Origin of the sequence: Undibacterium hunanense, from assembly GCF_014284335.1 — a bacterium.
Taxonomy (GTDB): domain Bacteria; phylum Pseudomonadota; class Gammaproteobacteria; order Burkholderiales; family Burkholderiaceae_D; genus Undibacterium; species Undibacterium hunanense.
In genome coordinates this window covers 1-57671 of the sequence record NZ_JACOGF010000016.1, presented here as the reverse complement: position 1 = coordinate 57671, position 57671 = coordinate 1, and the positions used below count along the sequence as shown (strand labels likewise).

The following is a 57671-nucleotide window of genomic DNA, read 5'->3' as shown; positions in this document are numbered from 1 at the left end:
GTCGGGCCTGATTTCCGGCTACTACGACAACAAGGCCAGCTATGCGTATATTCCGGATCGCTTGCGGCAACTGCGCTGGCTGAAGGCGATACTGGGTGAAGACAGATTGCTGCGGGTGACGACTTATATCGGCAACAATCTCGGGGCTTTGGCTGGTAATTTTTTCTTTGGTGTCATGCTGGGTACCATAGGCCAGCTCGGCAGTTTCTTTGGCTTGCCGATTGATATCCGCCATATCACCTTTGCCAGCGCCAATTTTGCCTTTGCCCTGGTTGGCCTGGACAACCATATGAGCTGGCAGGTAGCGGCTTATTCGTTGTTTGGCATCATGACAATAGGCATGGTGAACCTGGGTGTCAGCTTCAGTCTGGCGATGCTGGTTGCCTTGCGTTCACGGCGTGTCAGTTTTGGTCAGGGTGGCCTGTTGACTGTCTTGTTGTGGACCCGCTTCTGGCAAGGTCCGCGTGATTTTTTCCTGCCGCCAGCAGCTAGGGAAGAAGCTGCTACTGAACAGGATGATGTCAAGGATGAAGTCAAATAAGTTGAATATGATCACGTAAAAATCGGGTAAAACGGTGGCCAGGTCAACCAAAACTGGCATGGCACCGTTAAGCTTGAGTCATCATCCTGATTGAGAACACTATGAAATTGTTGCAGACCCTGATTGCCGCATCGATCACGTCGCTTGCCATGATGGCGGTACAAACCGCCAGCGCCCATGAATATGAAGCGCTGATGAAAGCCAAAAAATATGCCGAAGCCGATAAAGCTGCCAGCGCAAAATTGTCCAGTGACCCGAACAATGCCGATGCCCTGCTGGCAAAGGCCGACCTGATACTGGCCGAAGGCAAGCTTGATAAACTCGATGATGCTGCAAAGTATGCCGAGCAATGCATCAGCGCTCATCCACAGATGTCCGAATGCCATGAAATGCTGGGCAATGTACTGGGCACCAAAGCCACCTCGGGTAACATGTTTGCCGCCATGTCCTACGCCGGCAAAATCCGCGATGCCTTCATCAAGGCAGTGGAACTGGATCCGAAAAATTTCAACGCCCGTAATTCCCTGTTGCAGTATTACCTGCAAGCGCCAGCCATTGCCGGTGGCGGTAAAAGCAAGGCACAAAACCTGGTGCTGGAAACTGCAAAAGTCAGCACTGCCGCCAGCAATCTGATGCAGGCAACAATAGACCTGTCTGACGAAAAAGCCAGCCGTGCTGAAACCAATGCCCTGTCCGCCATCCCCGGCAATGTCGAATCTCTCGCCAAGTTGCAGCGCAATGTGCTGTTCAGCGTTGGTGCCACCTATGTGCAAGAAAAGAAATATGTGGATGCAGAACGTGTCTTCAGTGAACTGCAACAGCGCTATCCGGACAAATACCAGGGTTCCTATGGCATGGGACGCGCCTTGCAGGAACAGGGCAAACACAAGGATGCCATCAACTGGTTTGAAAAATCCCTGAGCATAGACGTCAATGCTGCCAGCTACTACCGTCTGGGCCAATGCCAGCAGGCCGTCAATGACAAACCCAAAGCCATTTCAAATTTTGAAAAATCCCTGTCTTACAAACCAGCCCTCAGCAAAAAATTGCGTGAAGATGCAGAAACACAGTTGAAGACACTGAAAAGCTGATAGCCAGCAAGCGGGTTTGTTACAAGACTGTATCAAACCCGGCTGCGCTTGCCGGCAAGTTTTGATGCACATCAACGAAGCTGATTATCACCCAACAGACAGGTAGGTAGCAGGGCGGGCAACAAGTACAATCGTACTTTCCCGATCCTGCATTAGTACCTACGTACCTGCCTAACTGCCATCTGTCATGAAGACCGTCAGCAACACCCCGCCCCCATCCCTGGTAGCCCACAGTCTGCTGGAAGATGTGCTGGCCATTATTACCGGCACCGTGCTGGTATCACTGGGCGTGGCCCTGTTTAACCAGGCAGGCTTGCTGACTGGTGGAACAGCCGGACTGGCCTTTCTGCTTCATTACAGCACCGGGCTATCCTTTGGTCTGGTGTTTTTCCTCATCAATCTGCCGTTTTACTGGCTGGCCTGGCGACGCATGGGCTGGCGTTTCACGCTCAAGACATTTTGTGCAGTAGCGCTGGTATCGGTGTTTTCTGGCCTGCATCCCAAACTGGTGCACCTGACCAGCATGACGGCGCTTACACCGTTCTATGTTGCGCTGATCGGCGGCTTGATGATGGGCGTGGGTTTTATTGTGCTGTTCCGCCACCAGGCCAGCCTTGGCGGCATCAATATCCTGGCCCTGTACCTGCAAGAAAAGCGTGGCATACGTGCCGGCAAGCTGCAAATGGCGGTGGATTTTTGTATCGTCATGGCGTCACTGGCAGTAGTGACGCCAATGGCGCTGCTGGCGTCCGTCATTGGTGCCTTTGCCCTGAACCTGGCAATCAGCCTGAATCATCGTCCTGATCGTTATGTAGCGATGTAAAGCTGTCGCGATATTGTGTCGGCGACAGGTGCAGGTGCTTTTGAAAAACCCGGCGCAAATGATCGTCACTGGCGAAACCGCAACGGGCTGCAATGGTCTTGACCGGCATGGCCTGTTCCGACACATCGGCCAACAAGCGTTGAGCAAATTCCAGACGTGCAGTTTCGATAAATTCTGAAGTACTGGAACCCACTTCACGCTGAAACAGTCGGGTGAAATTGCGCAGGCTCATACCGGCCATGTCGGCCAGTTGCGATACCGGCAGGCGCTGATGCAGGTTGGATAATATCCACTGCTGCAATTCGCGGATATTGGTCTGCGCGGTTTTTTGGCTCAGCAAGTGGGTACTGAACTGCGATTGCCCACCGGGACGTTTCAGGTAGACCACCATGTCACTGGCCACTTCCAGCGCCAGTTCATGGCCGCAATCATCTTCGACAAAGGCCAGGGCCAGGTCTATGCCTGCCGTCACACCCGCTGATGTCCACAGGTTGCCACTGCGTATGAAGATGGCGTCAGCATCCACCTGCACTGCCGGGAAATCATCCTGCAACTGGCGCGCCACACTCCAGTGCGTGGTGGCATGCTTGCCGTCCAGCAGCCCTGTCTTCGCCAGGAAAAAAGCGCCAGAACACAAGGCTGCCAGACGCTGGATTTTGGGGGCGACATGTGCCACCCAATCGATGATCGCACCATTTTCTTCCAGCGCATCGCGGATATGGCGCGAGCCGACGATGATCGCGTCATCCGGCAAAGCCAGCGGGTTGATGGCCTTGGTCGCTTCCAGGCACATCAGGGTGTCTGAACGCACCGGCCCGATCTGGGCCGCAGCAATTTTGACATCATAGGCGGCGGGCTTGCCCTGGCGTTGCAAATGGATATTCGCATACTCAAACACCGACATCGGCCCTATCGCTTCCAGCGATTTGAAACCGGGGTACACGATAATATCGAGCCTGCGGGGAAAGCCACGTTTGTCTGCGCGTTTGTCCGTGCGTTTATCTATGGGCTTGTCTACCTGTTTAGCCATTTTCAATGCCTGACCTTGTGCATAAGCAAAAGCAGGATGATAGTCCAGAAGTGGTCGCCCCGTCTTTTTAAGCCATTCTTCATTCAGAATCAGCCATATAGCTAAAAAACACCCGCAATGTATCTGCTTTCTAAGACAATCACCGAACCTTAACATTCCATAAAGGATCAGCATGAAAACCAAAGCCGCCATCGCCTGGAAAGCAGGTGCACCCTTGACGATAGAAGAAGTCGATCTGCAAGGCCCGCAAGCCGGTGAAGTGCTGATCGAGGTCAAGGCCACCGGCATTTGCCATACCGATTATTACACCCTCTCTGGTGCTGACCCGGAAGGTCTGTTCCCTGCCATTCTGGGGCATGAAGGTGCAGGCGTGATTGTAGATACCGGCCCCGGCGTCAGCTTGCGCAAAGGTGACCATGTCATCCCGCTGTACACGCCAGAATGCCGCCAATGCAAGTTCTGCCTGTCACGCAAAACCAATCTGTGCCAGGCCATCCGTTCTACCCAGGGACGCGGGCTGATGCCGGATGCCACATCGCGCTTCTCGCTTGATGGCAAACCGCTGTTCCATTACATGGGTACATCAACCTTCTCCAACTACATCGTGGTGCCGGAAATTGCTGTTGCCAAAGTGCGTGAAGATGCCCCCTTCGACAAGATTTGCTATATCGGTTGCGGCGTGACTACTGGCGTGGGTGCCGTGGTTTTCACCGCCAAGGTGGAAGCTGGCGCGAATGTGGTCGTGTTTGGTCTGGGCGGCATAGGCCTGAACGTGATCCAGGCTGCCAAAATGGTGGGTGCCGACAAAATCATCGGTGTGGACCTGAACCCGGCACGTGAAAGCATGGCGCGCAAATTTGGCATGACCCACTTCATCAATCCGTCGCAGGTAGAAAACGTGGTCGACCACATCATCCAGCTGACAGACGGCGGTGCTGACTATTCATTTGAGTGCATAGGCAATACCAAGGTCATGCGTCAGGCGCTGGAATGCTGCCACAAGGGCTGGGGCAAATCCATCATCATCGGTGTGGCTGAGGCTGGTGCAGAAATCAGTACCCGTCCGTTCCAGCTGGTGACGGGGCGCGAATGGAAAGGTTCTGCCTTTGGTGGTGCCCGTGGCCGTACTGACGTACCAAAAATTGTCGACTGGTACATGGAAGGCAAACTGAATATCGATGACCTGATCACCCACAGACTGCCGCTGGAACGCATCAATGAGGGCTTTGACCTCATGAAAAGCGGCGAATCCATCCGTTCTGTCGTGCTGTATTGATGAAGCCGCTCCTGCCCCTGCCGGATGAGATAACCCTGTTAAGCCAGCATGCCTGCCATGCTGGTGTGCAGCGGTTTTATCAGCATGCATCCAAAGAAATTGGCTTGCCTATGCGGTTTTCTGTCTACCTGCCACCGCAGGCACTGGCAGGCGCGACTTGCCCGGCAGTGTTTTACCTCGCAGGGCTGACCTGCACCGAGGAGACCTTCATGATCAAGGGTGGCGCGCAGGCCGTTGCCGCCCGCGAAGGCATCATCCTCATCACGCCTGACACCAGCCCACGCAACACCAACATCCCCGGCGATAGCGACAGCTGGGATTTTGGTGTCGCCGCCGGTTTTTACCTGGACGCCACCGAAACACCATGGAGCCAGCATTACCGCATGCACAGCTATATCGTGCATGAACTGCGCAACATCCTGCTTGATCACTTGCCCATGGACAGGCAACAGGTAGGCATCATGGGACATTCCATGGGTGGCCATGGTGCGCTCGTGCTGGCCTTGCGTCATCCGGAATATTTTCACAGCGTATCTGCCTTCGCGCCGATTGCTGCCCCCACCCAATGCCCCTGGGGCAACAAGGCTTTCAGCGGATATCTGGGGTCAGATACGACAAGCTGGCGCGCCTACGACGCCACCCAGCTCATGCTGAACCAGCGCCAGGCCCCATTTCCCAAAGGCATCCTGATAGACCAGGGGCTGGACGATAAATTTCTGGCAGAGCAATTACACCCCGACCAGTTCGCCGCTGCCTGCCAGCAAATACAACAGCCGCTGAACCTGCGTTACCACGCTGGCTATGACCATGGCTATTACTTCATCACCAGCTTTATTGAAGAGCATTTGCTGCATCACAAGCAGCAATTGACTGCTTAAAGGCCCAAAAGCGGCCAATGCTGTCATACAGGCTTGTTCCGGTTTTAATAGCACTTACGCAAACCAGCTGCGCTGCTCATCAAACCAACGTAGGTACGATTAGCGCAGCGTAATCGTACGCATGTCCATCACGGCTCGCTTTCTTCAACTGCTGATTTGCTGATAAAAATACAAAACAATGAATTTTCTCTTGTCGGATAGAAGACAAGAAAATGTGAAACGTCTTGGTCATTGCCAGGGACAACATACGTACGATTACGCTGCGCTAATCGTACCTACATTCTTCAAGGTTTGTCATACAGGCTTGTTCCAGTTTTAATATGCACCAAACTGGAACAAGCACTCTATTTCTGTGCGTTTCTCGCTAAGTTGTCATTAATTTTGTGTAAAATCGAGCGACATCGTCGCGCATTTTTTGCGCATCATTCAGAACGACATAACAAGAAAGCAAGAGATGAGTAAAGTAGTCATCAGCGGCACCGGCCTGTATACGCCATCCCAGTCCATTTCCAATGAAGAACTGATTGCCAGCTTCAATGGTTATGTCCAGCAACACAATGCACAAAACGCTGCGGCCATCGCCAGCGGCGACGTGGTGGCACTGGAAGAATCCAGCGTTGCCTTCATAGAAAAAGCATCCGGCATTAAAGCACGTTATGTGATGAATAAAGATGGTGTGCTGGATATCAACCGCATGACCCCACGCATCCCGGAACGTAGCGACGATGAACCATCCGTCATGTGTGAAATGGCCGTGGCAGCAGCCACCCAGGCGCTGGAACGCGCAGGCCGCACCGCCGCAGATATCGACGGTGTCATTTGCGCTGCCAGCAATATGCAGCGTGGCTACCCAGCCATGGCCGTTGAAATCCAGGCAGCGCTGGGCATAGACGGTTATGGTTACGACATCAATGTTGCCTGTTCATCTGCCACGTTTGGCATACAGGCTGCTGTCACAGCGATACAAAGCGGCCAGGCGCGCGCCATCTTGGTGGTTAACCCAGAAATCACCAGCGGCCACCTGAACTGGCGTGACCGCGACAGCCACTTCATTTTTGGTGATGCCTGTACCGCCATCATCATAGAACGCGCTGACCTGGCCACATCGCAACACCAGTTTGAAATTGTCGGCCTGAAACTGAAAACCCAATTCTCGAACAATATCCGCAACAACTTCGGCTTTTTGAATCGCGCCGATGAAAGCGGCATAGGCAAGCCAGACAAACTGTTCCGCCAGCAAGGCCGCAAAGTATTCAAGGATGTCTGCCCCATGGCCGCTTCGGTGATCACCTCAACGGTAGAAGCATCGGGCATCAGCATCCCCGATGTAAAACGCTTTTGGCTGCATCAGGCCAACCTCAACATGAACCTGTTGATTGCCCGCATGATTTTGGGACGTGACGCCACACCCGAAGAATCGCCAACCATACTCGATACCTACGCCAATACGTCGTCAGCGGGTTCCATCATCGCCTTTCACAAATACCAGGAAGACCTGACACCCGGCACCATAGGCGTGATCTGCTCGTTTGGCGCAGGTTATTCCATAGGCTGCGTGGTCGTCAAAAAATTGAACTGAACTGAATTGTCCGCACAAAACAAAAGGCCGCCTAATGAAAATTAAGGCGGCCTTTTGCTTCTCTGCATCTTGGTTATATCTTAGCTGCATCAAGATCTGTCTTGATGCAAGGTATGCAAGTTGACTTACATCCCCAAAGACTTCAACAGTTCAGCATTGTCATCTTCTGATGCAGCAGCCGGTGCTACTGCATCTGTTTTTTGACTGGATTGCTGCATGTCCAGCAAGGCATCCGGATCAGGCACTTCATGTGCATCAAAATCATGCAGCTTGATGAACTCTGTCCTGTCGATGGCCAGTTCCAGGTAAAAGATATTATTCTTTTCAGTGAAGAAGGACACGCGGCGCAGTTCTGGCCTGTCCAGCGGGGTATCCACACTCAGCATGACCTGCTTGGTCAGTACCAGCATCTTGGGCTGGTTCTGGGTGATATTGGTTTGTAGTTCACGACGTATCTTGCCGGTGAAATCACCGACGATCTGATTCATCAGTTCACCCAGAATATTGGCAACTTCATCCGAAGTGAAAGACGTGGCCAGCTCAGACTTGGGCATACCCATGTTGAGCATGTATTTTTCGTAAATCTCAAGCGCGGTATCGCCATCAAAGTTCAATACCACCAACCCTGAAAAACCACCATCAAACAGCACGAAGCAACCGATGTCCGGCTTCAGGCCTATCTTGGTGATGCGCTGCACCATGGCCGAATAATGTACCTTGCTTTGTGTCGCCACGTTCAACACCCGTATGACCGAGTTGCACAAACTGGTCAACAAGTCTTCCGTACCGTACACCACACCAGTTTCTTCCGAGGCCATGGCCAACTCCTAATTTTTTACACAACAATTTCAAAAATCACCTGCGACAAGCCACCAGCCTGTCGCTTCATTCCACTACGCCATCCCCTGTCCGGACAGATGGTGGTGCTGCATGCGCACGCCCGTGTTCATCAGAAACAGCAAGCCTGAACAAGACAACCCGGCTTAGCAGGTGAGCAACTTTATCTTTCCATACCGGGTCTTGCCGGGCATCAGCAGGCATGACGGCAGACACATCCCGCAAGCGCTTCACTTCCGCTTCCAGCGCAAGCACCCGCTGCACAGCGACGAGCGTTGCATCATGAACGGCGTGTTCTGCCTGCAAGCTATCCTCCTGCGCGTCGGTTAGCGATGTCAAATCGGTGATCAGCATGGTTTCATCCTTAGCGTGCCAGATATGCCGGCAAAATGAAACGGCACATCCCCCAGAGGGCAGGCGACGCTGCCCATAGGAATAATGCAAGAATACTGAAGCGTAGGGCCTCCGTCCACTTGTTTCATGCAGTCCGCACGATTTGTTTATTCGCCAGTACAGCAGGGATTATAGTACGTTGCCCCCATGCAACCAAGACAAAAGAGGAAGCATGTGCCCGTTGCAGCCATTGCCGCAACAGCTGATTTTGTTCTTTTAACAGCGGGAAATGACAGGGGCAAGCGAAGTTCCGTCGTACCGGAAACCCATATTTTGATATGGCCCGAAGGTAGCCCCATTGGCAGCCCCATTGGCAGGCATGACACGCAACCTGGCCGAACCGCACCCTTCTGCACGGCTGGCATGCAGCCTCAGCAAGCTTTGTCAGTCTAAGTGATCAAGCAAATTGCTCACACATATATCCAAATCAATACCAACAGCCTGCCCGCATTACTAGAACTCATTTCATAAATAGGAGTGAGTGCGAACAAGACGATTTGGGATGTAGTGCAAGGCGTGACGCGCAGCTAAGGCTGGTGCCTTAGCAAGCGGCACAACGCTGCAATACGCCCAAATCGTCAGTTCCCGAAGGGTTTGCCTCATAACGCGTGCTGGACTGCGTTGGACTCGTTGTCAATAGGCCCATTGCCAGCCCGCGTTATGAGGCAAACGCATCTCGCTCCTATTTATGAAATGAGTTCTAGCTACCTTTGGCGATTGACGGCACCAGAACAGCCGACACCATCTTGTCTTCATGCCTGGGTTGGGGCCACAAACCTGCCGGACGTTTCAGCATGATAGTCACCATGGCCAGACCTATCAGTAGCTGACGCAATATTTCAGGCTCGACCAGCACCTGACCAAACAAATACTGCTGCACCGGCAACACAATATAACGTAAAACCTCTGGCAACACGGCCAGTGTCACAGCGCCCAAAATAACACCGGGGATATGCCCTATGCCGCCAATAATCACCATCGACAATACCGTAATCGACTCATTGAGCGAGAACGATTCTGGCGACACAAAACCCTGGAAAGCCGCAAACATCGCCCCTGCCACACCGCCAAACGACGCCCCCATTGCAAATGCCAGCAGCTTGATATTGCGGGTGTTGATACCCATCGCCTGCGCGGCGGTTTCATCTTCGCGTATCGCCACAAAAGCACGCCCCAGGCGAGAATCATGCAAACGTATCGTGACAAAAATAATTGCCACGCATAATGCCAGAAACAGAAAGTAATACGCATTCACAGAAGGCATGGAAAAACCACCCACCTGCACCGTCGCATGCGATCCCACCTCACCACTGAGTGACACCCCGAACAGACGTACAGGGTCAATCGCAATGATGCCTTTTGGCCCATCGGTAATATTGACCGGGGCATTCAGGTTGATGATAAAGATACGCACAATTTCACCAAACCCCAGCGTCACCACAGCCAGATAATCACCACGCAGTTTTAAAGTAGGAGCACCCAGCAACACCCCCAGTGCGGCGGCCAGTGCAGCCGCCAGCGGGACAATCAGCCACACCGACAAATGTATGCCATGCGCAGCCACATCCGGCCCGCACAACCACAACAAGGCATTACCGACCAACGGGAAAGTGTTGATGAAAGATTCCAGCACATATACAAACTGCGGCGACGCCAGCAAGGCCGTCATATAAGCACCCATCGCATAAAAAGCGATATACCCCAGATCCAGCAGACCGGCAAAACCAACCACGATATTCAGGCCCAGTGCCAGCATCACATACAGCAAGGCAAAATCCATGATACGCACCCATGAATTGCCAAACTGCGCAGCAAAAAATGGAAAGGCAATGGCAAGGCCCAATAGCAACAAAGGAGAATAAGCCCGGACAAAACCAGCCTTTGCCGTGAAATAATGATTCATGGAAGGTCTACCCACCGTTGGCTACGTAGACCACCACAGGAAGATGCAAGAAACAAGATGGCAAACCTGGCTTTCATGGAAAAGTGCATGGTGACTTTCGCGCTTGATATTTCAGACTAGATAAATGCCATCCATCTTAACTATCAGACCAGACAGCCGCTACCATAATCTTGCTCAACCCATACCTGACAACCTTAATAGATAGCCATACGCTGACGTGACTGAGAAGGCGTCAATCCAAATAGCGACCGGAAACTGGACGTAAAATGGCTGTGACTGGCAAAGCCATTCGCATGCGCGATGGCGGCAAAGTCCAGCTCTGCCGACTGCATTGCCTCCAGCGCTTTGCCAAGACGTGTGCGTATCAGATAGCGGTGCACAGGCACACCCACCTGCTCCCGGAATACTCTGGCCAAATGAAAAGGCGACGTATGCGCATGGCGCGCCAGGCTGGTCAGCGTCCAGTCCTGATTGGCATGAAGAGAAATCAATTCCTTCACGGTTTCAACCTGCTGGCGCCGGCGCGCCATCGTCACTGACTGTTTGCCGCGATCAGAAAGACGACCACGCACACTGGCTGCCTGCAACGCCCCGGTCAGCATGGCGAGACTGATCTCTTCTACCGCCAGAGAGTCAACAACAGCCTGTCTTAAATGTCGCCATAACAGTTCACGATTCATCACGCTGGCAGGCGAAAGCAGACAATGCGGTGCAAGAGCAGACGAACCAAAATCCTCGCCAGCAACAGCCTCAACCAGCACGCTTGCCAACACCTCTTTCGGAAAATCCAGCACCAGGGATTCGTCCCCGACCTGATCAAGAAAACTGATGCGATACGGCCTGCCCGCACCCAGCAATATTCCGTGATTAGGGTTGGCAATAAAATGCTGCCTGGGCCCATCATGCTTGGCAAACACCCCCTTGATCGGCAACAAAATCAAATCCGCTGACTCGCACTCAATATTGCTCACCCCATCAGGCGATGGCCGCGCAATGCCATGGCGAATGGATAAAAGCTCGCTGTGAAAAACGGTATTGAGATCAAGTAGCATAGGCCATCACTATCAAAAATAATCCATTCACGATGACCAGATGCACCGCTCTACTCCCCACAATCAAGACATCGCCATTACACTAATAATCCATACATTAGCTTATTCTTTGCGCAATTAAATTTCTTAATTTTTGTGATGGCAGAAGGATATGCAACGCGCAAAAAGCAAAAGGCCGCATATAGCGGCCTTTTCATTTGGTGCATCTTTCAGCTTGTTAGCGTTCAGAGCACATATCCCAATCTGATAATGCTTGTATGTTATGTCAATATTATTGTAAAGTCAATGTATTAGTAAAATAACATGGAGCGGCACATGCTTGGAAAAATGATATATCGCCTGTCCTTAGACTTGGGATCAACTTCCTTGGGTTGGGCAATGATACGCCTGAACGCACAAAACTTGCCCTGCGCCATTATTAAAGCAGGAGTTCGAATATTTTCAAATGGCCGAAATCCGAAAGATGGTTCTTCACTCGCTGTAACTCGTAGAGAAGCGCGTGCAATGCGCAGACGGCGTGACCGACTGCTTAAACGTAAAGCACGAATGATGCGCTCATTGATTGAACATGGTTTTTTCCCTTCTGACGAGGAACAAAGAAAAGCATTGGAAACTCTGAACCCCTATCATTTGAGAGGTACCGGCCTGGATGAAGAACTGACACCCGGAGAGTTTGGCAGAGCTTTGTTCCACATCAATCAAAGGCGTGGCTTTAAAAGTAACCGTAAAACCGATAAAAAAGACAATGATAGCGGGGCATTAAAAACCGCTATTAGTAAACTACGTACTGCGATGGTCGAGGAAAATTGTCGAACCGTTGGCGAATGGCTGTACAAACGTGACGCGGCAGGGAAAACCGTCCGCGCCAGATATCGCGAAGCCAAAGTCACCAAAGACGATGGTAAGACACGTCTTGATAAGAGCTATGATCTTTACATAGACAGAGCAATGATAGAAGCAGAGTTTGATGCGCTTTGGAAAAAACAAGCCGAATTCAAACCTCACCTTTACACTGAAGCAGCATATCAAGATCTCAAAGACGTTCTGCTACATCAACGTCCACTCAAACCTGTCAAGCCTGGTCGTTGTACTTTTTTACCCGATGAAGAACGTGCACCTCTGGCACTGCCTAGCACACAAAGATTTCGCATCTATCAGGAAGTGAATAATTTGCGGATACTCAGGGAGTATATGCGCGAGGAAGCACTGACTTTGACACAAAGAGATGCACTGGTTAAGGCACTCGAAGAAAACAGCAAGCGAACATTTACCCAAATAAAGAACTTGCCTGGTATTGGCAACGTCAACTTCAATTTTGAGGACCCGAAACGCCAAGAACTCAAAGGAAATATTACGACAGTAAAAATGAGTTCCAATGAATGCTTTGGAAAGGACTGGTTTTCATTTAGCGAAGAAAAACAAGATGCTATCGTGCTGCAATTAATCACAGAAGAAAATCTTGCAAAGCTAATACGATGGTTGATTGAAGAAACTGGAATAGGCGAAGAGAGAGCCGAAAGCATAGCAAATACAGCTTTGCCGGAAGGGTATGGCAGCCTTTCAATAAAAGCACTGGCACGAATTCTCCCTGAACTAAGGCGTGATGTAGTCACTTATGACAAGGCGGTTATCGCTGCGGGTTTTGAACATCACAGCAATATTAGTCTCTCCGCGAGTGGCGAGATTTTTCCTGAACTGCCGTACTACGGCCAGGCTTTGCAACGCCACGTCGGATTTGGAACAGGAAAGGCGGACGACACCGATGAAAGACGATATGGCCGCATCGCCAACCCAACAGTACATATAGGATTAAATCAGATTCGTCTCGTCGTCAACGCACTCATAAAGCAATATGGTCATCCAAGAGAGGTCATAGTCGAAGTCGCCAGAGACCTTAAACAAAGTAAAGAGCAGCGTGACAATGAAAGCAAGCGTCAGGCGGAAAATCAAAAACGCAACAGTCAAATTAAAACTGAAATTGCCGGAATTTTGAACATAAGTGAAGAAAGAGTAAGGCACGCTGATATTCAGAAAATGATACTCTGGAAAGAACTTAGTTTCGACCCTGCCGATAGACATTGCCCCTATTCTGGAGCAAGAATCAATGCGCACACGTTACTTAGTGATGAAGTTGAAGTAGAGCACATCCTGCCATTTTCTTTGACACTGGATGATAGCCTCAACAACAAAACAGTAGCTATGAGACAAGCAAACAGACTCAAAGGAAATCGCACTCCATGGGATGCATTCGGGCAGAATCAGATCGCCGGATTTGAATATGACAACATACTTGGTAGAGCCGAGCAGATGCCTAAAGCAAAGCGCTATCGCTTTGCAAAAGATGGTTATGAGCGTTGGTTAAAAGACGATGCAGGTTTCCTTGCTCGCGCACTAAACGATACGAGGTACATGAGCAGAATAGCGCGTGAATACGTGCAATTAATTTGTCCGGATACACGCGTTATTCCAGGTCAGATGACAGCCATGCTAAGGAAAAAATTTGGCTTAAATAACGTCCTAGGCTTAAACGGAGAAAAGAACCGCAACGACCATCGGCACCATGCTGTAGATGCTTGTGTAATAGCAGTAACTGACCAAGGCCTGCTACAGCGCTTTGCACAGGCCAGCGCAAGTGCACGCGAACGACAACTTAATCGGCTGGTTGAGGACATGCCTTTGCCATGGCCTTCTTATTACGACCATGTTGTACGAGCTGTGAATAACATTTGGGTTAGCCACAAGCCCGATCACAGTCATGAAGGTGCTATGCACAATGACACAGCCTATTCACTGCTAAGCAACGGCAAAGTAAGCGTACATAAATTTATCGATGGGAAACGTACAAAAATCGAAGAAAGTCTGAAAGTCATTCCTTTTACCAGCGTAAAAGCATTGGACAGACACGGAGTACTAGAAAATGGAGAGCCCCGGCCTTATAAGGGATACAAGGGGGACAGTAACTATTGCATTGAGATTGTGCGAAATGAGAAAGGTAAATGGGAAAGTGAAGTAATTTCAACTTTTTTTGCTTATCAAATTGTCCGCTCCGGAGGAGTAAAGAAATTACGAAACCCAGAAATTAGCTTAAGTGGACAACCTTTAGTCATGCGACTAATGATTGACGACAATGTGATAATAGAAAATGGCAGCGGTAAACAAATTCTTCGCGTTGCCAAGCTGCAAGGCGATGGTAGGACATGGTTAATTGAACATAGAGAGGCAAACGTACGTAAGCGCGTGGACTCCGGTGAAATAAAATACTTGGGCGCACCAGCTAGCACACTTCGCAAACTCCATGCACGAAGAATTACCATTTCACCAATTGGTACTCTTCGTGACCCTGGATTCAAGGAGTAGTTACCATGATAGGCCGCATTGTAGAAATAGCTGACGACCGCAGACATTTATTTCTCTCTCGCGGCTTCATGGTGGTACAAGATACCGAAGGGCAACGCAAAGAACTAGGCCAGGTGCCTTTAGATGACATTGCTGCAGTAATTGCGAATGCACATGGTCTCAGTTATACCAATAATCTTTTAATCGCCCTGGCAGAACGCTGCGCACCTTTTGTCCTATGCGCAGCTAATCACAATGCTGCAGGCATGCTATTGCCAATAGAAGGCAACTACCAGCAGGCCAAGCGCTTTGATGCACAAATTGCGGCATCGCAACCCACCATTAAGCGATTGTGGGCGGACATCGTTAAATCCAAGTTACAGCAGCAAGCTGCTGCGCTAGAAGCGGCCAGTGCGCCTAGCATTCCACTTTCATCTCTCGTACGTAAAGTGCGCTCTGGTGACCCTGATAATTTTGAGGCGCAAGGTGCAAGGCGTTATTGGACTCTATTGTTTGGCGAAAGCTTCAGGCGCGACCAGCAAGGCGGCGGACTCAATGCCATGCTCAACTATGGCTATACCGTATTACGTGCCACCACGGCGCGTGCTGTGGTTTCTGCAGGGCTACACCCAACGCTTGGATTGCATCACAGTAATCAGGGCAACGCCATGCGCCTGGTTGATGACTTGATGGAACCTTTTCGCCCCATGGTGGATTTAAAAGTGTGGCAACTACAAAAACAGGGGGAAGACATGGTTACGCCAGAAACCAAACGTGCCTTGGTCCGCACCATGTACGATGATATGCAAACCAGTGCAGGCGTCACCCCCATCATTGTTTGCACTCAAAAATTGGCAACTTCCTTGGCCCAAATATTTATTGGCGAAAAAGAAAAACTTGATTTGCCGCTACCTGGCCTCCCTCTTAATCTGGCTTCGTCTTTGTTAGACGAGTAATATGTCATGCTTAGCGGGTATCGCATCATGTGGATGATAGTGATGTTTGATTTACCGGTCATAGAGAAAGCCGAGCGCAAAGCTGCTACGGAGTTTCGCAACTCATTGCTGGACATGGGTTTTGAGATGTCGCAGTTTTCAGTTTATATGCGCTTTTGTACTAGCCAAACGCAAGTTGAGACCTATTGCAGGCGCGTTGAACAAAAACTGCCTAGCGGCGGCAAGGTAAATATCCTACAATTTACTGATAAACAGTACGAACGTATCATCACTTTCCGCGGAAAAGCCAAGCAAGCAGCTCCAAAAATACCGGATCAGTTCGATTTATTTTGATGAATTTAGCCATTTTTCTTGCGTCAAAAAACAATAAACCCCTGAATAATCAGGGGTTTATTGCATTTCTAGTCTAACAGATTGGGATATGTGCTCTGACCGGAACTGCTGGACGGTTGAGCGCACCGATGGTAAAAGTCTAACAGATTGGGATATGTGCTCTGACCGGAACGGCGCGAGGACGGCAGGCAACGCCGCCAGCAGTCTAACAGATTGGGATATGTGCTCTGACCGGAACATAAGAAGGTTTCTCTTGGGATGACGAACAAGTCTAACAGATTGGGATATGTGCTCTGACCGGAACAAAATACGGCAGCGCTCGCCATCTTGGCTCAGTCTAACAGATTGGGATATGTGCTCTGACCGGAACTTATGCACTATCCCAGGATGTGGCAAGTGCAGTCTAACAGATTGGGATATGTGCTCTGACCGGAACTACAGAATTTGCAACGGCTTTGCCGCCGTCAGTCTAACAGATTGGGATATGTGCTCTGACCGGAACTTGACCAGCGGCGGCAACTACTACAACTGGAGTCTAACAGATTGGGATATGTGCTCTGACCGGAACTTGCTCAAACCATTTACGCGCTTCCGGCTCAGTCTAACAGATTGGGATATGTGCTCTGACCGGAACCCTGTGGATTAACTACAGACAGAGTACTGAAGTCTAACAGATTGGGATATGTGCTCTGACCGGAACCGACTAACCCCGGTACTGTTAAAAGGAAAAAGTCTAACAGATTGGGATATGTGCTCTGACCGGAACGTAGGTGTTGCTGTTATCCACCCTATCACTAGTCTAACAGATTGGGATATGTGCTCTGACCGGAACCAAACTGAGCGTGTTGCGCATCGACCTGGCAGTCTAACAGATTGGGATATGTGCTCTGACCGGAACTATGTCGATGTCGATCGCGCAGCCTGGTTGAGTCTAACAGATTGGGATATGTGCTCTGACCGGAACTTTTGCTCGCCATTCTCGTTTACGCTTGTTAGTCTAACAGATTGGGATATGTGCTCTGACCGGAACGCAAAGTTTCAGTGGCATCGGTCGCTTCGAAGTCTAACAGATTGGGATATGTGCTCTGACCGGAACACTTCCATAACTGACTGATGTCATGCCGGGAGTCTAACAGATTGGGATATGTGCTCTGACCGGAACTGCGTCATTGGCCTTGTTGATTTCTTGCTGAGTCTAACAGATTGGGATATGTGCTCTGACCGGAACCCATCTTCATGCCGCGTCACGCAAGCCGATAGTCTAACAGATTGGGATATGTGCTCTGACCGGAACATTTTAGCGCTGGCGGCGTGCCTGGAAGGCAGTCTAACAGATTGGGATATGTGCTCTGACCGGAACACAGCGCGCTGTGCGCTTCGTCTTTCGTCAAGTCTAACAGATTGGGATATGTGCTCTGACCGGAACCTGACTATGATGCTGGCGTCATCTGTTCAGAGTCTAACAGATTGGGATATGTGCTCTGACCGGAACGGTAACGTGCGGCTTGTCCATGACTGTCCGAGTCTAACAGATTGGGATATGTGCTCTGACCGGAACTTACATACATGCCTTTGAGAAAAAACGAAAAGTCTAACAGATTGGGATATGTGCTCTGACCGGAACCCACCACCTGCATATAAGCTAGCGCCTGGTAGTCTAACAGATTGGGATATGTGCTCTGACCGGAACGCATTCATAGCATTAATCAAAGCCTCAAAGAGTCTAACAGATTGGGATATGTGCTCTGACCGGAACTGTAAAACTTGAGTTCATAAAACAACGTAGAGTCTAACAGATTGGGATATGTGCTCTGACCGGAACGGGCGGTATGCACAACGATGCCATTCACGTAGTCTAACAGATTGGGATATGTGCTCTGACCGGAACGTACAGTCAAAACTACCGCCAGGCTGACCAAGTCTAACAGATTGGGATATGTGCTCTGACCGGAACATTGAAGACCAATGAGTGATTTGCATACAAAGTCTAACAGATTGGGATATGTGCTCTGACCGGAACTTTCAGCTTTAGCGGCCTTCCTGGCTGGTAAGTCTAACAGATTGGGATATGTGCTCTGACCGGAACGAGTTCAAAAGCATTAAGGAGACACGTGAGAGTCTAACAGATTGGGATATGTGCTCTGACCGGAACGGCGCGATGGTGCTCATGCAAAATTAGACGAGTCTAACAGATTGGGATATGTGCTCTGACCGGAACGTTGGCAGAGCAATCGCTGCTAATGGCACGAGTCTAACAGATTGGGATATGTGCTCTGACCGGAACTTTATTACGTGCTATTTATACAGTCAAACAGTCTAACAGATTGGGATATGTGCTCTGACCGGAACCTTCGCAGACCGCAAACAAAGCGCTGGATTAGTCTAACAGATTGGGATATGTGCTCTGACCGGAACTGGCTTCAGCCAGGGTGATTGGCTCTTCGGAGTCTAACAGATTGGGATATGTGCTCTGACCGGAACAGAACCGTTCTCCAGGCCCATGCCGCTGATAGTCTAACAGATTGGGATATGTGCTCTGACCGGAACTTCATTCCGCCTCAGTCCCCGGTCGTCGGCAGTCTAACAGATTGGGATATGTGCTCTGACCGGAACTTATTCAATGCGCTTGTGGCCGGGATCAAGAGTCTAACAGATTGGGATATGTGCTCTGACCGGAACTGTGGTGAAGAGACATTGACCGTGAACTCCAGTCTAACAGATTGGGATATGTGCTCTGACCGGAACTGGCGCATTGGGTTTCATAGCTTTCTACTTAGTCTAACAGATTGGGATATGTGCTCTGACCGGAACCTGAGTGGTGTTGGATTGATTTGGTTTTTTAGTCTAACAGATTGGGATATGTGCTCTGACCGGAACCATGCTGAAGGGTTCTCACAACGTGGTGCTAGTCTAACAGATTGGGATATGTGCTCTGACCGGAACATGCCGGGCTGGTTTGATGTGGTCGCACCAAGTCTAACAGATTGGGATATGTGCTCTGACCGGAACGGTATTGGTATTGGCCCCACCACGCCCTATAGTCTAACAGATTGGGATATGTGCTCTGACCGGAACGCACTTCATTCAACACGATGCCGCGTGCTGAGTCTAACAGATTGGGATATGTGCTCTGACCGGAACGCGACAGCCAAACGGGTGCCACAGCAGCGAAGTCTAACAGATTGGGATATGTGCTCTGACCGGAACGATAGTGTCTGGCGTGTAGCAGTCAGCAAGAGTCTAACAGATTGGGATATGTGCTCTGACCGGAACCTGATTATGGAACATATCGCGCAGATTATTAGTCTAACAGATTGGGATATGTGCTCTGACCGGAACGCCAGCGCCACGACGTCATTGAGTACATAGAGTCTAACAGATTGGGATATGTGCTCTGACCGGAACGCCAGGTGACGTGGTGCTGTTCCGGTTTGGAGTCTAACAGATTGGGATATGTGCTCTGACCGGAACTGGTTCTTTTTCCATCAGCGCGCGGGCAGCAGTCTAACAGATTGGGATATGTGCTCTGACCGGAACGGTACAGCTACCCAGTAATCGCGGAACCGGAGTCTAACAGATTGGGATATGTGCTCTGACCGGAACCGCAAGATTGAATTCAGCATCAGACTTAGCAGTCTAACAGATTGGGATATGTGCTCTGACCGGAACCATACGGGGTGTATGGGAAGTCAATGGCGAAGTCTAACAGATTGGGATATGTGCTCTGACCGGAACGTGCCAGGCTATGAGCGTGAATACTCAGCCAGTCTAACAGATTGGGATATGTGCTCTGACCGGAACGCAACAGCCGCATTCGCGCCAATCTCACTAAGTCTAACAGATTGGGATATGTGCTCTGACCGGAACGAACCAATGTCTTACGTTTGCGTTTCGGTAAGTCTAACAGATTGGGATATGTGCTCTGACCGGAACGTATCAGCAGCAATACCAACAGGCATCATAAGTCTAACAGATTGGGATATGTGCTCTGACCGGAACGCATCGTACGGCGGTGCCGGTTCAGTGTCGAGTCTAACAGATTGGGATATGTGCTCTGACCGGAACACCGGTTTTGGTGAGCATGCGCAAATGGAAGTCTAACAGATTGGGATATGTGCTCTGACCGGAACTTCAGGTCGTTATTCAGTGCACGCGCTTTGTAGTCTAACAGATTGGGATATGTGCTCTGACCGGAACAGGACAGCCTATCTTTTGATCTGTGGTTAAAGTCTAACAGATTGGGATATGTGCTCTGACCGGAACTGACGCCTTCCATACCTACCGCCAGCCAGTAGTCTAACAGATTGGGATATGTGCTCTGACCGGAACGAAGAACTGCAACGCCTTGGCGTGCCAGCTAGTCTAACAGATTGGGATATGTGCTCTGACCGGAACAGGTACAAGAATCGAATGTTTGTCTTGCACAGTCTAACAGATTGGGATATGTGCTCTGACCGGAACGCGCCGGTCGTCACACCCAATAAATACCAGAGTCTAACAGATTGGGATATGTGCTCTGACCGGAACTACGAGCGTCAGAATCATTCATTTGACGTTAGTCTAACAGATTGGGATATGTGCTCTGACCGGAACGCATCTTCTGAGATACGCCTGTAGAGGCTGAGTCTAACAGATTGGGATATGTGCTCTGACCGGAACGCAAGCGATCAAACAGTTGCGCACCCAGTTAGTCTAACAGATTGGGATATGTGCTCTGACCGGAACTCAGCTGAAGTATTGGCCATGTTTGATAAAAGTCTAACAGATTGGGATATGTGCTCTGACCGGAACAGCAAACCGGACTCAATACCATCATCAATTAGTCTAACAGATTGGGATATGTGCTCTGACCGGAACTCAATCAGACCAGCGCCGCAGCCGCATTCGAGTCTAACAGATTGGGATATGTGCTCTGACCGGAACATGCCGTCGGCACATGGATGATGATGCAATAGTCTAACAGATTGGGATATGTGCTCTGACCGGAACCAAGAGGCAAGCGTACCATTGGTCGTGAGGAGTCTAACAGATTGGGATATGTGCTCTGACCGGAACAGCAACATCACGCTTGCGACGGCTTCCTCAAGTCTAACAGATTGGGATATGTGCTCTGACCGGAACAGTTGTAGAACAGTTGCCTGATGCTTTTCGAGTCTAACAGATTGGGATATGTGCTCTGACCGGAACGTAATAGCCATTGCCTGCCGGATCGCCTCGAGTCTAACAGATTGGGATATGTGCTCTGACCGGAACCTCCGCGCATCACCAATGCGCCGATATTCGAGTCTAACAGATTGGGATATGTGCTCTGACCGGAACTATCGTAACCTTCACTGAAGCTTGTTTTGTAGTCTAACAGATTGGGATATGTGCTCTGACCGGAACCAGAACAGTACACGAAGCCCAGGCCCACCTAGTCTAACAGATTGGGATATGTGCTCTGACCGGAACATCGTTCGCCATGCCCAATAAATCGCAGGAAGTCTAACAGATTGGGATATGTGCTCTGACCGGCCCCCCCGGTCCATTCCCCAATCGAAGCCGAAGTCTAACAGATTGGGATATGTGCTCTGACCGGAACGTGGCACGACCCCATAGTATCGGGCTGCGTAGTCTAACAGATTGGGATATGTGCTCTGACCGGAACGTAAATCGCTGGCTGGTGATCGATGCCACCAGTCTAACAGATTGGGATAGCGCTGCTCATTCCTTCAATCAAACTGCATCACCGCTGCGCTCACCCTCAGGTTTTTCCTTACCTTGGGGCGAGCGTTACCCATCCTCTACATGCGCAGAGAGAAAACTTGAACTATTACAAAAAACCGCTTGCTTTAAGGTCAATTCAGTCAATCCCGTCAGAGATTCACAACCCCAATTGCCCAAGAATTTGCTGCGCTGCTTTAATCCGCACTGCACTCGGATAATTCTTGTTAGCCAGGATAACAATCCCCATTTTCTTTTCAGGCACAAAGGCGATGTATGCGCCGAATCCGTTGGTGGCGCCGGTCTTGTGGATGAATACATTTTTGCCTGGAATCATTGGAGGTGTAATTTTTGTGACGGGTGTGGCGTCGCGGGCCATGTGGTCTGTGGAGCCTTCGATGACTGCGGCGATATCTGTCGGATAGGGGTATAGCTCCCATACCAGGCTTTGGGTCATGCCGCCGGCTTTGAAATAGCCGGTGTGGGTGTTTTTCAGGGCGAGTGTGAATTCTGGTGTCAGTTTCATTTCGCCGATATTTGCCTTGATAAATTGCACTAGGTCGCTGGCGGTAGTTTTGACGCCGTAGGCTTCTGCGGACAGCACATCTTCCTTCAGGCGGACTGGGGTGTCATCCTGTTTGTAGCCCTGCGCATAGTCTGCCCGTTTGCTGTCTGGTACGACGATATAGCTATTTTTCATATCCAAGGCGGGGAAGATTTGCTCTTGCATGATGGTCACGGTTGGCTGTTGCAGGCTCTGTGCGGCAATAACGCCGAGCAGACCTATGCTGACATTGCTATAGGTGCGGTACTGGCCCTGAGGATGGTCCGGTTTCCAGTTTTTTAAATAGGTGATCAGTTGTTCGTTATTCGATACGTCATCCGGCACCTGTTGCGGCAGGCCGCCTGTGGTGTGTGTGCCGAGGCTCAGCAGGGTGGTTTCGCCAAAGCTGCTGCCTTTCAGGCTGGGAAGATGGTCGGCAACTGTGTCGGTCAGTGCGAGCTTGCCCCTGCCCTGTGCCAGCGTGGTCATGGTTGCGATAAAGGTTTTGCTGATGGAGCCTATCTCAAACAGGGTGGTATCGGTGACGGGCGTGCCGTCTGATCTGGATGCCAAGCCATAGTTGAATACGTATTGCTTGCCATCGACAAAGATACCGACGGTCATGCCGGGGACTGCATGTGCTTTCATGACTGGAAGTATGGCTTCATCTGTGACGTGCTTGATGGCGTCAGCTTTCGTATCCACGTCGGCACTCATGGCTGTAATGGTAAGCATGGAGCCAATGGCAAGGATGCTGATTCTTAAAAATTGCAGTGCTATGGATTTCATTTTATTTTCCTTAAATTTTGCAGAGATGGTATTTAAAAGCTGCTCTGTTTTGGTTCTGTTTTGATGTAGGGCTGTATTTGATCAGGTCACAACCGCAATTCCCACACCACACGCCAGGTGCGTGCGGATTGTTCGCGTCCGGCGTCTGTCCAGCGTTCTGTATTTTCAGTGTAGTCACCGCTGGCCAGGCGGTCTTGCTGCAAGACATTGGTGACTGAAAAGCGCCACTGGCTTTGTTTGCTTTGTTTCCAGCTCAGATAAATATCCAGGTTGCGTTTGGGGCCGGTGTGGGTGCTGATGTTGTCGGATTCGCGTATCTGGTCTGCCGCCTGAAAACTGAAATCTGCACCGGTGCGCCAGGCAGGGTTGATCTGGTAGTCAGCCCCGGTGCTGATCAACAGGCCGGTCTGATGTGCCAGGCGATTGTTTGGCCCCGGCACCTGATCCACGCTTGACCAGTTACGGTTGAGATTGGCGCGCAGTTCTACTGGCGGCAAAGTGGGCGACAATTCCTGCAGCTTGGTTTTGATTTCAACTTCCAGCCCTATGACTTTGGCACCTCCGCTGTTACTCATGCTTGTGAGCCAGGTCGTGCCATTTTTCGTCAGCCGTTCCAGCATCACGTCTTGTATGCGGCGCCAGTAGGTGTTGACGCTAATGAGGCTGGATTCGGTCAAGTAATGTTCATAGGCCACATCCAGGCCCCAGGCACGTTCTGGCCGTAGTTGGGGATTACCCTGAAAGTCTGCGTTCAGGGGTGTATTGTTGTTGTCGATGCGAAAGCGACGCGGTATCAGGTTGAAAACGGTGGGCAGTTTGAAGCTGCGGTTCAGGGCAAAGCGCCATTGTCGTTTTGCATCCAGTTTCCACACGCTTTGCAGTATGGGGCTAAGCATGGTGGACCGATTTGAGAAATCAAATTCACCTGCCTCGCGACTATTGCTGGTGATGCGTTCCCAGCGCAAACCCAGATAGGCAGACCAGGCGGTATTGATGGTCCATTCGTCCTGTATGTAGGCAGCCAGTTTGACCAGGCTTGCCTGGTAGTGATGGCTGTCTGGCGTTATGTCGCCGGTTGCGATATTGATGTCGGCTTCATCGCGGCCTTCGGTGCGGGCGCTGCGACTGCTGTCCCATCCCAGGCTGAGTACATGGTTTTCTGAATACGGTGCCAGGTATTTTCCGCTGAAGCGGTATTCGTTTTCATTGGCGTCGCCGGTCACATAGCGATGTGTGGTCTGTACGCCTTTGCTGTCGTTGCCCCAGAATTGAAATTTGGCGTCGCGGTCAAAATGGTTCCAGCCCCAGTTGATGTTTAATTTGGCGCTGTCGGCCAGGCGATGTTCCCAGTTGAGGTCATTGCGGCTGGTAAGGATATGGGCAGCCCAGATGCTGCGGTTGTCAGGAAAATCTGTGCTGCTGCCCTCCAGGGTGGTTTCTTTTTCATGCTTGGCGTTTTCTGGCCTGGCATAGTTCAGGTACGCTTGCCAGTTGAGGCTGTTCTGGGCATCGATTTTCCAGTTCAGGCGCGGTGTCAGGCTGATGGCGTCGCGGCGGTTTTGCTGTGTTTGTTGCAGTTGCCTGTCTGCCAGCGTTTGCCACTGTCCTGCTTTGGACAGTGTGTACTGGCCTTCGCGCAGTATGCCATTCACATCGTTGGTATTGCTTTCGATGCTGCCGGCAAATACGTAATTGATGTCTGCCTGGTTTGCAATGTCGACAGGCAGATGGTCAGCAATACTCCACGACGCATTGCCAGACAAGCGCCCGGATTGCAGGCCGGCGCTGGATTTGATTTCTGTCGATTGATTGCCGCTTTTTTTCTTGAGTACGATGTTGATGGTGCCGGCGATACTTTGGGCACTGACATCGGCACCGGCCACGCGCATGACTTCGATTTTTTCTATCAGGTCAGGGGCGATGCTGTCGATGGTGAAACCATTCGGCGTGGCCTGGCCGTTCAGCAGAATCTGGGTATAGCCATTGCCCAGACCACGCATACGGATTTCTGCGCCCTTGCCTTTGCTTTCGGTGACGCTGATGCCGGGCAGGCGTTTCAACACTTCACTGAGATTGGTATCGCCATATTTATCGATCTCTTCACGGCCATAGGTGCTGCGCAGGCCGATGTCGTCCTGGCGTTCACGCACTTGCTGGGGCTTGGCGGTGATTTCAACTTGCTGGCCAGTTGGAGTAACTGCCTGGGCCAGCGCCTGTCTGCCAGCAAACAGGGACAGCGCTGCCAATGCCATGCGCGACAAAGGGAATCTTGCTAATCGCAACAACATGATGTGTTCTTTCATAAAATTCGTTAAGGCGTGACAGACCCTTGCGCCTGGTATGGCGCAAAGTTTCACTGTCAAAAAAATGTGTGGGAAAGTGTTTTTTTAGCTGGAAGGTGCCGGGTCTAGCATGGCCCGGATATGGTGGACATCGTCATTGCGGACATCCACATTTTTTGCGTTCAGCAAAACCATGATGACGGGCTTGCCGGCAACAACGGTACGCATGACCAGGCAACGGCCCGCCGCCTTGGAATAGCCGGTTTTAGACAGCGAGATGCCCCAGTCCTTGTTGCTGGTGAGGAGGTTGGTGCTTTGGTATTCCTGGGTTTTGCCAGCGATGGTCACCACACCTTCGCTACTGCTGGTCAGGCGACGTAATTCGGGGTAAGCAGCCGCCGCTTTGACGATGCGTGCCATGTCGGTTGCACTGGCGCGGTTTTTGGATGAGGTGCCGGTGGCTTCTTCCAGATGGGTTTGTTGCAGATTCAGGCTGGCGATCTTTTGTTGCAAGGCTGCGGCAAAGGCGACGTCGCCCCCAGGGTAAGTTCTGGACAGGGCCTTGGCGGCGATATTGCTGGATGGGATGAGTGCCAGTTCAAGCAGGTTTTGGCGTGACAGGGTCATGCCCTGCTTTAACTTCACCTGGCCACTTTGATACACGGCCATGTCTTCTTTGCTGATGGTGATGGCTTCATTTTTATCCAGCCCGGCATCCAGCGTGAGCATGGCTGTCATCAGTTTGGACAGGGATGCAATCGGTACCATGCTGTCCGCATTTTTTGACAGCAGGACTTTGCCGCTTTGTTCGTCCATGACCAGTACATGTTCTGACTGGGTCTGTACATAAGCGGTCCTTTGCTGGCTGGCAGCTTGGGTTGACGTAGCCATCTGTGTCACTGGCTGTTCACGGTCTATGCTCTGCGGTACGGCTTCTGCACTCGATATCAATTGCGTTTGCAGCAGCAATACCAGGGCCATGCCTATGCCCAAGACGGGTGCAGCCATCTTCCAGTGCCAGGGTTGGGCATCCGGGCGTATCAGGCGTTTGATGCGCGACAGCAGGTCACCACCGTGGGCTGCCATGGCAGGCTGAGGTTGAGCTGATATCTGCAACTTGTCCAGCCATTGCAGGGCGCGGGCCAGGGGGCGCGACTGGCCCACGGCGCTGATGGCCAGGTCGTCGGCAATCAGTTCTCTTTCGGCATCAATACGTTTGGACAGCCACCATACCGCTGGGTGATAGAACAGCATGGCCAGCACCAGGTTTTGCAACAAGTTGACGATGTAATCCCAGCGTTTGATATGGCCAAGTTCGTGCGCCAGCAGGGCTTCTATCATGTCGTAGGGCATGCCGCTCAGCAAAGAAGCTGGCATCAGTATCACTGGCCGAAAACAGCCATAGGTGATGGGGCTGACCAGTTGCTGCTGAAACTGCAACTGCACCCGGCGTGCGATTCCCAACTGCTGTGCCATCTGGCCGGTGCGGGCCTGCCACTGGCGGTATTGCAGCAACAGATCCTGCTGTGGTTGTGGCAGATGCCTGCCCAGGCGGTATACCCATAGCAAACCCAGACCCAGCCTTACCATCATCAGGGCGACACCGGTGCTCCAGATAACGACGATCAATGGCAGATAGCTTTCTATATGGGCAGCCAGTGCACTTTCGCGCACCCAGACAAGATCCAGCGGCAAGGCGCTATTGGCTGCCAGTTGCATGGCCGCTTCCAGGCTCATGGCTTGCGGTGACTGCCATTGCTGGAACACGCCCAGCGCTGGCCACAACAGGCACAGCAGCATGGCCGAGCAGGCAATCAGGTAACGCAGTTGCGGACGTGCATTACGGCAGATGGCCAGCAATATGGCGCTGACACTGGCGATCAATGCACCCTGCCAGACAAAATGCAGCAGCGGCCAGCCAAGCAGTTCAGCCAGGGTATGGGCGGTCATCATGATTTTTTCTCATCCTGAAGAATTTGTTCTATCTCGTCGCGTTCCTGCGCGCTGACGTGGCCACGCAAGGCGGCCAGTACCAGGGCCTTGCCAGAGCCGGCAAAGACTTTCTGTATCATGTCTTTGAGCAGATTGGTCTGTAACGAATCCTGCTCTTGCGACGGCGCATAGATATGTGAGCGCTGACTTTCATCACGCGTCAGGATGCCTTTGCCATGCATGATCTGTAAATGCCGCAGTACGGTGGCATAGGCCAGATCAGGGCGCTCGGCCTGCACCGCTTCATGCACCTGCTTGGCATTCAGGGGGCCTTGCTGCCACAAGACCTTGAGCAAATTCAGCTCGGATGCAGTGGGCTTGGGAATGGCAGATTTTTGACCGGAAAGTGACATGCTAAACATCCTGATTTGAGAATGTAAGCAGAATAAATGTTCTAGAAACTTTTGTCTAGAAATATTTTTCTATAATCACTTCTTTTTTTTACCCACCTTTAATCCCACCTTTAATCCCACCTTTAATCCCACCTTTAATCCCGCCTTTAATCCAACGTCAATCCGGCAATCAAAGCCGCCACTTCCCGTTTCAACTCAATCGCAAAATAATCATTGAACTGGACATTCATGCCGCGTATTTCCCGGTCGGTGATGCCCTGCGCCAGGCGGAATTCGCGCCCATGGGTACGTAACTGGTTTTCAAAGGCCTCGATATCGGCCAGATCACGGATGGGTTTGACGCTTACACCAGGTATGCTTGCCAGATGCGCCTGAACGCGGGCGCGGTGCAGGGTCAGCATTTCTGTCAGCGAAGTTGATTTAAAGACAGAAAACCCAAGTACATGCGGCCCACTGACGTAATAAGTGCCGCTACGGCTGTCAGTGGTCAGCATTAATGACCCGTCGCTGAAAACGCTGAAACAACGCTTCAGGCGTATCTTGCCTGCGGCTTCTGCCGTCAGTGCAAAATCAGCTTGGGCAGATACCCAGCATTGCCCCGGTGCTTCGCGTTTAAGCGCCGCCACATTGGAAAGATTTTGGAACCAGGATAAAAACTGCATGCCAGCCTTGTCCAGCTCCGTCGACAATTCATCAAACCAGGGACTGATCTCTTCGCTGAAGCTGGTTCTTTGCATGGCCTGTATGTCGATATGATCCCATTGGACCAGACTCATGCTGCTGCTGGCGATTTTGGTGGCAATGGATTGTAGTTTCAGCTTTTCTTCTTCATCGGGCGCGGCGGGGATATTGCTGCTGGCGGTTTGCCATTCTTGCAGGGAGGATTTGAGATTCGCCAGAGGCTCAGCCAGATTGTCTGCCGGCCCTTCCCTGCCTGGCTGAAAACCTGGTAAATCGTCCAGGCGCGCCATGGAACTTTCAATCTGGGCAAAGTGGGCCGCATACACGGCTTCACGGCCAGCTTCACAGGCGGCAGCGTCTTGCAAGACTTCATCCAGGCTGGCTTGCAAGTCTTCACGCTCATCTTCGCCTGCCAGTTGCAATGCATTTGCATAGGCGTCTGCTGCCAGTCGCAAGCTTGCCGCTGCCGCAGGATAATCGTCCAGTGCTTTTTGCAAACGCGCTTTTTGGGTCAGCAACAAAGGCTCGTTTTGCAGCGTATCCACATCATCAATCGCGGCAATGGCTTCAAACACGGTCAGGGCATGAAAGCGGCCAGCGATCATGTGTTCAAAATAACCCATGGGCGTTTTATCGGTGTGCTCTTCCACTTCTTCACACAGCGACACCAGAAAGCTCGCCTTTTCTTTTTTCAGCGCAGCATCATGCGGATGGGCGGCCAATGCCTGCAAAATCATGGTGTAGTGTCGCCATGGTGCCGCTATGCCGGTATCGCTCCACGCCGCCAATATCTTGCGGGCGCCGGATGCATCACCGGCGTGTCGGGTCATCAAATGCAAAAAGCCATCTACTGCCTGGTTTTCAAGTTGATCGACGTAGATATCTATTTCTGTTTGCAGTGCGGCGATGGCGCCGTCGTTCTCATCATCGTTCTCATCATCTTGCTCTTCATCCTGCAAGTCTGTGCCAACATCTTCTTCATCGGGTGACAGGGCCTGAATTCTGTCGGCGAACACGTCTTCTGCAATCCAGTATGCAGAGCGATGCTGGCGCGCCAGGATGGCAAGCTGGTTATCCACATCATCAGGCAGCAAGACCTGCAGGCTTTGGCGGTCTTTCAGCGCAGCAACATGGTCATAGGCTGCATCAAAAAGCGTAATACGCATGCGCAAAAATTCTGGCTCTTCGGGATGGGCGGCAATACTGCTTGCCAGCAAATCCATGGTTTCGTCAAAATCAGCTTCATCACGACAGGTTTTGTCGACCTGAATACGCATTTGCTCTACCGTCATCATCATGCCTGTCCCCGAATGGCTGTTCGAATAATAACTGTAACAGTGTTTGCTGCTGCTTTCCAGATGCGCGAACAAACCACCAGCGACTACAGGTGCATTGCTTCACTGCCTGGTGATTTTAAGGAAACTGAAGGCGGCGATTGCCTTGCTTATTGCACGCATACGGGTACAGGCAATCGCTTAGTGGGATCAGAAAATCAGCCGCCCTTAGATAGACGCATAGACGCATAGACGCATAAGCCTACTGTAAATAGGCTAGCCTTACTTGGGCAGCAATTTGCGGCGCTCGTACTCAAGCTGGTTGATATGCTTTTGTATCGCCACGTCCATGTCATGCGGCAGTTTCTGGAAACTGAGACCAACACGGTGCTTGCCGCTTGTGGTTCTGTCCAGTGAAGTGATGTGACGTACCACGCCTTCGCAATGGACGATATTTCTGGCACCCAGTACGATCAGCATTTTGGCGACGCGATCTTGCAGTTTCAGTTCTGGCGCACCGGTCAACTGCACGCTCAGGCCACCCACACTGAGATCATAAATAGGCCAGTTCGCGATCATCTGTCCCTTGTCGTCATACAGTTTGACCATCAGCGGGTCAATAATGGGAAGCTGGTTACGGAAATACTCGCGGCGCTGCATACGGACCACGCGTTTGGGAATCGGCACCCAGAATGCATCCTGGTCGCCCCAGGTGAAAGGCTGCGGATCAACACCAGAAAACTGTACGCGTATGCCATCCGGAAAAGCCAGAAAAACACAGGTCTTGGCCTGTTCCAGACGCTTGTTCGAACCTGCATCACCGCCGACGTCAAACACCAGACCATCCGATCTGGCAGACAGGATCATGGTGACGATAAATTGCTTGCCGTCATTAAAATAAACGGTCACGGGCTCACGACGGTGCGCAAGCTCGTTCAGGGCACCCAGGATTTCCCTTTGCCCAAGCAAGAAAAACTTGTCTTCTATTTCATCGTTGCTATAAGACGCCGACATCAATCTACCCTTTTTATTATCCGGCTAAAAAATAAACCGCCTCCGCTAGTGGGTCAATCAAAGAATAGCTGTAAAACGAGTAATGGCATTAATTTTTTACAAGAAGTTGCTTTTTGGTTTATACCAATTGACATAAACATAAATTTAAAGTCAAAACAGCAATGCCGGAATTAACTCATAATAGGGCACACTACAAGCACGTCATAAGCACGCCTTAAGCACGTCTTAAACACTAATTGGGTACTTCTTTCACCGAATCATCTGAATGAACATATTGACTATTTGTGGCAGCCTGCGTGCCGCCTCGCTGAATGCCATGCTGCTACACGCCATACGGCGGCTGGCACCGCCAGACATGCTGATCCAGGAATTTGCCGGCATGGCAGACTTGCCCTTGTTCAATCCCGACCTGGATGCATGCCCACCAGCCAGCGTGATTAACTTTAAACAACAGATTGCCAGCGCTGACGTGGTACTGATCGCCAGCCCGGAATACGCGCACGGCATCACAGGCGTGCTGAAGAATGCGCTGGACTGGACTGTCAGCAGTGATGTCTTTGTGAACAAGCCGGTGGTGGTATTGAATGCATCCCCGCGGGCAATACATGCCGATGCGGCATTAAGGGAAATACTGACGGTGATGTCGGCACAGATTATAGAAGCGGCATCGGTGACGGTAGCGGTGATAGGTGGTGGGCTGGATGAAGATGGCATCGTCGCACACCCAGCCATAGCGCTGCAGTTACAGGCAGCACTGGCTGCCATGGGAGATTATTATCGCTTGCAGCAGTTGGGGCAGCCAGCGTTGAGCTGATCAGGCGGCCAGGGCTTTTTCCAGCAGGCTGTGCAATTCGGCAAATGAGGGTTCGCCGACATAGCGTTTCAGGATATTGCCCTGCTTGTCGATGACATAGGTAGTGGGCGTCAATTTGACATCGCCAAATGACTGCGCCAGCTTGCCCTGTGTATCCAGTGCCACATGGAAAGGCAGTTTTCTGGTTTCGGTGTAGTTGAGAACGTAATCAGGCCGGTCGTAACTCATCGCCACGGCAACAAATTCCAGCCCTTGCTTATTGTATTTGTTGTAGGTCTCTATCATTTTTGGCATTTCTGCCACGCAAGTCGTGCATGAGGTCGCCCAGAAATTCACCATGACCACCTTGCCACGCAAGCTTTGTGCAGAAATTTGTTCACCCTTGAGATTGGTGAAACTGACATCCGGCATGGCCTGCTTGCTGCCCAGCGACTGATAAAACAGAAAGCCCAGAACCACCACTGCCACTATGGCGGTGACAGAAAACAGGGCAAATTTGCGAGGTGACGAAGGTGCGAGCATATGACTATATGACTTCCAGAGCTAAAAACGAACAGACCGCCTCATTATAAACCTTATGCCCAAAGGGGGTTTGCAGCAGCGCTTTAAATCGCTGCTGCTTACGCCCTGTTAAACAAAAGCGGCCATTACCAGAGTTTGGCTACCGGAATCACTATTCCCGCAAACAGGGTCCGGTCCGGGGATGCACTGGTCAGCCCTTTGATCATACCGGCATCCAGCGTCATGCGTTTGTTGGGGCTGTATGTCAGCGCGACCAATACCTGCCCCTGATTTTTGGTACCGGCCTGGCGCCAGCCTGCCCATTCGGCAGTCATGTTCCACTTATCGGCCAATGCGGTAGAGAATGCGCTTGACAGACCATTTTGCCAGTGTGACGTACCGGCATCGGCGGCACCCAGGTGGGTTGCATTCAGGTTGACGTCAACATGGATCTGACCCAGGTCCTGACTGACGATGCCGTTGATGGTCCAGTCGGATTTACCTGACCCCAGTGGTTGCCCGGCAGTAGGGAATTTATTGCCGAACTCAAGCCCCAAAGCAGTCTCGTCACTGATGATGAAGGCACGTTTGATGATCAGTGAGGTATCGCCAAACCCCTGGTCGCGCTGGCCAGCACCGTCATCATTAATGACACGGGCAGAACCGCCCAGCAAGACGCCCCACTCTTTGGAAAAAGCCAGCTTGAACAGATAAGGCAGGCTCTGATTGCGTGCTGCATCGGTACGCGCAGAGGCGATACCCATTTCCAGTTCAAGCTGCCCTTCCAGCGGCAACTGGGCAGAATTGGATACGGAAGGACGGTAAGGGGTAATGGCATTGTCAACAGTTGCGGTATCGTCGGCATAGGCCGTTGTACAGGTAAAAGCCGCCTGCAAAATCAGTCCTGTCAGCAGCGCAAGAGAAAAGCGATTGTGTTTTTGCATGAGACATCCTTTCAAAATAAGGGTATGACCAGGCCGGTATGCAGCCAGCCCCGCGTTCTTGCCCTACGCTTAATCGATGGCTGGCACCGTGATGGGCTTGCCGGCAACATGGGTAGTCAGCACGATGGCGGTTGAGGTTGAGCCAAAAACATTGAGTTCATTGATGATGCGTTGCAAGTGTTCCACATCGCTAGCCAGCACCCGCATGACAGCGCCATCTTCACCTGTGACAGTATAACAGTCGATAATTTCCGGACAATTGGCAACATATTGGGCATACGGCCTGCCCTGCCGTGTGGAAAGCCGGATCATGGCAGTGATTTGATAGCCCAGCGCCTTGGGATTAATATCGGCACGGTAGGCACGGATGACTTGTGCAGCTTCCAGCCGTTTAATGCGCTCAGACACGGCAGGCTGGCTGAGATGAATCTGACGACCGATTTCGGCATGGGAAATACGCGCATCCTGTTGCAATAGTTGCAGGATTTTTTGATCAAACTGATCGATTTTTGAGTTCATAGGTATTTCATGCTCTTTTCGAATCAAATCCACGGAATGGGAAGAAAATCCTTATGGAATCCCATTCATACTGTGAGTTGCACTTGTTAAAGTAGAGCTTACACTAATCCTTATCAAGCCCCAGAAAACTGCCATGACAACTATCAGCGCCCATCAACTTGCCCGCATCGCGAATGAATTCCAGACACCTTGCTGGGCCTATGATGCCACAGTTATAAGAGCACAAATTGCCCGCCTGCGACAATTTGATGTGATTCGCTTTGCCCAAAAGGCATCCAGCAATATCCACCTGCTGCGCCTGATGCGTGAAGAAGGTGTGATGGTGGATTCGGTATCCCTGGGTGAAGTGGAACGTGCACTGGCAGCAGGCTATGCCAGCCAGGCCGCAGCGGGCGGCCATGCACCTATCGTGTTTACGGCCGATCTGCTGGACCGCGCCACCTTAAAGCGAGTGGTGGAATTGAATATTCCCGTGAATTGCGGTTCACCACAAATGCTGGAACAACTGGGCCAGGCACATCCGGGCCACGCCGTCTGGCTGCGCATCAACCCCGGCTTTGGTCATGGCCACAGCCGCAAGACCAATACCGGCGGCGAGCAAAGCAAGCACGGCATCTGGCATGAAGAATTGCAAAACGCGCTGGCCATCATTGACCAATACGGTTTGAAGCTGGTGGGCCTGCACATGCATATCGGCTCTGGCGTAGACTACGACCATTTGCAAAGTGTCTGTGATGCCATGATTGCACAGGTAAAAATCTGCCAGCGTGATTTGCAGGCGATTTCCATCGGTGGCGGTTTGTCCATCCCTTATCGTGGCGATGAGCCAGCCGTGGATACAGCGCATTATTTTGAAATCTGGGACAAGGCCAGAAAAGAAATCGAAACCCTGCTGGGTCACAAGATCAGCATGGAAATTGAACCTGGCCGTTTCCTGGTGGCGCAATCCGGTATCCTGATTTCTGAACTGCGGGCGCAAAAACAGGTAGGCAGCAATTTCTTTGCCCTGGTCGATGCCGGCTTCAATGACCTGGTGCGCCCTTCCATGTATGGCAGTTTTCATCGCATTACGACACATGCCCCAGATGGCACACCGCGCACCACGGCGCTGCGCCCGACCGTTGTGGCCGGACCGCTATGTGAATCTGGTGATGTCTTCACGCAAGAAGACGGTGGTGTGGTCACCACCCAGGATTTGCCAGTCAGTGAAATTGGTGATCTGTTTGTCTTCCACGACGCCGGTGCCTATGGGTCGAGCATGTCGTCGAATTACAATTCACGCCCTTTGATACCAGAGATACTGGTCGATGGCGAACAGATCAGACAGATACGCCGCCGCCAGACAGTGCAGGAACTGATTGCGCTGGAAAACAGCTAGGCAGCTTGTAAGTCTGTAGCAGGGCTAACGCAATTCGGCCAGCAAACCCATTCTTTTGGCTTTCAGGATGGCGGCATTGAGTTTGTCGATGATGCCGTCATCCTTGTCTGACCTGACAGCAAAATGGATGGTGTCTATCAGCAGCGGTTTCGGCAGTATGCTGAGTTGTACATTGTTCATGGGTGGCATGCCGCCGTCATGCGCATCACGCATTTTTTGCAGGCGCGCTTCCAGCTCACGCGGGTTTTTACTCAATGAACTGAAGACCCCGGCATCCATACGGCGAAACAGTAATTTGTAGACGCGTGAAATGGGTGAATTATTGTCTGGCTCAACAGTGAATAAATTGTCCTTGAGGGCATCAAAATCATCACCAAAACTGATACCACGCGGTATGCCTATTGTTTTGCCTTTCAGGTCAGCGACGGAATTGAATTTGAACGTGGCATCATTTCTGGTGACCAGGAAAATGTATTTGGAATGCACGGGTAAGGAAAAATGGAATAGTCGTTCTCTTTCCCTGGTTTTGCTGACGCCAAATAATACGCCTTCACCACTTTCTGCGGCGATCAGGGCGCGTGGCCAGGAATAGCGCACATGCTGTATTTTGATACCCTGATCACGCTCGATAAATTCAAAGAATTTAGTCAGCCTCGGCATGGGAACAGGCTGACCGCGACTGTCTATCGGGTCGGTGGTCAGCATCACCATCTCTTTGACTGCGTCCCCGGCCAGTGCATGTTGCAATGATATGCCCACCAGGCACAGCATCAGCAGGCAGCGTAGCGGCAAGTATTTCAGACTATTCACAGCCATGTCAGTCTCACCCTCATTGAGCTCACCATTACCGTTGATACGGCAACTCTCTGGCGTCACTGAAGCCAGCACGCGCAGGCACGGTGTCAGTTGTCGAGTCGCCGGAAGAAGAAAAACAGATAATCAAGCAAAGACGCGCCTGAACTTGCCATCAGGGCAACGATCCATTTCCGGATAGTAACTTTAATAACAATGCGTGGCAAGCCTGATAACAACAAGGCAGAAAGCAGAAAAGAAAGCAAAGCAAAAAATGACGCGTAGAAGCGTCATTTTGAATTTCATTCTTGCAAGACTGAAGCCAGTTCAGCCTTTGACTGGTGCACCAGCCGCATCAATAAGGGTTTTGATATGGGCCCACTGATCAGGCTTGATCGCACCTTTGAAAGATTCGATGACCTTGCCGTCACGCCCGATCAGGAAAGCCGTCGGGGTGGCAAAGACTTTACCGAAATTGTCTTTATAGTTGGGCGCATTGCGCCACAGCGAAGGGAAGTTCTGGTTGGATTTGGTCATCCAGGTCGATAGCTTTGAATAATCATCGATATCGGACATGGCATCATCAATACTGACGGTCACCAGTTCAAAGCCAGCCTTTTTATTGGCTTCATAGAACTTGCGAAAAGTCGGCATTTCAGCACGGCAAGTCGGGCACCAGGTAGCCCAGAATGTCACCAGCACTACGTCACCTTTGCCCGTATTGAGCTTGAATGGCTTGCCGTTGAGCATGGTGCCAGTCAGCATGGGTTTGGCAGGAAATTCGTCCTTGGTGGCGGCCTGGCTGGCAGGGCTGATAAAGGGCAAGGCGATCAATAAACCAGCGGCAAGGAATTTAGCGAGCTTGAACATATTGTTACTCCATGTTGTATCGTCATTGGCATGGCGGAAAAACCGCCGTATCGCCATTGGTCGGCGCGATGCAAGATTCCTTACACAATTTTTTGGATACTGCTTTTATTTCATCATAGTGCAAATTGAAAAAGATCAAGGCCGCCTGGTTCAGATCGCTATTTCGGGGAAAGCTGCAGACCTGGTAGCAGGAATTGGCGGATTATCGAGCGCACGATAGGTAAAGACCAGCGCAAACTTGGTCGCCGCGGTTTGATTTTTGCCAGCGGCATGGAATAAATTGCTATGGAAAAGCAATACGTCACCCTGCTGCAGGGGGACAGGCTGTGCACGGGCCAGCAAATCATGGTTTTGCGGCAAATCTGTCAGCAAAAATTGTTTGGCATCCAGCTGGCGGGCATCAATATCCAGCTTGTGCGAGCCAGGGATAACCAGCAGGCAACCGTTGTCCAGGGTTTCATTGCGCAGGGCCAGCCAGGCAGATACCAGTTCTGCCCGCTGGAAGTTCCAGTAACGGCTGTCACGGTGCCAGCCGGTCGCCGTTGAATACTGTGGCTGCTTGGTCATGATGCAGTTATGGTGGGCTTGTGACATCAGCGCGCCTGGACCCAGCAATTGTAATAATGGCTCGCTCAGGGCCTGTCCACTCGCCCATTGCCGGATACGTGGATCGCGCGCATATGCCTGCAACAGGCGCCTGGCGGTGCCGCCGCCTTCGGCGTCACGCGATGCCGGTGCGCCGGGGTAACGGGTATCGGCCTCGTACTCTATAGGTTGCACATCAGTTACCAGTTGCTGTTCAGCAAGTGCAATGATGTCTTCACACAGGCTGGTGGTTGCCTGTTGTTGTAAAACCAGAAACCCCTGGGTATCAAATTCTTGTTGTTGCGCGGAGCTTAACATGGTCATTCAGTCATATCTGTGAGCAAAAAACGTGATGCATGTCTGATTTTAAGGGATTTATCCCATACTGAAACAGAACAGATGCATGGTAATTAAGCGCATTTGTGATTATGCAATCCCAATCAATACCCGGGATTAGGTCATAATGTAGGCCAAATTTAACACTACCGTCGATTACTCAACATGACACATACCGTACTGGAAAACATCAACGTCAGTTCTTTCGAGAACATGCCGACCCCGGAAGAATTGCATGCCCGCCTGCCACTCAGCGATCTGGCTGGCGATGTGGTTGAACAAAGCCGCGAAAGCCTGCGCCATATTCTCGAACGCAAGGACAAACGCCTGTTTGTCGTGGTTGGCCCCTGCTCCATCCATGATCCGGTTGCCGGCCTGGATTATGCGCGTCGTCTGAAAGCCCTGCAGGAAGAAGTCAAGGATGTGATGCTGCTGGTGATGCGTGTGTATTTTGAAAAGCCGCGTACCACCACAGGCTGGAAAGGTTATATCAATGACCCGTATATGGATGATTCTTTCCGCGTGGATGAGGGCATGGAAAAAGCCCGCCAGTTTTTGCTGGATGTCTGTGAACTCGGTCTGCCGACCGGTACCGAAGCGCTGGACCCGATTTCACCACAATACCTGGGTGACCTGATCGCCTGGACCGCCATCGGTGCCCGCACCACAGAATCACAGACGCATCGTGAAATGTCGTCTGGCCTGTCGACACCGGTGGGCTTTAAAAACGGAACGGACGGTGATATCAGCATCGCCATCAATGCGATTCTGTCGGCGTCGCATCCGCATTCCTTCCTGGGCCTGAATGGCCAGGGTCGGGTATCCATCGTGCGCACCAGTGGCAATCAATATGGCCACGTGGTCTTGCGCGGCGGCGGTGACCGCCCGAATTACGATACCGTGTCTGTCGCCATGGCCCAGCAGGCACTGGTCAAGGCCAAGCTGCCACCGAATATCGTGGTCGATTGCTCGCACGCCAACAGCTACAAAAAACCGGAACTGCAACCCCTGGTCATGGCCGATGTCATCAACCAGATCGCCAACGGCAATAAGGACATCGTCGGCGTCATGATTGAATCCAACATCGTCGCCGGCAACCAGCCTATCCCGACAGATTTGACACAACTCACCTATGGCTGCTCAGTCACCGACGCCTGCGTGGATTGGGAAACGACAGAGAAGATGTTGCGGGATGCGGCGGCGAGATTGCGTCAGCAATAATCTGGCATAGCCCAAACTAAAACAGGCGCAACATGTCGTGTGCGCCTGTTTCGATATTCAAAGTCAGCAAATCCAGAAAAACTTACAGCGCACGCAGGCTGCGCATGCATTCGCCATAAGCTGCCTGTATCTCAGCCTGCCGCAGATGCTTGCCATCCTGCACCACCTGCTGTCCACCGACATACACGTCCCGCACCAGATTGTCATTGCCTGCAAAAATCCAGGTATTGAGTACATCCGTACTATTGATGCCTGCCAGATTCGGATGTGCATCATCCAGTACAACGATGTCGGCGCGATAGCCGACCTTCAGTTGGCCCAGCTTGCGGCCACTGGCTTGCGCGCCGCCCTGCAAGGCGGCCTGATACAAAAAATCACCGACCTTGCGTTGTGCTTGTGTGCCAGCGATATTACGGCCTTGCAGACGCAGGCGCTGGCCATATTCGAGCCAGCGCAATTCTTCTACCGGACTTTGTGATACATGGCTGTCACTGCCGATACCAAAGCGGCCACCGGCGGCGATGTAATCTGGTAAATCAAAAAAACCATCGCCAAGATTGCCTTCTGTGGTTGTGCAAATGCCTGCCACTGCGCCACTGGCAGCGATGCCCTGCACTTCGGCCTTGTTGAGGTGAGTGGCATGTACCAGGCACCAGCGTTGATTGACCAGGCCACTATCGAGCAAGAGTTCTACCGGGCGTTTGCCTGAATAAGCGATGCAGGCATCGACTTCTTTTTGTTGTTCGGCGATATGGATATGGATGGGACGTTCAACAGGAAGCGCCGCCACCAGTTCACGTATCTGGCTGATGCTGGCGGCACGCAGGGAATGCGGGGCAACGCCGACTTCGACCTGGGCATTGCGCTTGCATTCCAGCGCAGCGATCAATTGCAGGATCTCTTCCGCATTGGTAGAAAAACGGCGCTGATCATGACGCAAAGCCTGCTCACCAAAATCGGCGTAGCTGTACAAGACGGGCAGCATGCTGATACCCATGCCGGTCTGTTCTGCGGCGGCAATCACGCGTTCTGCCATCTCTGCCGGGCGTACGTAAAAACTGCCTTCCTGGTTAAGGTGCAGGTAATGGAATTCACAGACTGCCGTATAGCCATGACGCAGGCATTCTGCATACAGTTGCGCAGCAATGGCCTGGATCTGTTCCGGCGTGATATGCAGCGCATAGCGATACATGAGATCACGCCAGGTCCAGAAACTGTCTTTGCCTTCCCCTGCCATTTCTGTCATGCCTGCCATGGCACGCTGGAAGGCATGAGAATGCAGATTGCTCATGCCGGGCAGCACCCACTGCGCTTGCTGCTCATATTCATGCCCATGTGCCTGCAAGCTGGCATCGTGCTCGATCTGGCTCAGCTCGCCATGTTCATTCCAGTGCAAGCGGACATTGCTGGCCCAGCCTTGTGGCAACAGGGCATGATGCGCATACAGACTGTTCATGCTGTGCCGTCTTTGTGTTGCGTTGCGTTCCAGTCCAGGCAGGCCTGCAGCAACTGCTTCAGCAAGGGCTGCACCTGTGCCGCCAGGTCTGGTCTGTAAGCATAAGGAGCGGCTTCATTCATGTAGATGCACTGGCTCATTTCCAGTTGCACGGCATGGATGTGACGGACTGGCTGGCCGTAATTACGGGTAATGAAACCACCTTTGAAACGGCCATTGAATATATGGGAATAGGCTTTTGCATCCACCGAATCTTGCAGGCAATTGGCGATGGCCGTTTGCAGGCCGGGGTCGCAGGATTGTTGATCGGCAGTACCAAAGTTGAGGTCAGGTAATTTGCCTTCAAAAAAACGCGGTACCAGCGAAGCGATGGAATGGGCATCCCACAATACGACACTGCCATGCAGATTCAACAGTCGTTGCAGTTCTTGCTGCAACTGCTGGTGATATGGTTGCCAGTAGGCGCCGATGCGGCGTTGCACTTCCGCTTCTGCCGGCAGGTTTTGGGGTGCGTATAAAGGCTGTTTGGCAAAGGTATCGACCGGGCACAAGCCTGTCGTATCCTGCCCTGGGTACAGGTTGGCATTGTCGGAAGAACGATTGAGGTCGATCACATAGCGCGAATATTCAGCGGCGATGGTGGATGCACCCAGCTCTGCCGCCATGCTGTAAAGCTGACGCAGATGCCAGTCGGTATCGGTTTTTTCATGCGCGACTGGCAGCATCTGTGCGGCGATATCGTCCGGTATGCTGGTACCCACATGAGGCATGGAAATCAGTAAGGGTACGCTACCCTGTTGAAAATGGTACGCGGTCATGATGTGTCCTGTTTTTTGTGTCCTGCTTACTGTTTTAAGGATACTGTAATTTGCGGCTGAGCCTATCGGCTGCCGCCAGAGTCATGTTGATCAGTTCTTGCTTGCGGTTTTGTATGCGCTGCACCGGCGCCATCAGAGACAGACTGGCTTCCAGCCTGTCCTTGCCGGAAAATACGGGAGCGCTGACGCCCCAGATACCAAGGTCGATTTCATTTTCGCTGGTGGCATAGCGCTGGCTGCGTATGGCTTGCAGTTGCGCCAGCAAATCTTCACGGCGTTGCTGGGCATGATCCGGATCTTCCAGAAAATTCTGCTCCAGCAAACTGTCCTGTACCGCCTGCGGCAAAAATGCCAGCAAGGCCTTGGCCGATGCGCCGCGCACTGTTGAACTGGCACGCCCTTTGGCGAAGGAGCAACGCAGTGCTTGCTGACTTTCCTGCATGTCCAGGCAAATGACCTGGCCATTCACATAAGCAAGCAAGCCCACACTTTCACCAGATTTATGCACCAGGTCTGTCATTTCTTCACGCGCGGCAGACATCAGCCACGAATGCTGATCAAATCCCCTTGCCAATTGCACTGCCAGGGGACCTGGCTCGTACAAGCCAGTCTGTGCATGTTCCTGCACCAGTCCCCATTTTTTCAAGGGGGCCAGTTGGCGATACAGGGTGCTTAAAGGCAGGCCGGTTTGCTCTACCAGCTCACGTGCCGACAGCGGCTGCCCCTGCCGCGCAACGCAAGCCAGCACCTGCAAGACGCGTTCGCTCTGAGGAGTGATGTCTTTAGATGGTTCTAACATTCGAGCCTGACATAGAAACGCAATATCAAACCTATTCTAGCGATCAAATGAGAAATATCAAGAATTCATTCTCACATCATGAGAATTGATTAAATATAGTTTTCGTTGCGATGGTCCTGACAGGAGGCATCAGTCATGACCACTAAAATAGTCTTTATTTGACCTTGCAAAATCCATGAATTCACCTTCAGGTGCTTCATCGCGATTCAGATACCGGCCACTCGGCGGTTCTAAATCAGGCTGTACAAACAGATAGCAAACCACAACGCCTATGACTGGAAATAACCAGATCAAGGCATATTGGCTATATTTTTGGACTGGCTCGAAAAACTCGCTCTTTGCGAGCAGGTAAGTCACATAGATATTCATCGCCAGCAGGATGATGGCGATGAATATGGCTGCAATGATGAGAATGTTCATATTCGCTGAACAGCGGTGCCTACATCAAAATATTTAGATATTTAGCTTTTGCTATACGCCGTCGTCTGGCAATTGCGGTTTTCCTGTGCTGGGAAATCTGCCTTGATGGCGTCATACCTGGTTTTTTCTTCTACGGTCAGGGCTCTCAGCTGATAGGCGAATTTATTCGTGCTGACGGCGCGCGGGCCTATGCGGGCGGAGCGTACGCCTTTGTTGCTGAGGTTGTTCAGGTGCAGTTTTGCCGCTTCTTCGGTTTTGAATACACCCAGTGAGATACCCCAGCGCAGATTGCTTTGGTCTTGTACGATGTAGAAATCGTTGATGCCCAGGCGGCGCAGTTCACCGGCTTTTTTATCCGCACCTTCTTTGCTGCCTTGCGAAGGAATAAAGACCATGTGGGTAGCGACATCCACCACGTTTATGCGGGATTGTCTTTCACCCAGTGCCAGGGCCTTCAATTTTTCTTCCAGCTTGTTGATGTCAGCCTGCACAAAATTGCCGACTTCAAGGCAGGCAATCACGTCCGGCTTTTTATCCGCGACGGCATCGACAGGCGTCACGGCTTCGGCTGCGGACAGGGGTTTGAGCTGGTCAGCATGGTGCTGCATCTTCAAACGTTCTGGCTCATGGGTGTCGAGTGACCAGTGTCCCAAATAGCCAAGATTAAACGCCAGCAGGAAGGCATTTAATAACAGCAGGCTCCAGAAAAAGAATCGCAGCATGGTAATTTGAGAAGTAATCAGTCCGGGCTTGATTGTGCCACGACAAACAGCCCCGTCAAGACCAGATTGTCGACATGTTGGTAAGGCAGGCTCAAATGGGCCAATAAATACGGGGCTGCGCCGCCAGAAATCACACAGCTGACGGATTGCTTCTGCTGTTCTTCCAGCATACTGACTGCGCGGCGAATGGCGCCGACCTGGGCGCTGATGCAGCCGCTGACAATGGCCTGGTCAGTGTTGTCGGCAAAAATGCCGGCAAGGCTGATGGATTCTGCCACTTGTGGCAACTGTGCAGTATTGCGAGCGAGGGATTCTGCCATCAGTTTAAGGCCGGGTAATATCATGCCGCCCTCGAATTGCCCTTGCGCGGTTACGGCATCAACTGTGGTGGCAGTTCCACAGGTAGCGACCACCAGGCCCTGCTGCGGAAACAGGTAGTGCGCGCCGACCATGGAAGCCAGCCTGTCACAACCCAGCTGTGCCGGGTTGCGGTAGGTATTGTGGATACCGGCGACCCGCTCTTGCGAGGCAAACCAGCGCACGTCCGCTGCCGGCTGTACGTCTTGCAGGATGGCTGACAGTTTCGCCCGGATGGCAGCACCGGCCACATTGGAAATCAACACCCGGGTAATCGGCATGGCGCGCCAGACGTGGTCAAGATTGGCCAGTTCGGCATGGCTGACGGAGCCGCTGTGCAACCATACTGGCACTTGCCCGCCAAGCGCCGTATCAGCCACCGGCACGGCCCATTTGATACGGGTATTGCCGGCATCAATCAATAATTGCATCAGCTTTCCTCATTATTTTATTGCCTGCCATGAGTCTGCCATGATCATGGGGTTGCGGGCCGCAGAGATACATCGCCCGCCATGACATTCACTTGCCCCTGCGTGGTCTGCAAGACCAGACAGCCATGCAGGTCCACCCCCAGGGCGACACCGGTATGCAGGACCTGACCATGGTCGAGTATGTTGACGGTTTGCCCTGCATGGGCATGCAGAGCATTCCAGCGTGGTAAAAAGCTGCTGAATCCTTGCGTGGCAAATTGTTCCAGTGTCGGTGCAAGTGCATTCAGCAGGCTGGCGACCAGGGCATTTCTATCCATTCTGGCCAGCCATGGTGCATCGGCGATGGTGCGCCCGATTTCGGCTTCCAGTGCGTCGGATACTTGCAGGTTGAGGCCGATGCCGGCAACTATCCAGGTGCCGCCGTTTTGCGCGGCAGTAGATTCCAGCAAGATGCCAGCCAGTTTTTTGCCATCACGCAAAATGTCATTCGGCCATTTAAGCTGTACGCTCAGGCCCAGGGTATTCAGGGTTTCAGCCAGGGCGACGCCGATTGCCAATGGCAAGCCCAGCAAATGCTGTGGTGCCTGTGGCAGATGCCATGCCAGAGAAAAAGTCAGCATGCCACCAGGTACGGTCAGCCATGGCCGTCCCGCGCGGCCACGCCCTGCCGTCTGGTGCACGGCAATGCGCAATACCGGGCACTGCAATTGCGGCAGCCTGGCCATCAGGTCGGCATTGGTAGACCCCGTTTCGGCGACGACTTCGATATCGACCTGACGTGCCGGACCATCGCAGCGTATTTCAATTTCTGCGGCATTGAGTTGTAAGTTCTGATTCGCCAAGGTATGTACCTGCATGTTCAATTCTGGATTGCTTCCGCGCTGTTGTTAAGCTCTATTGTTGCGCGCTGTTGTTTCACTCTGTGGATGCCAAATACATTGCTGAGGTGTTAAAAAAAACGGCACCCAGAATGCGGTGCCGTTTTTTTATGTCCTGCTTATTTCAGTGCTTGCGTCAGTGCTTGCATCAGTACTTATTTCTATACTTACGCTTCGCCATCTACCACATCAGTGGCGGCCACTTCTGGCAACGGAGCAAATGCTGCTTTTTCTGCTTCCAGCAAGGCTACGCGCTCATCGGCTTCCCAGGTTTCTTTCAACTTGCGGGCACGATGGAAGGCCAGACCGGTACCAGCTGGTATCAGACGACCAACGATGACGTTTTCTTTCAAGCCACGCAGACCGTCTTTTTTGCCCATGATCGCAGCTTCGGTCAGAACACGTGTGGTTTCCTGGAAGGACGCCGCAGAGATGAAGGAATCAGTAGACAGCGATGCCTTGGTGATACCCAGCAAGATATTTTCATAAGTTGCAGGGATACCATTCGCTGCTGCTACGCGATCGTTTTCATCCAGCAATTCAGAACGTTCTACCTGTTCACCAACGATGTAGTTGGCATCGCCTGGATTAACCACGACAACGCGACGCAACATCTGACGCACGATAACTTCAATGTGCTTGTCATTGATCTTAACGCCTTGCAAACGGTACACGTCCTGTACTTCGTCAACGATGTAACGTGCCAGCGCTTCGATACCCAGCAAGCGCAGGATGTCTTGTGGATCGGCGGGGCCGTCAACAATCATCTCACCTTTATTCACGACCTGGCCGTCATGCACCAGGACTTGTTTGTCTTTGGTGATCAGGAATTCGTGTTTCTCGCCGTCCATGTCTGTAATTTCCAGACGTTGCTTACCTTTGGTTTCTTTACCAAACGCAACCGTACCTGTCACTTCTGCCAGCATACCGGCATCTTTTGGTGAACGGGCTTCGAACAACTCGGCAACGCGTGGCAGACCACCGGTAATATCACGGGTTTTTTGTGATTCAGTCGGGATACGCGCCAGTACTTCACCCACGTGAACTTGCTGACCGTCTTTCACGGTAATCAGCGCGCCCACCTGGAAGCCGATAGTCACCGCATGTTCTGTACCGGCGATCTTGACTTCTTCGCCCTGTTCGTTCAACAGCTTGACTTGTGGACGCAGTGTTTTACCAGCTGCGCTACCACGACGTTTCGCATCGATCGCTACCAGTGTGGACAGACCAGTCACATCATCAACCTGTTTGGCAACAGTCACACCTTCTTCGACGTTTTCGAATTTCACCGTACCGGTGTATTCGGTAATGATAGGACGGGTCAGTGGATCCCACGTTGCCAGTGCTGTACCAGCTTTGATGACCAGACCGTCTTTGACGATCAGTGTCGCGCCGTAAGGTACTTTATGACGTTCACGTTCACGACCGTGGTCATCAGTGATCAGCACTTCGCCAGAACGGGAAATAACGATTTGATCGCCTTTACCGTTGGTGACATAACGCATGGTCGCTGTGAAACGGATAGTACCGTTGGATTTGGCTTCAACAGAAGACGCAACCGCTGCACGGGATGCCGCACCACCAATGTGGAAGGTACGCATCGTCAACTGTGTACCTGGTTCACCGATGGACTGCGCAGCGATAACACCGACAGCTTCACCAGAATTGACCAGATTACCGCGACCCAGGTCACGGCCATAGCACATCGCGCACAGACCGTAGCGTGTGTCGCAAGTCAGTGGTGTACGTACCTTGACTTCATCGATGCCCAGGGCTTCGATGCGTTCAACCATTATTTCATCCAGCAGGGAACCGGCTTCGTACAGTGTTTCCTGTGTTTCAGGATTGACGATGTCGTTGGCGCAAACGCGGCCCAGAATCAGGTCACGCAAAGGCACGTTAACTTCACCACCTTCAACAATCGCCTTCATGGACGAACCATTGGAAGTACCGCAGTCATCTTCAACCACAACCAGATCTTGCGTCACGTCAACCAGACGACGTGTCAGGTAACCGGAGTTCGCTGTCTTCAACGCCGTATCGGCCAGACCTTTACGGGCACCGTGCGTGGAAATGAAGTACTGCAAAACGTTCAGACCTTCGCGGAAATTCGCGGTGATCGGTGTTTCGATAATGGAGCCATCCGGTTTCGCCATCAGACCACGCATACCTGCCAACTGACGAATCTGTGCTGCAGAACCACGCGCACCGGAGTCGGCCATCATGTAAATGGCGTTGAAGGATTCTTGTGTACCAACAGTGCCGTCGCGACGTGTGACTGGTTCAACTTTCAGTTGTTCCATCATGGCCTTGCCGACTTCATCGCCGGTCTTGCCCCAGATATCGACCACTTTATTGTAACGTTCACCCGCAGTCACCAGACCGGACGCATATTGCTGTTCGATCTGTTTGACTTCGTGTTCGGCATTCGCTACCAGTGTTACTTTTTGTGGTGGTACCAGCATGTCATCGATACAGATGGAGATACCGGCGCGTGTCGCCAGGCGGAAACCCATTTGCATCAATTGATCAGCAAATACTACCGTAGCGCGCAGGCCGCACTTACGGAAAGACGTATCGATCAGCTTGGAAATTTCTTTCTTCTTCAGCGGACGGTTCAATACGGTAAATGGCAGACCTTTAGGCAGGATTTCAGACAAAATCGCACGGCCAACAGTCGTTTCATAACGCTTGATGGTTTTGACGAATTCGCCAGTTGCTGCATCTTTTGGATATTCGGTAATACGGACTGTTACGCGGGTAGCCAGTTCGACTTCCTTGTTGTCCCAGGCGCGGATCGCTTCTGAAACGTCAGGGAACATCATGCCTTCGCCCTTGCCGTTGATTTTTTCACGGGAAGCGTAGTACAGACCCAACACGATATCCTGGGAAGGAACGATAGACGGTTCACCATTGGATGGGAACAGAATATTGTTGGATGCCAGCATCAAAGTACGCGCTTCCATCTGTGCTTCGATAGACAGAGGAACGTGAACCGCCATTTGGTCACCGTCAAAGTCGGCATTGAAAGCCGCGCAGACGAGTGGATGCAACTGGATCGCTTTACCTTCAATCAAGACCGGTTCAAACGCCTGGATACCCAGACGATGCAGCGTAGGCGCACGGTTCAGCATGATAGGATGTTCGCGGATCACTTCTTCCAGAATATCCCAGACCACTGGTTCTTGAATCTCAACCAGTTTCTTCGCTGCCTTGATGGTGGTAGCCAGACCCATCAATTCCAGTTTATTGAAAATGAAAGGTTTGAACAGTTCCAGCGCCATCAGTTTTGGCAAGCCGCACTGATGCAATTTCAGTTGTGGACCAACCACGATAACGGAACGACCAGAGTAATCGACGCGCTTACCCAGCAAGTTTTGACGGAAACGACCGCCCTTACCCTTGATCATTTCTGCCAGGGATTTCAGAGGACGCTTGTTGGCGCCTGTCATGGCTTTACCGCGACGACCGTTATCCAGCAGGGAATCGACAGCTTCCTGCAACATACGCTTTTCATTGCGTGTGATGATTTCAGGAGCGCGCAATTCCATCAGACGCTTCAGACGGTTGTTACGGTTGATGACGCGGCGATACAGATCGTTCAGATCGGAAGTCGCAAAACGGCCACCATCCAGCGGGACCAATGGACGCAGTTCTGGCGGCAGAACCGGCAGCACTTCCATGATCATCCAGTCTGGCTTGATGCCGGAGCGCTGGAATGCTTCCAGTACTTTCAGGCGTTTTGCGTATTTCTTGATCTTGGCTTCAGATTTGGATTCTTTCAGCTCGGTACGCAGGGTTTCTGCATCACGGTCGATGTCGATGGAACGCAGCAATTCACGGATACCTTCGGCACCCATGTAAGCAGTGAATTCATCGCCATGCTCTTCGTACTTGGCAGCGTAGTCGTCTTCCGACATGATCTGGCATTTTTTCAGCGGAGTCATGCCAGGATCGGTGACCACATATGCTTCAAAATACAAAACACGTTCGATGTCACGCAAGGTCATGTCTAATACCATACCCAGACGGGATGGCAGGGATTTCAGGAACCAGATATGCGCAGTTGGAGAAGCCAGCTCGATATGGCCCATGCGTTCACGACGCACTTTGGCCAGAGTCACTTCAACGCCGCATTTTTCGCAGATCACGCCACGGTGTTTCAGGCGTTTGTACTTGCCGCACAGGCATTCGTAATCTTTGATCGGGCCAAAAATCTTGGCGCAAAACAGACCGTCGCGCTCAGGCTTGAAGGTACGATAGTTGATGGTTTCCGGCTTTTTAACTTCGCCGTAGGACCAGGAACGAATCTTTTCCGGAGACGCCAGACCAATTTTGATCGCGTCGAATTGTTCGTTGGGTTGGACTTGCTTGAATAGATCGAGCAGGGCTTTCATGTGTATCACTCCAGTGAAGCGCGCAAAACGCTTGGTGGCTGAATGGTGCTGCAAGGGAGGCATGTAGGACGTCTGACCCTGTTCGCATCGGCGGGAGAGCCAGGTCGCTTGGCGACACAGGTTCCGCTAATACCGGGAACGACTATCTGCTTCCAGACTGCTTACTAGCTAGCTTCTTATAACACCACCGCCCGGATGGTATCCAGGCGATGGTTTTACGACTAATTACTACAAACTTTTATCAAATCAATTGCGTTCGAGATCGATGTCGATACCCAGGGAACGAATTTCCTTGACCAGAACGTTGAAGGACTCTGGCATGCCGGCGTCGATCACATGATCACCCTTGACCAGGTTTTCATAGACCTTGGTACGGCCATTCACGTCATCTGACTTGACGGTCAACATCTCTTGCAAGACATATGACGCGCCGTAAGCTTCCAGTGCCCAGACTTCCATCTCACCGAAACGCTGGCCACCGAACTGAGCTTTACCGCCCAGTGGTTGCTGCGTGACCAGAGAGTAAGGACCGGTCGAACGTGCATGCATCTTGTCATCGACCAGATGGTGCAGTTTCAGAACGTGCATGTAGCCCAGTGTGACTTTACGCTCAAACGCTTCACCGGTACGGCCATCGAACAGGGTGACCTGGTTTTTCGATGGTGTCATACCCAGCTGTGCTGCGATATGGTCAGGGAAAGCCAGATCCAGCATGCGACGGATTTCATCTTCATGCGCACCGTCAAATACCGGTGTTGCAAATGGCACGCCGTGTTTCAGGTTGTTGGTCAGTTCCAGGATCTCAGCGTCGGAGAAGCCATCGATGTCTTCCTTCTTGCCAGATTCGTTATAAATCTTCTTCAGGAAATCACGCAGTTCTTCTACCTTGGCTTTGGCTTTCAGCATTTCGCCTATACGCAAGCCCAGACCTTTGGCAGCCCAGCCCAGATGCACTTCCAGAACCTGACCAACGTTCATACGTGATGGAACACCCAATGGGTTCAACACGATGTCTGCTGGTGTACCGTCAGCCATGTAAGGCATGTCTTCGATAGGCACGATACGGGAAACCACACCCTTGTTACCGTGACGACCCGCCATTTTGTCACCAGGTTGCAGGCGACGTTTAACGGCCAGGTAGACCTTGACCATTTTTTGTACGCCTGGCGGCAATTCATCGCCTTGCGTCAGCTTGGTACGTTTTTCTTCAAAAGCCAGATCGAACTGATGACGTTTTTCAGCGATGGAATCTTTCATCGCGACCAGCGCATTGGCTGCTTCATCCGATGCCAGGCGAATATCGAACCAGTGGTATTTATCCACGCTGGCCAGGTATTCCTTGGTGATCTTGGTGCCTTTGGCCAGTTTGGCCGGACCGCCGTCAGCTATCTTGCCATCCAGCATACGTTCCAGACGCTCAAATGCATCGCCTTCAACAATACGCAACTGATCGTTCAGATCGAGGCGATAACGCTTCAATTCATCATCGATAATCTGTTGTGCACGTTTGTCGCGTTGTATGCCTTCGCGGGTGAACACTTGTACGTCAATGACCGTACCTACCATGCCGGAAGGCACGCGCAGGGAGGTATCTTTAACGTCAGATGCTTTTTCACCGAAAATGGCGCGCAGCAGTTTTTCTTCTGGTGTCAGTTGGGTTTCACCTTTTGGTGTCACTTTACCGACCAGGGTATCACCGGCTGTTACTTCAGCACCGATGTAGACGATACCAGATTCATCCAGACGTGCCAGTTGATTTTCTGCCAGGTTGGAGATATCGCGGGTAATTTCTTCCGCGCCCAACTTGGTGTCACGGGCAACAACCGACAACTCTTCGATATGAATCGAGGTATAGCGATCATCAGCCACAACTTTTTCAGAGATCAGGATCGAATCTTCGAAGTTATAACCATTCCATGGCATGAAGGCGACCAGCATGTTCTGACCCAGGGCCAATTCGCCCAGATCTGTCGATGCACCGTCGGCCAGCACGTCACCCTTGGCAACCATGTCGCCAACCTTGACGATAGGACGCTGATTGATGTTGGTGTTCTGGTTGGAACGGGTGTACTTGATGAGGTTGTAAATATCCACACCGACTTCACCAGCCTGTGCTTCAGCATCATTCACACGAATAACGATACGGCCCGCATCGATGTAATCAACCTTACCGCCACGCAGTGCCTGTACTGTGGTACCGGAGTCAACTGCGACGGTACGTTCGATACCTGTACCAACGAATGCTTTTTCCGGACGCAAGCAAGGAACAGCCTGACGTTGCATGTTGGCACCCATCAGCGCGCGGTTCGCATCATCGTGTTCGAGGAACGGGATCAGCGATGCCGCAACGGAAACCACCTGACCAGTTGCCACGTCCATGTACTGGATACGTTCCGGGGATACCAGGATCGTTTCGCCAGCTTCACGAGCAGAAACCAGTTCATCGACCAGTTTGCCTTCGCCGTCGATCGTCGCATTCGCCTGAGCGATGATGTAACGACCTTCTTCAATCGCAGACAGGTAATCGATCTGGCTGGTGATTTTGCTGTCAACAACCTTGCGGTATGGTGTTTCCAGGAAACCGTATTCATTCAGACGTGCGTACAGCGCCAGAGAGTTGATCAGACCAATGTTTGGTCCCTCAGGTGTCTCAATCGGGCATACACGGCCATAGTGGGTTGGATGAACGTCACGGACTTCAAAGCCGGCGCGTTCACGTGTCAAACCACCAGGTCCCAGGGCGGAAATACGACGCTTGTGCGTAATTTCTGACAATGGGTTGGTCTGATCCATAAACTGGGACAATTGTGAAGAACCGAAGAACTCACGAATCGCAGCAGAGATAGGCTTGGAGTTGATCAGGTCATGCGGCATCAGGTTGTCGGCTTCAGCCTGACCCAGACGCTCTTTGACGGCACGTTCAACACGCACCAGACCAGCACGGAACTGGTTCTCTGCCAATTCACCGACGCAACGTACGCGACGATTACCCAAGTGATCGATATCATCGACTTCACCGCGACCATTGCGCAGTTCAACCAAAATCTTGATAACGGCCAGTACGTCTTCGTTCGACAAGGTCATGGCGCCTGTCAGTTCATCACGGCCAATACGGCGGTTGAACTTCATGCGGCCGACTGCGGACAAATCGTAACGCTCTTCGCTGTAGAACAAGCCATTGAACAGGGCTTCAACAGAATCTTCTGTTGGTGGTTCGCCAGGACGCATCATGCGGTAGATGGCAACGCGGGCAGCCATCTGGTCCGCTGTATCATCAGCACGCAGTGTTTGCGAGATGTAGGCACCCTGATCCAGGTCATTCGTGTACAGAGTCTGGATGTCAGTCACTTTGGCATCGCGCAGGCGACCCAGCAACTCTTCTGTCAGTTCATCATTGGCATTGGCGATTACTTCGCCGGTATCTGCATCAACGATGTTCTTGGCCAGTACGCGGCCCAGCAGATAGTCTTCAGGCACGGAAATGTGCTTGATGCCGCCAGCTTCGATTTCACGTACGTGTTTTGCATTGATACGCTTGTCTTTGGCAACGATGACTTTGCCATCTTTGTCGCTGATGTCAAAACGGGCGACTTCGCCACGCAGACGTTCTGCGACGAATTCCATTTCTGCGCCATCATTGTGCAGACTGAAATTATCAAAGACAAAGAAGTTGGCCAGAATCTGTTCATTGCTCATGCCTATGGCGCGCAGCAGGATAGTGACTGGCATCTTGCGACGACGGTCAATACGGAAGAACAGGATATCTTTTGGATCGAATTCAAAATCCAGCCAGGAACCACGGTAAGGAATGATCCTTGCCGAGAACAGCAATTTACCGGACGAATGTGTCTTGCCGCGGTCATGCTCAAAGAACACGCCAGGGGAACGATGCAACTGGGAAACAATCACACGCTCGGTACCGTTGATAACAAAAGAACCAGTAGTTGTCATCAAAGGCAATTCGCCCATGTAGACTTCCTGTTCTTTCATTTCTTTAACGACCGGCTTGGTTGGTGATTCCTTGTCCAGGATAACCAGACGCACTTTTGCACGCAAAGGCGATGCATAAGTCAATCCACGCAGTTGACATTCCTTGACGTCAAATGCAGGATCGCCTAAAACGTAGGACAGGAACTCCAGACGTGCGAAACCATTGTGCGAAACAATAGGGAAAATCGATGTGAAGGCAGACTGCAAGCCTTCGTTTTTGCGAGTTGACGGTGTTCTGTCTTCTTGTAAAAAACTCTGGTAAGACTCGATTTGAGTCGCCAGTAAGAACGGAACGTTGTGGACGTTGGCGCGCTTCGCAAAAGATTTACGAATACGCTTCTTCTCAGTAAATGAGTAGTGCATGGACACTCCGTGAGTGGCAAGGAAGGATAGAGAATTCAGGATTCCTGTCACATAACAGCCATTCTGTGACAAAAAAACCTCAAGTCTCAACCCTTGGTCTTAATAAACAGCTAAACAACCCTGAACGACAAAGAAGCCAAAGAGGAACCCTCTCTTCCAAGAGGATTCCTGTCTTTGACTTGGGCAAATCCGAAGACTTGCCATGATACCTGAATTACTTGATGTCGGCTTTCGCGCCTGCATCTTCCAGTTTTTTCTTAGCTGCGTCAGCATCAGCTTTGGAAACTGCTTCTTTAACTGCTTTAGGTGCGCCATCAACCAGGTCTTTAGCTTCTTTCAAGCCCAGGCCTGTGATTTCGCGAACTGCTTTAATGACGCCAACTTTGTTTGCGCCAACTTCAGCCAGAATTACGTTGAATTCTGTTTGTTCTTCAACTGCTGCTGCTGGACCGGCTGCTGCTGGGCCTGCTACTGCTGCTGCGGAAACACCAAATTTTTCTTCGAAAGCTTTTACCAGGTCGTTCAGGTCCATTACGGACATCGCGCCTACGGCTTCCAGGATATCGTCTTTGCTAAGTGCCATTTGAAACTCCAATTAATTAATTACATTGATACGGTATTTGACGGAAAAAAACTTATTCTGCGGCAGCTTCAGCAGCTTCTTCAGCTACTGGTGCTGCAGGAGAACCTGCTTCTTTCTGTGCTGCGACGGCTGCCAGAGCACGTGCGAAAGCAGATACAGGAGCCTGCATCATGCCAACCACTTGCGCCAACAATACTTCACGGCTAGGAATGCTTGCCAATGCGACAACGCCAGCTTTATCCAGCGATTTGCCTGCATAGTTACCCGCTTTAACAACCAGTTTGTCATTGCTTTTTGCAAAGTCTTGAACGACTTTAGCAGCAGCAACAGCATCTTCCGAGATTGCATAAATCAACGGACCAGTCATTTCAGAAGCGAGACTTGCAAATGCAGTTCCCTCAACAGCGCGACGTGCCAATGTGTTTTTCAACACACGCATGTATACGCCTTGAGCGCGTGCGCTAGCACGCAATTGCGTCAAATGACCGACCTGGATGCCACGATATTCGGCCACGACGATAGTCTGTGCAGTTGCTACTTTTGCAGAGACTTCAGCGACGACGGCTTTTTTGTCATTCAGATTGAGACTCACGGTCAACCTCCATTAATGATATTCAGTCCATACACCGGAATGATGTACTTCCCTCATATCGTTTCGAACACGGCGTCCGAAGTTAGGAGTTTCACTGGGGACCAGTAATCACTACAAAACTTGTTCGGGTACACCATCTGCGTTGGGTCCTGTCGATTGCTCTTCAGGTATTAACCTCATGCTTAATTAATTACTCTTACGCACTCGGCCCAACGGTCTTTGACACTCTGGATGCTTGTTCAAAACATCCAGCCCAAAGATGCGCCCTGCATCATGGATGCAGGGACTTAATTCTTGCTTAGCCTGCCAGATTGGCGTGGTCTACGCGTACACCTGCACCCATAGTGGATGAGATGGATACTTTACGCAGATACACACCTTTGCTGGATGCTGGTTTTGCTTTGTTCAAAGCATCGATCAGCGCAACCAGGTTGGATTTCAGATCGCCATCAGCAAACGACTTGCGGCCGATTGTTGTGTGAATGATACCGGCTTTGTCTGTACGGTATTGAACTTGACCAGCTTTTGCATTTTTAACTGCATTGGCTACGTCAGGAGTTACTGTACCGACTTTAGGATTAGGCATCAGGCCACGTGGGCCCAGGATCTGACCCAGAGTACCAACGATACGCATTGTGTCTGGAGAAGCGATAACAACGTCAAATGGCATGTCGCCAGCTTTAACGCGTTCAGCCAAATCTTCCATACCAACGATATCAGCACCGGCAGCTTTCGCTTCTTCCGCTTTTGCACCTTGTGCAAATACGGCGACGCGTACTGTTTTGCCTGTACCAGCTGGCAATACAACGGCGCCACGAACAACCTGGTCAGATTTCTTAGGATCAACGCCCAGTTGTACGGATACGTCGATGGATTCGTTGAATTTTGCTGTAGCGCATTCTTTGATCAAGGCGATAGCATTGTCAAATGGATACACTTTCAGGCGGTCAACTTTCGTTGCCAGCAATTTTGCTTTTTTAGATAACTTAGCCATTACAGACCCTCTACCGTGATGCCCATGGAACGAGCAGAACCTGCGATAGTACGCACTGCTGCGTCCATATCGGCGGCTGTCAAATCAGCGCGTTTAACGGTCGCGATTTCTTCAGCTTGCTGACGAGTGATCTTACCCACTTTGTCTGTATGCGGTTTTGCAGAACCTTTAGTGATACCAGCTGCCTTTTTGATCATGTAAGTTGCTGGAGGAGTCTTCATCACGAAAGTGAAAGACTTGTCAGCAAATGCTGTGATCACGACAGGGATAGGCATACCTGGCTCAACACCTTGAGTCTGCGCGTTGAACGCTTTGCAGAATTCCATGATGTTCAGACCACGTTGACCCAGAGCTGGACCGATAGGTGGGGATGGGTTTGCTTTACCAGCTGGCACTTGCAGCTTGATAAAACCAATGATTTTCTTTGCCATGTTGGCTCCTTCAATGAATGAGTAGTAGCGCCTGTCAATGTCTTTTCACACCAACAGGCTCCTCTGCCTGCTGGAAAACCTTCATTACTGCCTTGCTACACGAGGATTTTCCTGATCAGTTTCAACACATTGCTGTGTTACGTACTGATCGACGTAAATTCTTTATACTTTTTCGACCTGACCAAATTCCAGTTCAACTGGAGTGGCACGACCGAAAATGGTGACGGTGACACGCACTTTGGATTTTTCGTAATTCACTTCTTCGACGTTACCGTTAAAGTCAGTGAAAGGACCATCCTTGATACGTACTACTTCGCCAACTTCATACAATACTTTTGGCCTTGGTTTTTCTACACCGTCCTGCATCTGTTGCAGGATCTTGTCCACTTCATGCTGTGGTATCGGTGAAGGCTTGTTCGATTTACCGCCGATAAAGCCAGTTACCTTGCTGGTATTTTTTACCAGATGCCAGGTATCGTCAGTCATTTCCATCTCGACGAATACATAGCTAGGGAACAGACGACGTTCAGTCACTGCCTTCTTGCCATTTTTTACTTCGATGACTTCTTCGGTAGGAACCAGAATCTGACCGAACTTGTCCTGCATCTCTGCGCGTTCTATGCGCTCAACCAACGCACGATGCACGCTCTTTTCCATACCGGAATAAGCATGCACGGCGTACCATCTTTTAGCACTTTTAGGTACAGACACCGCTGGTGCTGTACCTTCTTCGTTTTCCTGAATGTTATCGCTCATTATTTTTTCCATCCGAGGATTACGTCATACAACAAAAATCCGATCAACTGATCAGTGCCCCACAAGAACAGCGCCATCACCAGTACAAAGCCGAATACGACGGCTGTGATCTGACCCGCTTCTTTTCTTGTTGGCCAAACTACTTTTTTGGTTTCGCGAACTGATTCTTTAGCAAAATCAACAAAATCGCGACCCATTTCTGAAGTTGCAACAAAACCTGCTGCAATTACCAACCCCAAAACCAAAGCAGCGGCGCGTATCCACGTCGCTTGTCCAGCGAGAATATAAAAAGCAGCAACACCGGCAACTGCAGCTACTACCGCCAAGATGACTTTGTACTTGTCATTGGATGTACTAACAGTTTGAACGGGATGATTAGACATACTTTATTTACTTTCGGTGGCCTGCGGCCTTGATGGTGGCAGGGGCGGAGGGAATCGAACCCGCGACCTTCGGTTTTGGAGACCGACGCTCTGCCAATTGAGCTACACCCCTACATCTTGACAATTAATGCACGCACTACCTGAACAGGTCAGGTAATGCGTGCATTTTACTACTTATTTATTACTCGATGATTTTAGCAACAACGCCAGCACCAACTGTACGGCCACCTTCACGGATAGCGAAGCGCAAGCCTTCTTCCATCGCGATCGGGTTGATCAATTTAACAGTGATAGATACGTTATCACCTGGCATCACCATTTCTTTGTCTTTCGGCAACTCGATCGAACCAGTTACGTCCGTTGTACGGAAATAGAACTGTGGACGGTAGTTGTTGAAGAATGGTGTATGACGGCCACCTTCATCTTTGGACAGAACATAGATCTCGCCTGTGAAGTGGGCGTGAGGCTTGATTGAGCCTGGTTTTGCCAACACTTGACCACGCTGGATATCTTCACGCTTAGTGCCACGCAGCAATACGCCGACGTTGTCACCAGCTTGACCTTGGTCCAGCAGTTTGCGGAACATTTCAACGCCAGTACATGTTGTTTTGACTGTGTCTTTGATACCGACGATTTCAATCTCTTCGCCAACTTTGACGATACCGCGTTCGATACGACCAG

General features: G+C 51.3%; 45 protein-coding genes, 1 tRNA gene and 1 CRISPR repeat array (1 of these 47 running past the window's edge). Of the genes, 12 read left to right on the top strand and 34 right to left on the bottom strand.

The features are described from left to right. From H8L32_RS23595 to H8L32_RS23585, 3 genes are all read left to right on the top strand, one after another. A protein-coding gene (locus H8L32_RS23595) for a site-specific recombinase (RefSeq protein WP_186950033.1) crosses the window boundary here: on the top strand, window positions 1-541 show its end. The gene continues 1490 nt to the left of window position 1, outside the view; only the last 541 of its 2031 coding nucleotides appear in the window; the start codon falls outside the window, past its left edge; it ends in the stop codon at window positions 539-541. Window positions 542-642: 101 nt separating this feature from the next. Beyond that, on the top strand, window positions 643-1632 hold the full coding sequence (locus H8L32_RS23590; RefSeq protein WP_186950031.1) for a tetratricopeptide repeat protein: 990 nt from the start codon (window positions 643-645) through the stop codon (window positions 1630-1632). 187 nt (window positions 1633-1819) lie between these two features. Next, window positions 1820-2455, top strand: a complete 636-nt coding sequence (locus tag H8L32_RS23585) for a YitT family protein (protein ID WP_186950029.1) — start codon at window positions 1820-1822, stop codon at window positions 2453-2455. On the opposite strand, the gene H8L32_RS23580 is transcribed toward H8L32_RS23585, so the two are convergent. Beyond that, window positions 2415-3485 (bottom strand): GlxA family transcriptional regulator, encoded by a 1071-nt coding sequence (locus tag H8L32_RS23580; RefSeq protein ID WP_186950028.1) that lies wholly within the window; start codon window positions 3483-3485, stop codon window positions 2415-2417. The genes H8L32_RS23585 and H8L32_RS23580 overlap by 41 nt on opposite strands. 172 nt (window positions 3486-3657) lie before the next feature. Here H8L32_RS23580 and H8L32_RS23575 point away from each other — a divergent pair, with 172 nt between their 5' ends. The 3 genes from H8L32_RS23575 to H8L32_RS23565 all read left to right on the top strand — a co-directional run bounded on the left by H8L32_RS23575 (window position 3658) and on the right by H8L32_RS23565 (window position 7218). Beyond that, the gene (locus H8L32_RS23575) at window positions 3658-4761 is read left to right on the top strand and encodes an S-(hydroxymethyl)glutathione dehydrogenase/class III alcohol dehydrogenase (protein ID WP_186950026.1); all 1104 of its coding nucleotides are present in this window, start codon (window positions 3658-3660) and stop codon (window positions 4759-4761) included. Then, window positions 4761-5639, top strand: a complete 879-nt coding sequence (gene fghA, locus H8L32_RS23570; protein ID WP_186950024.1) for an S-formylglutathione hydrolase — start codon at window positions 4761-4763, stop codon at window positions 5637-5639. Before H8L32_RS23575 ends, fghA begins: the two co-directional genes overlap by 1 nt. Window positions 5640-6093: 454 nt before the next feature. Then, window positions 6094-7218 (top strand): beta-ketoacyl-ACP synthase III, encoded by a 1125-nt coding sequence (locus tag H8L32_RS23565; RefSeq protein WP_186950022.1) that lies wholly within the window; start codon window positions 6094-6096, stop codon window positions 7216-7218. Window positions 7219-7343: 125 nt separating this feature from the next. Here the strand turns inward: H8L32_RS23565 and H8L32_RS23560 are convergent, their stop codons facing one another. The 4 genes from H8L32_RS23560 to H8L32_RS23545 form a co-directional block, all read right to left on the bottom strand. After that, on the bottom strand, window positions 7344-8036 hold the full coding sequence (locus H8L32_RS23560) for a DUF3334 family protein (RefSeq protein WP_186950020.1): 693 nt from the start codon (window positions 8034-8036) through the stop codon (window positions 7344-7346). Window positions 8037-8103: 67 nt separating this feature from the next. After that, window positions 8104-8409 (bottom strand): hypothetical protein, encoded by a 306-nt coding sequence (locus H8L32_RS23555; RefSeq protein ID WP_186950018.1) that lies wholly within the window; start codon window positions 8407-8409, stop codon window positions 8104-8106. 739 nt (window positions 8410-9148) lie between these two features. Further along, window positions 9149-10351: an ABC transporter permease subunit gene (locus H8L32_RS23550; protein ID WP_186950016.1), complete on the bottom strand. Its 1203-nt coding sequence runs from the start codon at window positions 10349-10351 to the stop codon at window positions 9149-9151. 194 nt (window positions 10352-10545) lie between these two features. After that, entirely contained in the window at window positions 10546-11403 is an 858-nt protein-coding gene (locus tag H8L32_RS23545; protein ID WP_186950014.1) for a helix-turn-helix transcriptional regulator, read from the bottom strand. 315 nt (window positions 11404-11718) lie between these two features. On the opposite strand from H8L32_RS23545, the gene cas9 reads away from it, so the two are divergent. From cas9 to cas2, 3 genes are read left to right on the top strand one after another with little or no spacing between them, the layout of a single operon-like run. Continuing rightward, window positions 11719-14760: a type II CRISPR RNA-guided endonuclease Cas9 gene (cas9, locus tag H8L32_RS23540; protein WP_186950012.1), complete on the top strand. Its 3042-nt coding sequence runs from the start codon at window positions 11719-11721 to the stop codon at window positions 14758-14760. A 5-nt stretch (window positions 14761-14765) separates the two neighbouring features. Next, complete coding sequence (gene cas1, locus H8L32_RS23535) at window positions 14766-15695, top strand: type II CRISPR-associated endonuclease Cas1 (RefSeq protein ID WP_186950010.1); 930 nt, start codon at window positions 14766-14768, stop codon at window positions 15693-15695. Between the two features lie 6 nt (window positions 15696-15701). Beyond that, on the top strand, window positions 15702-16028 hold the full coding sequence (gene cas2 / locus H8L32_RS23530) for a CRISPR-associated endonuclease Cas2 (protein WP_186950008.1): 327 nt from the start codon (window positions 15702-15704) through the stop codon (window positions 16026-16028). Between the two features lie 70 nt (window positions 16029-16098). Then, window positions 16099-21675: a CRISPR direct-repeat array (repeat unit 36 nt; unit sequence AGTCTAACAGATTGGGATATGTGCTCTGACCGGAAC). A gap of 216 nt (window positions 21676-21891) precedes the next feature. Here cas2 and ampC read toward each other — a convergent pair. The 6 genes from ampC to H8L32_RS23500 all read right to left on the bottom strand — a co-directional run bounded on the left by ampC (window position 21892) and on the right by H8L32_RS23500 (window position 30660). Continuing rightward, complete coding sequence (gene ampC, locus H8L32_RS23525; protein ID WP_186950006.1) at window positions 21892-23064, bottom strand: class C beta-lactamase; 1173 nt, start codon at window positions 23062-23064, stop codon at window positions 21892-21894. 86 nt (window positions 23065-23150) lie between these two features. Then, window positions 23151-25352: a TonB-dependent receptor plug domain-containing protein gene (locus tag H8L32_RS23520; protein WP_186950004.1), complete on the bottom strand. Its 2202-nt coding sequence runs from the start codon at window positions 25350-25352 to the stop codon at window positions 23151-23153. 99 nt (window positions 25353-25451) lie between these two features. Beyond that, a complete protein-coding gene (locus H8L32_RS23515; RefSeq protein ID WP_186950002.1) occupies window positions 25452-27299 on the bottom strand; it encodes a M56 family metallopeptidase in 1848 nt (615 codons plus the stop codon). After that, window positions 27296-27691 (bottom strand): BlaI/MecI/CopY family transcriptional regulator, encoded by a 396-nt coding sequence (locus H8L32_RS23510; RefSeq protein ID WP_186950000.1) that lies wholly within the window; start codon window positions 27689-27691, stop codon window positions 27296-27298. The genes H8L32_RS23515 and H8L32_RS23510 overlap by 4 nt, the downstream gene beginning before the upstream one ends. A 146-nt stretch (window positions 27692-27837) precedes the next feature. Continuing rightward, on the bottom strand, window positions 27838-29670 hold the full coding sequence (locus H8L32_RS23505; protein WP_186949998.1) for a hypothetical protein: 1833 nt from the start codon (window positions 29668-29670) through the stop codon (window positions 27838-27840). Between the two features lie 258 nt (window positions 29671-29928). Beyond that, window positions 29929-30660, bottom strand: coding sequence for a flagellar brake protein (locus H8L32_RS23500; RefSeq protein ID WP_186949996.1), 732 nt, complete (start codon window positions 30658-30660; stop codon window positions 29929-29931). Window positions 30661-30925: 265 nt separating this feature from the next. Between H8L32_RS23500 and H8L32_RS23495 the strand changes: the two genes are divergently transcribed. After that, a complete protein-coding gene (locus H8L32_RS23495) occupies window positions 30926-31474 on the top strand; it encodes an NADPH-dependent FMN reductase (RefSeq protein ID WP_186949995.1) in 549 nt (182 codons plus the stop codon). Here the strand turns inward: H8L32_RS23495 and H8L32_RS23490 are convergent, their stop codons facing one another. The 3 genes from H8L32_RS23490 to H8L32_RS23480 form a co-directional block, all read right to left on the bottom strand. Next, window positions 31475-31996, bottom strand: coding sequence for a TlpA family protein disulfide reductase (locus H8L32_RS23490; protein ID WP_186949993.1), 522 nt, complete (start codon window positions 31994-31996; stop codon window positions 31475-31477). A 125-nt stretch (window positions 31997-32121) separates the two neighbouring features. After that, entirely contained in the window at window positions 32122-32919 is a 798-nt protein-coding gene (locus H8L32_RS23485) for a transporter family protein (RefSeq protein WP_186949991.1), read from the bottom strand. A gap of 69 nt (window positions 32920-32988) precedes the next feature. Continuing rightward, complete coding sequence (locus H8L32_RS23480) at window positions 32989-33438, bottom strand: Lrp/AsnC family transcriptional regulator (RefSeq protein ID WP_186949989.1); 450 nt, start codon at window positions 33436-33438, stop codon at window positions 32989-32991. Between the two features lie 133 nt (window positions 33439-33571). On the opposite strand from H8L32_RS23480, the gene lysA reads away from it, so the two are divergent. Further along, window positions 33572-34816 (top strand): diaminopimelate decarboxylase, encoded by a 1245-nt coding sequence (gene lysA, locus H8L32_RS23475; protein ID WP_186949988.1) that lies wholly within the window; start codon window positions 33572-33574, stop codon window positions 34814-34816. Between the two features lie 24 nt (window positions 34817-34840). On the opposite strand, the gene H8L32_RS23470 is transcribed toward lysA, so the two are convergent. From H8L32_RS23470 to H8L32_RS23460, 3 genes are all read right to left on the bottom strand, one after another. Further along, window positions 34841-35632, bottom strand: coding sequence for a substrate-binding periplasmic protein (locus tag H8L32_RS23470; RefSeq protein WP_186949986.1), 792 nt, complete (start codon window positions 35630-35632; stop codon window positions 34841-34843). Window positions 35633-35935: 303 nt separating this feature from the next. Beyond that, window positions 35936-36478 (bottom strand): TlpA family protein disulfide reductase, encoded by a 543-nt coding sequence (locus tag H8L32_RS23465; protein WP_186949984.1) that lies wholly within the window; start codon window positions 36476-36478, stop codon window positions 35936-35938. A 150-nt stretch (window positions 36479-36628) separates the two neighbouring features. Next, window positions 36629-37381, bottom strand: coding sequence for a phytanoyl-CoA dioxygenase family protein (locus tag H8L32_RS23460; protein ID WP_186949982.1), 753 nt, complete (start codon window positions 37379-37381; stop codon window positions 36629-36631). 183 nt (window positions 37382-37564) lie between these two features. On the opposite strand from H8L32_RS23460, the gene H8L32_RS23455 reads away from it, so the two are divergent. Then, window positions 37565-38620: a 3-deoxy-7-phosphoheptulonate synthase gene (locus H8L32_RS23455; protein ID WP_186949980.1), complete on the top strand. Its 1056-nt coding sequence runs from the start codon at window positions 37565-37567 to the stop codon at window positions 38618-38620. An 82-nt stretch (window positions 38621-38702) separates the two neighbouring features. Here the strand turns inward: H8L32_RS23455 and H8L32_RS23450 are convergent, their stop codons facing one another. From H8L32_RS23450 to H8L32_RS23370, 17 genes are all read right to left on the bottom strand, one after another. After that, window positions 38703-40076: a formimidoylglutamate deiminase gene (locus tag H8L32_RS23450; protein ID WP_186949978.1), complete on the bottom strand. Its 1374-nt coding sequence runs from the start codon at window positions 40074-40076 to the stop codon at window positions 38703-38705. Beyond that, complete coding sequence (gene hutG / locus H8L32_RS23445; protein ID WP_186949976.1) at window positions 40073-40894, bottom strand: N-formylglutamate deformylase; 822 nt, start codon at window positions 40892-40894, stop codon at window positions 40073-40075. The genes H8L32_RS23450 and hutG overlap by 4 nt, the downstream gene beginning before the upstream one ends. 34 nt (window positions 40895-40928) lie before the next feature. Further along, entirely contained in the window at window positions 40929-41693 is a 765-nt protein-coding gene (locus H8L32_RS23440) for an IclR family transcriptional regulator (RefSeq protein WP_186949974.1), read from the bottom strand. 129 nt (window positions 41694-41822) lie between these two features. Continuing rightward, window positions 41823-42113: a hypothetical protein gene (locus tag H8L32_RS23435; protein ID WP_186949972.1), complete on the bottom strand. Its 291-nt coding sequence runs from the start codon at window positions 42111-42113 to the stop codon at window positions 41823-41825. 41 nt (window positions 42114-42154) lie between these two features. Beyond that, on the bottom strand, window positions 42155-42835 hold the full coding sequence (locus H8L32_RS23430; RefSeq protein WP_186949971.1) for an SPOR domain-containing protein: 681 nt from the start codon (window positions 42833-42835) through the stop codon (window positions 42155-42157). Window positions 42836-42852: 17 nt separating this feature from the next. Beyond that, the gene (locus tag H8L32_RS23425) at window positions 42853-43623 is read right to left on the bottom strand and encodes a type III pantothenate kinase (protein ID WP_186949969.1); all 771 of its coding nucleotides are present in this window, start codon (window positions 43621-43623) and stop codon (window positions 42853-42855) included. A 44-nt stretch (window positions 43624-43667) separates the two neighbouring features. Then, window positions 43668-44465 (bottom strand): biotin--[acetyl-CoA-carboxylase] ligase, encoded by a 798-nt coding sequence (locus H8L32_RS23420; RefSeq protein WP_230412389.1) that lies wholly within the window; start codon window positions 44463-44465, stop codon window positions 43668-43670. 203 nt (window positions 44466-44668) lie between these two features. Continuing rightward, complete coding sequence (gene rpoC, locus H8L32_RS23415; protein ID WP_186949965.1) at window positions 44669-48898, bottom strand: DNA-directed RNA polymerase subunit beta'; 4230 nt, start codon at window positions 48896-48898, stop codon at window positions 44669-44671. A 246-nt stretch (window positions 48899-49144) separates the two neighbouring features. Continuing rightward, the gene (rpoB, locus tag H8L32_RS23410; protein ID WP_186949963.1) at window positions 49145-53251 is read right to left on the bottom strand and encodes a DNA-directed RNA polymerase subunit beta; all 4107 of its coding nucleotides are present in this window, start codon (window positions 53249-53251) and stop codon (window positions 49145-49147) included. A 214-nt stretch (window positions 53252-53465) separates the two neighbouring features. Next, entirely contained in the window at window positions 53466-53834 is a 369-nt protein-coding gene (gene rplL / locus H8L32_RS23405; RefSeq protein WP_186949962.1) for a 50S ribosomal protein L7/L12, read from the bottom strand. A gap of 52 nt (window positions 53835-53886) precedes the next feature. Continuing rightward, on the bottom strand, window positions 53887-54426 hold the full coding sequence (gene rplJ, locus H8L32_RS23400) for a 50S ribosomal protein L10 (protein WP_186949960.1): 540 nt from the start codon (window positions 54424-54426) through the stop codon (window positions 53887-53889). A 298-nt stretch (window positions 54427-54724) separates the two neighbouring features. Continuing rightward, window positions 54725-55420, bottom strand: coding sequence for a 50S ribosomal protein L1 (rplA, locus tag H8L32_RS23395; RefSeq protein ID WP_110258377.1), 696 nt, complete (start codon window positions 55418-55420; stop codon window positions 54725-54727). Next, entirely contained in the window at window positions 55420-55851 is a 432-nt protein-coding gene (gene rplK, locus H8L32_RS23390; protein WP_186949958.1) for a 50S ribosomal protein L11, read from the bottom strand. Before rplK ends, rplA begins: the two co-directional genes overlap by 1 nt. A gap of 162 nt (window positions 55852-56013) precedes the next feature. Then, entirely contained in the window at window positions 56014-56607 is a 594-nt protein-coding gene (gene nusG / locus H8L32_RS23385) for a transcription termination/antitermination protein NusG (protein ID WP_186949956.1), read from the bottom strand. Continuing rightward, window positions 56607-56990 (bottom strand): preprotein translocase subunit SecE, encoded by a 384-nt coding sequence (secE, locus tag H8L32_RS23380; protein ID WP_186949954.1) that lies wholly within the window; start codon window positions 56988-56990, stop codon window positions 56607-56609. Before secE ends, nusG begins: the two co-directional genes overlap by 1 nt. A 36-nt stretch (window positions 56991-57026) precedes the next feature. Then, window positions 57027-57102: transfer RNA gene (locus H8L32_RS23375), tRNA-Trp, on the bottom strand. A 69-nt stretch (window positions 57103-57171) separates the two neighbouring features. Beyond that, window positions 57172-57671, bottom strand: a 500-nt coding sequence (locus tag H8L32_RS23370) for an EF-Tu C-terminal domain-related protein (protein WP_268977651.1), incomplete at its 5' end; no start/stop codon positions are given.

Bases quoted from the DNA above. Each gene is read 5' to 3' on its own strand.
- rplL (WP_186949962.1), bottom strand. From the start codon at position 53,834: ATGGCACTTAGCAAAGACGATATCCTGGAAGCCGTAGGCGCGATGTCC.
- H8L32_RS23465 (WP_186949984.1), bottom strand. From the start codon at position 36,478: ATGTTCAAGCTCGCTAAATTCCTTGCCGCTGGTTTATTGATCGCCTTG.
- H8L32_RS23585 (WP_186950029.1), top strand. From the start codon at position 1,820: ATGAAGACCGTCAGCAACACCCCGCCCCCATCCCTGGTAGCCCACAGT.
- hutG (WP_186949976.1), bottom strand. From the start codon at position 40,894: ATGACCGCGTACCATTTTCAACAGGGTAGCGTACCCTTACTGATTTCC.
- H8L32_RS23440 (WP_186949974.1), bottom strand. From the start codon at position 41,693: ATGTTAGAACCATCTAAAGACATCACTCCTCAGAGCGAACGCGTCTTG.
- H8L32_RS23590 (WP_186950031.1), top strand. From the start codon at position 643: ATGAAATTGTTGCAGACCCTGATTGCCGCATCGATCACGTCGCTTGCC.
- rpoB (WP_186949963.1), bottom strand. From the start codon at position 53,251: ATGCACTACTCATTTACTGAGAAGAAGCGTATTCGTAAATCTTTTGCG.
- H8L32_RS23560 (WP_186950020.1), bottom strand. From the start codon at position 8,036: ATGGCCTCGGAAGAAACTGGTGTGGTGTACGGTACGGAAGACTTGTTG.
- rplK (WP_186949958.1), bottom strand. From the start codon at position 55,851: ATGGCAAAGAAAATCATTGGTTTTATCAAGCTGCAAGTGCCAGCTGGT.
- H8L32_RS23425 (WP_186949969.1), bottom strand. From the start codon at position 43,623: ATGCAATTATTGATTGATGCCGGCAATACCCGTATCAAATGGGCCGTG.
- fghA (WP_186950024.1), top strand. From the start codon at position 4,761: ATGAAGCCGCTCCTGCCCCTGCCGGATGAGATAACCCTGTTAAGCCAG.
- H8L32_RS23565 (WP_186950022.1), top strand. From the start codon at position 6,094: ATGAGTAAAGTAGTCATCAGCGGCACCGGCCTGTATACGCCATCCCAG.
- H8L32_RS23485 (WP_186949991.1), bottom strand. From the start codon at position 32,919: ATGCAAAAACACAATCGCTTTTCTCTTGCGCTGCTGACAGGACTGATT.
- rplA (WP_110258377.1), bottom strand. From the start codon at position 55,420: ATGGCTAAGTTATCTAAAAAAGCAAAATTGCTGGCAACGAAAGTTGAC.
- H8L32_RS23490 (WP_186949993.1), bottom strand. From the start codon at position 31,996: ATGCTCGCACCTTCGTCACCTCGCAAATTTGCCCTGTTTTCTGTCACC.
- H8L32_RS23545 (WP_186950014.1), bottom strand. From the start codon at position 11,403: ATGCTACTTGATCTCAATACCGTTTTTCACAGCGAGCTTTTATCCATT.
- H8L32_RS23580 (WP_186950028.1), bottom strand. From the start codon at position 3,485: ATGGCTAAACAGGTAGACAAGCCCATAGATAAACGCACGGACAAACGC.
- cas2 (WP_186950008.1), top strand. From the start codon at position 15,702: ATGCTTAGCGGGTATCGCATCATGTGGATGATAGTGATGTTTGATTTA.
- secE (WP_186949954.1), bottom strand. From the start codon at position 56,990: ATGTCTAATCATCCCGTTCAAACTGTTAGTACATCCAATGACAAGTAC.
- H8L32_RS23555 (WP_186950018.1), bottom strand. From the start codon at position 8,409: ATGCTGATCACCGATTTGACATCGCTAACCGACGCGCAGGAGGATAGC.
- H8L32_RS23480 (WP_186949989.1), bottom strand. From the start codon at position 33,438: ATGAACTCAAAAATCGATCAGTTTGATCAAAAAATCCTGCAACTATTG.
- H8L32_RS23450 (WP_186949978.1), bottom strand. From the start codon at position 40,076: ATGAACAGTCTGTATGCGCATCATGCCCTGTTGCCACAAGGCTGGGCC.
- cas9 (WP_186950012.1), top strand. From the start codon at position 11,719: ATGCTTGGAAAAATGATATATCGCCTGTCCTTAGACTTGGGATCAACT.
- nusG (WP_186949956.1), bottom strand. From the start codon at position 56,607: ATGAGCGATAACATTCAGGAAAACGAAGAAGGTACAGCACCAGCGGTG.
- H8L32_RS23520 (WP_186950004.1), bottom strand. From the start codon at position 25,352: ATGTTGTTGCGATTAGCAAGATTCCCTTTGTCGCGCATGGCATTGGCA.
- H8L32_RS23510 (WP_186950000.1), bottom strand. From the start codon at position 27,691: ATGTCACTTTCCGGTCAAAAATCTGCCATTCCCAAGCCCACTGCATCC.
- H8L32_RS23460 (WP_186949982.1), bottom strand. From the start codon at position 37,381: ATGTTAAGCTCCGCGCAACAACAAGAATTTGATACCCAGGGGTTTCTG.
- H8L32_RS23430 (WP_186949971.1), bottom strand. From the start codon at position 42,835: ATGCTGCGATTCTTTTTCTGGAGCCTGCTGTTATTAAATGCCTTCCTG.
- lysA (WP_186949988.1), top strand. From the start codon at position 33,572: ATGACAACTATCAGCGCCCATCAACTTGCCCGCATCGCGAATGAATTC.
- H8L32_RS23550 (WP_186950016.1), bottom strand. From the start codon at position 10,351: ATGAATCATTATTTCACGGCAAAGGCTGGTTTTGTCCGGGCTTATTCT.
- H8L32_RS23495 (WP_186949995.1), top strand. From the start codon at position 30,926: ATGAACATATTGACTATTTGTGGCAGCCTGCGTGCCGCCTCGCTGAAT.
- cas1 (WP_186950010.1), top strand. From the start codon at position 14,766: ATGATAGGCCGCATTGTAGAAATAGCTGACGACCGCAGACATTTATTT.
- H8L32_RS23505 (WP_186949998.1), bottom strand. From the start codon at position 29,670: ATGATGATGACGGTAGAGCAAATGCGTATTCAGGTCGACAAAACCTGT.
- H8L32_RS23470 (WP_186949986.1), bottom strand. From the start codon at position 35,632: ATGGCTGTGAATAGTCTGAAATACTTGCCGCTACGCTGCCTGCTGATG.
- H8L32_RS23500 (WP_186949996.1), bottom strand. From the start codon at position 30,660: ATGTCGGCGTCTTATAGCAACGATGAAATAGAAGACAAGTTTTTCTTG.
- H8L32_RS23575 (WP_186950026.1), top strand. From the start codon at position 3,658: ATGAAAACCAAAGCCGCCATCGCCTGGAAAGCAGGTGCACCCTTGACG.
- ampC (WP_186950006.1), bottom strand. From the start codon at position 23,064: ATGAAATCCATAGCACTGCAATTTTTAAGAATCAGCATCCTTGCCATT.
- H8L32_RS23435 (WP_186949972.1), bottom strand. From the start codon at position 42,113: ATGAACATTCTCATCATTGCAGCCATATTCATCGCCATCATCCTGCTG.
- rpoC (WP_186949965.1), bottom strand. From the start codon at position 48,898: ATGAAAGCCCTGCTCGATCTATTCAAGCAAGTCCAACCCAACGAACAA.
- H8L32_RS23515 (WP_186950002.1), bottom strand. From the start codon at position 27,299: ATGATGACCGCCCATACCCTGGCTGAACTGCTTGGCTGGCCGCTGCTG.
- H8L32_RS23455 (WP_186949980.1), top strand. From the start codon at position 37,565: ATGACACATACCGTACTGGAAAACATCAACGTCAGTTCTTTCGAGAAC.